This window comes from Actinomadura macrotermitis, from assembly GCF_009604375.1.
Taxonomy (GTDB): Bacteria; Actinomycetota; Actinomycetes; order Streptosporangiales; family Streptosporangiaceae; genus Spirillospora; species Spirillospora macrotermitis.
On record NZ_WEGH01000002.1, the window covers coordinates 1 to 56,482 of the forward strand.

Sequence of the window (56,482 nt, forward strand, 5' to 3'; positions counted from 1 at the left end):
GCTCACGTGTTACTCACCCGTTCGCCGCTCGAGTACCCCCGAAGGGGCCTTTCCGCTCGACTTGCATGTGTTAAGCACGCCGCCAGCGTTCGTCCTGAGCCAGGATCAAACTCTCCATTAAGGTCCATCGCGACGACCCCAGGGGGCGAACCCTAGAACCGCCAAACCTTGAAAGGATCGAAATCCCAGCAAATGCGACCACCGCTACAGTGGCCGACTTGCCTCAAAGAAATCCCTGCCAACCATCCCGAAGGACAGCCGGCACGGGGTGATCGAGTCTGTGCTCGATCGTTAAAGGCACTGGCTTTTAACACGCTGTTGAGTTCTCAAGAAACGGACACCCACCGCGCCTGTTCCGCTTTCGCGGCCCCAGACTCCGGGGCGACTCATTTACTTTATCAGTTCCGGCCGGTCTGTCAATTTCACCGGCTTTTCCCTGATCCGTCCCGGCCGGCGTTCGCTTTCGCGGCGCCTTTCGGAGCGGTGTCGCTATTTCACCAGATCCGGCCCGTTTCGCAAAATCGGGCCTTTTCCGGCACCACCACAACACAGCAGACATGGCAAAGCCGCGTCGGCTGGAGCGTTGGTGGGTTCCCCTCGGGCCGGCCACCTTTCGGCGTCCTGCTCCCCGTGGGGCGAAGTGAACAGTATGCCCACGCGGCACTCTCGTCAAACCGATCGGCGAAGTTCGCATGAACGTGTCGTGCGCCTGCCCGGCAGCCCTTCGCGCCGACTCCGTGTATCCGCAGGTCGGCCCTCCAGGTGACGTGGTCATGGGCACCTCGACAGGTTGCTGCGGGGTGCGTCCTGGTGCCGGGGAACTTCGGCGGTTGGTTTCGCGCACCCGCGAAACAGTTCGCGGCCGCCGACCGGGCGATCGAGACTCCGCCCATGCGCACCTACCGGGAGCTGTTCCGCACACCGGAGTATCCGGCCCTCTTCGCCATCGTGTCCGTCCAGGTCGCCGCCACGACGGTGAGCGGGCTGGCGCTCGGCGTCCTCGTCTACGGCGCGACCGGGTCGCCGCTGTTGTCGGCGCTCAGCATGTTCGGCTCGTCGTTCGCTCAAGTCTTCGGTGCGCTGGTGCTGTTGTCGGCCGCTGACCGGTTGCCGCCGCGTGCCGCGTCGGCGGGGCTGGCGCTGGTCTTCGGCGCGGGTACCACCGTGCTCGCCGTGCCGGGATTGCCGGTGTGGGGCGTCTTCGTCGTCGTCCTCGGGCTGGGGCTGGCGGCTTCGCTGGGCGGCGGGGTCCGGTACGGGTTGCTGAACGAGATCCTGCCCGAGGGCGGTTATCTGCTCGGGCGGTCGGTGCTGAACATGTCCGTGGGCGTGCAGCAGATCGGCGGGTTCGTCGTCGGCGGGGTGCTGGTGTCGGAGTTGTCGCCGCGCGGTGCGCTGCTCGCCGCCGCCGGATTGTTCCTGCTTTCGGGCGTCGTGGCGTGGGGCGGCCTGAGCAGCCGGGCGCCGCGTGCGGACGGGCGGCCGTCGGTGGCGGAGACGTGGCGGACGAACCGGCGGCTCTGGTCGTCGCGGGAGCGGCGGCACGTCTTCCTCGCGCTGTGGGTGCCGAACGGGCTGATCGTGGGGTGCGAGTCGATCTATGTGCCGTACTCGCCGGGGCACGCCGGGGCGCTGTTCGCGGTGGCGGCGCTCGGCATGCTCGGCGGGGACGTGCTGTCCGGCCGGTTCGTCCCGGTGGCGTGGCGGGGCCGGGTCGAGGTCGGGATGCGGCTGCTCCTCGCGGCGCCGTACCTGCTCCTGCCCTGGCGTCCGCCGCTCGTGGTCGTGGCGGCCGCGATCCTGGTCGCGTCGGTCGGGTACGGGGCGGCGCTGCTGATGCAGGAGCGGCTGATGGCGGTCACGCCGGACGAGATGAGCGGCCAGGCGCTCGGGCTCCAGTCGGCCGGGATGCTGACCATGCAGGGGGTCGCGGCCGCGCTCGCCGGCGCCGTCGCGCAGGTGACGTCGCCCGCGACGGCCATGGGCGTGCTCGCCGCCGCGTCGCTGCTGGTCACGCTCGCGCTGGTGCCCGGCCTGCGCACGGAGGTCAGGCCCGGACGAAGTAGCCGCCGATGAACAAGATCCCCTCGGCGAGGACCCAGATCAGCGCGGCGGTGGCGAGGACGGAGTCCAGGCGGTCCGGGCGGCGCCGCAGCGACGGGACGAGCCACGCGGCGACCGCGAGGAGGGCCGCGACCGCTGCGACCGGGGCCGAGGCCAGGACGGCGATGCGGAAGTGGTCGCCGCACGCCCGGTCGTACAGCCCCGATTCACCGCAGAACGCGGCGTCGCCCCAGCCGCCGAGGGCGGAGAAGCCCCACAGCAGCGCCAGCACGCCGTTCGCGATCGTCGGAATGGCCGGTGAGATCCACCAGCCGTCCGGGCGCCCGGGCATGGCCTGCACCTTCGGAACGTACCGCGCGGACCCGCAGGCCGGAAGTCCATCGCGGGGAGGGATCGCTCAGGTGAGGTCCTTGGACTCGTGCAGCGCCATGTCCATCGCGATCGCGGTCGCCACCGCCAGCGTGCGCAGCGGCTCGGGCACCCGTTCCTGGATCTCCACGTCGTACCGGTCGGCCGTGGTCAGCAGGTGGGTGGCCAGGCCCGCGAACCGCTTGCGGACGTAGGCGACGCGCGAGCCGGAGCGGTCGGTGACGGTGAAGTGGTTGCGGGACAGGTCCACGCCGATCTCGCCGAGCTTGACGGTCTCGGGGTCGCGCAGGATGTAGCGGCGGCCGACGCGCTCGGTGTGGATGGCGCCGATCGGCTCGCCGTCCGGCCCGCGCACCGAGATGAGCAGCCGCCCCGCCTCCTTGTCGATCTCCAGGAGCGGGTCGCCGTCGGTGGTGGTCAGCACGACGGCGCGCGCGTCCAGTTCGGACTTGCCGGGGAAGACCGCCTTGAGGGTCTCGCCCCGGCGTTTGCCCGCCTGGTCGGCGATCGCCAGCACGTTGCCGTCCATGTCGCTGATCCGGTAGCGGCTGCGCGCGTAGGGGCCGCGCCGCGGCTGATCGACGCGGAACGTGGCGTCGGTGAAGAGTTCGGTCACCCGGCGATCCTGCCAAGGCGGGCGGGCGGACGGAAGGGGCCGGGCGGCGCGCCGGTCAGGAACCGAGGCCCCGGACGACGTCGAGGGCGAGGGCGGAGGCCAGGCCGAGGAAGCGCAGCGGTTCGGGGGTTCCCGGCTGGAAGGCGACGGTGTACGGCTCGTCCTTGGTCGCCGGCCACTCGCAGTCGATGCGGCCGTGGACGGTGCCGATGCGGTCGGTGATGTCGAAGGTGCCGCCGAACACCAGCGACTGGACGCCGCGGGCGGCCTTGCGCAGCGCCTGCCCGGCGAGGCCCGCCACGCCGGCGCCGCCGTCCTGGCCGCCGGCGCCCTTGCGCGGGCCGACCGGGCGCACCTCGCCGACGTGCGTGCCATAGGGGTCGTGGATCGGGTAGAAGGGGCGGCCGCGGCGGCTGTCCATGCCGACGCTGCCGAGCTGGGCGCCGTCGGGCCGCAGCACGTGGGTGACGGCCCGGCGCAGGTGGCTGGAGTCGCGCGCCACCGCGAACAGGGGGCGGTTCCAGGGGTCCAGGACGTCGACGGCGCGGGCGAACCCGGAGGCGGCGCCGGGGTTGACGGCGTCGAGGGCGCCGCGCCAGCCCGCCCCGCCGCGGTCGCGGACGGTCGCCAGCGGGGTGCCGTGCGCGTCGGTCACCGAACCCTTGTGCACCCGCAGCAGGGGCGCCGTGTAAAGCGTGCTCATGGTGCGCGTACATATACCAAAAAAAGGGGCGGTCCCAGTTGGGACCGCCCCTCTTCATGCGTACGCGGGCGTACGGGTCATGGACTCGATCAGAAGTCCATGCCGCCGGCGCCGTCGGGCATGGCCGGGGCGGCGTTCTTCTCCGGCTTCTCGGCGATGACGGCCTCGGTGGTCAGGAACAGGGCCGCGATCGAGGAGGCGTTCTGCAGCGCCGAGCGCGTCACCTTGGCCGGGTCCAGGATGCCGGACTCGAACATGTTGACGTACTCGCCGGTGGCGGCGTTCAGGCCCTCGCCGGGGGTCAGGTTGCGCACCTTCTCCACCACCACACCGCCCTCGAGACCGGCGTTGACGGCGATCTGCTTGAGGGGCTCCTCCAGCGCGCGCTTGACGATGTTGGCGCCGGTGGCCTCGTCGCCGGCCAGCTCCAGCTTGTCGAAGGCCTTGGTGCCGGCCTGCAGCAGCGCCACGCCACCGCCGGGGACGATGCCCTCCTCCACGGCCGCCTTGGCGTTGCGCACCGCGTCCTCGATGCGGTGCTTGCGCTCCTTGAGCTCCACCTCGGTCGCCGCGCCGGCCTTGATGACCGCCACACCGCCGGCCAGCTTGGCCAGCCGCTCCTGCAGCTTCTCGCGGTCGTAGTCGGAGTCGGTCGCGTCGATCTCGGTCCGGATCTGGTTGACCCGCCCGGCGATCTCGTTGGCGTCACCGGCACCGTCGACGATGGTGGTCTCGTCCTTGGAGACGACCACCTTGCGGGCGCGGCCCAGCATGTCCAGGGTGGTGTTCTCCAGCTTCAGACCGACGTCCTCGCTGATGACCTGACCACCGGTCAGGGTGGCGATGTCGCCCAGCATGGCCTTGCGGCGGTCACCGAAGCCCGGCGCCTTGACCGCGACCGACTTGAAGATGCCACGGATCTTGTTGACGACCAGGGTGGCCAGGGCCTCCCCGTCGACGTCCTCGGCGATGATCAGCAGCGGCTTGCCGGACTGCATGACGCCCTCGAGGACGGGCAGCAGGTCCTTGTTGGCCGAGGCCTTGCCCTGGACGATCAGGATGTAGGGGTCGTCGAGGACCGCTTCCATCCGCTCGGGGTCGGTGACGAAGTAGGGCGAGATGTAGCCCTTGTCGAAGCGCATGCCCTCGGTGAGCTCGAGCTCGAGCCCGAAGGTGTTGCTCTCCTCGACGGTGATGACACCTTCCTTGCCGACCTTGTCCATCGCCTCGGCGATCATCTCGCCGATCTGGGCGTCGCCGGCGGAGATGGAGGCGGTGGAGGCGATCTGCTCCTTGGTCTCCACGTCCTTGGCGAGCTTGGACAGCTCCTCCGAGACGCGCTCGACGGCGGCCTCGATGCCCTTCTTCAGGGACATCGGGTTGGCGCCGGCGGCCACGTTGCGCAGACCCTCGCGGACCAGCGCCTGGGCCAGCACGGTCGCGGTGGTGGTGCCGTCACCCGCGACGTCGTCGGTCTTCTTGGCTACTTCCTTGACGAGCTCGGCCCCGATCTTCTCCCACGGGTCCTCCAGCTCGATCTCCTTGGCGATCGACACACCGTCGTTGGTGATCGTGGGAGCGCCCCACTTCTTCTCCAGCACGACGTTGCGGCCCTTGGGGCCAAGGGTCACCTTGACGGCGTCAGCGAGCTGGTTCATGCCGCGCTCGAGACCCCGACGGGCCTCCTCGTCAAACGCGATCATCTTTGCAGCCATAGGGCTCCAGTCCTCCCGGAACAGGTGGCCAAAAAGGATCGATCCGATGCCCGCGACGGACGGCCTCCTCCGAGCGGCTGCCATTCCGCCGCCGGACGTGAGACCTCATCGTCCCGACCCAGAGCCGTGGTTGTCACTCTCCACGGCAGAGTGCCAATGTTTGTTTAGCACTCTACCCCGGCGAGTGCAAGCGGGTGGCCCTCCCCCCGAGGTCAGCGGCCCGGAGGGCGGCCCGGCATGTACCTCGGGACGGCGAACGTCCGGTGTGCGGTCTTTGTCCGGAGCGCTACGAGGAGAGCCGGGTCGGCCGGAAACGGTCCCGGTGCGGCGCCCTCACCAGGGGCAGCACCTCCTCCTGCAACCGCCGCGGGATGCGCAGGCCGTAGCGCCTCTCCAGCCGGTCGCGCGCGCGCACGTACCGGTCGGCGGCCTCCTCCAGCGTGCGCGGGACGACGGTGACGCCGAGCGGCTCCAGCAGGTGGCCGCTCATCTTGAGCAGTTCGCCGCGGACCCGGTCGGCCATGCCGTGGCGGCGCTTGCTGACCAGCCAGAGCGTCCAGTCCCAGAAGTGCGCGTCCATCGCCGGCAGGGTGTCGGGGCCGACCCGCCAGGGCCGGTTCCAGCTGCGCGGCACCTCGGGGAAGATCAGGTCGACCTTGACCGGGCCGGGGAAGATCATCAGATAGCCGGCGCAGTCGCCGAGCGGGTCCCACTGCGCGCTCAGCGGGCCGTGCGCGGCGGCGAGCGCGGGCAGGTCGGCGGCGATACGGCCGAAGTCGTCGACGGCGACCGCGAAGTCCCAGTCCGACAGTTCGGTGGCGGTCCCGCGCGCCCGGGACCCGATGGGTTCGACGTCGCGCACCGCTGGGTGGGCGCGCACCGCGGCAGTGAGGTCCTCCGCTATCCCCATACCGGCCCTTTACCCTCGCCCATCAGTACAAAAGCCCCCTTTCGTGGCCACCTCCCGCCGCGTGGGCGGGGTGGGGCCGCGAAAGGGGGCCGCGATCGGGCGGGCGGATCAGCCGCCGGCCACCGCCGGGATGATCGAGATCTGCGCGCCGGCCGGCGTGGCGGTGTCCAGCCCGTCGGCGAACCGCACGTCCTCGTCGCCGACGTAGACGTTGACGAAGCGGCGCAGCTTGCCGTTGTCGTCCAGGATGCGGGCGGAGATGCCGCGGTAGGAGGCCTCCAGGTCGGCGACGACCGCGCGCAGGGTCGCCCCCTCGGCGGTCACCTCGGCCTCACCGCCGGTGTAGGTCCGCAGGATCGTCGGGATGCGGACGGACACGCTGCTCATACTGGCTCCTTGCTGGTCTTGCGGGCGGGACGTCGGGGGCGGGTCAGGCGAGGCCGGAGGCGCGGAACGCCGCCAGGGACGGGGCGATGTTCGCCGACGGCCCGACCACCGGCGCGACCGCGTCCAGCGTCTTCAGCCCGTCGCCCGAGTTGATGATCACGGTCTCCGCGGCCGGGTCGAGCGCGCCGCTGTCCACCAGCTTCTTCAGCACGCCGACGGTGACGCCGCCGGCGGTCTCGCCGAAGATGCCCTCGGTGCGGGCGAGCAGCCGGATGCCCTCCACCACCTGCTCGTCGGTGACGTCCTCGACGGCGCCGCCGGTGCGGCGGACGGCGTCCAGCACGTACGGGCCGTCGGCCGGGTTGCCGATCGCCAGCGACTTGGCGATCGTGTCGGGCTTGACCGGGCGGACCACGTCGTGGCCGGCCTTGAACGCGGCCGACACCGGGTCGCAGCCGGCCGCCTGCGCGCCGAACACCTTGTAGGGCTTGTCCTCGACCAGGCCGAGCCGGATGAACTCCTGGAACGCCTTGTCGATCTTGGTGAGCTGGGAGCCGGAGGCGATCGGCACCACGATCTGGTCCGGCAGCCGCCAGCCGAGCTGCTCGGCGATCTCGTAGCCGAGGGTCTTGGAGCCCTCGGCGTAGTACGGGCGGACGTTGACGTTGACGAACGCCCAGTCCTCCTGCTCGCCGGCGATCTCCGAGGCGAGCCGGTTCACGTCGTCGTAGTTGCCGTCCACGGTGACGAAGGTGCCGCCGTACACCGCGGTGGTGATGATCTTCTGCGCCTCCAGGTTGGACGGCACGAAGACGGCGCTGCGGATGCCGGCGCGGGCCGCGGCGGCGGCGACGGCGTTGGCCAGGTTCCCGGTGGACGGGCAGGCCAGCACCTTGAAGCCGAGCTCGCGGGCGGCGGCGAGCGCGACCGCGACGACGCGGTCCTTGAACGAGTGCGTGGGGTTGCCGCTGTCGTCCTTCACCCAGAGCCGCTGCAGGCCGAGCGACTCGGCCAGGTGGTCCGCGCGGACCAGCCTGGTGAGGCCGGGCTCCAGGTTCGGGGTGTCGGCGACGTTCTCGGGGACGGGCAGCAGCCCGCGGTAGCGCCAGATGTTGCGCGGTCCCGCCTCGATCGAGGCCCGGGTGACGTCGCCGAAGTCGTAGGAGATCTCCAGCGGCCCGAAACACTCTTCACAGGCGTAGTGCGGCCCGAGTTCGCGGGAGTTGCCGCATTCGCGGCAGGTCAGCGCGGTCGCGGGTCCGAGGTTTACAGCAGGCGTGAGCGCCATGAAGCGAGGCCCTTCCCCCATCTTCCCTGCGCCACCTTGGTCGCAGGCCGGAGTTGGCACCATCTCCTGGCCGGCCTCGCAGGATCGCGAGCGCGCACTAGCCAGGTGGTTGCCGGGGCTTCGCAGGGCCGGTCCCTCCACCCCTCTGGATGAGCGATATGAAGTTGTTCGTCCGAACGATACATGAGCCGCCCAGCCTCTGGACAGGCGTTATCTCACCAGGCGAGACGCTAGAGGGCTGTGTGCTTGCTCACGCGGGCGCCTCTTCGCCCGCGCGCGCTCCGGCTGCGTTCCGTGTTCCGGCTCCGTCGCCTGTTCCGCCGTCGTCGGCGCGCTGGGTCGGGTCGAGGAACACGTGCCGGACGAGCGGGACCCGCTCGCACAGCAGCCGGTCGATCTCGCCCGCCACGTCCTCGGCCTCGTCGGCGCTGATCTCGTCGGAGAAGTTCACCTTGGCGGCGACCAGGATGTCGTCGGGACCGAAGTGCATGGTGAGCAGCTCGGCCACCCCGTCCACGCCGGGCGCCTCGGCGATCACCTGGCGGACCTGGCGCTGCACCTCGGCGTCCGCGGCCTTGCCGATGAGCAGGCCCTTGCTGTCGCGGCCGAGCGCGAACGCCACCACCACCAGCAGCAGGCCGATCAGGATGGAGGCGACGCCGTCCCACACCCGCGAGCCGGTCAGCTCGCGCAGCAGCAGGCCGGAGGCGGCGAACGCCAGGCCGACCATCGCGGCGCTGTCCTCGAACAGAGCCGCCTTGAACGTCACGTCCGGGGAGCGGCGCACGTGGTCGACCAGGCCCTGGTCGTTGTCGCGGGTCTCCCGGCGCACCTGGATGAACGCCCGCGTCCAGGCGCTGCCCTCCAGGACGGCGGCGAGCGCGAGCACCGAGTAGGCGAGCCACACCCGGCCGCCTCCGCCGCCGTGCCCGAGGATCGTCAGCACGCCCTCGAAGATCGAGTAGCCGGCGCCCGCGACGAAGATGCCGAACGCGGCGAGCAGCGACCAGAAGTAGCGCTCGTTGCCGTACCCGAACGGGTGCCGCCGGTCGGCGGGCCGGGCGCTGCGGCGCAGCGAGGCCAGCAGGAAGCCCTGGTTCAGGGTGTCGGCGATCGAGTGGGCGGCCTCGGCGAGCATCGCGCTGGACCCGGCCAGCACCCCGGCCACCAGCTTGACCACGGCCAGGACCAGGTTCGCCGCACCGGCGATGATCACGGTCTTCTTGGTCTCGGAGCGGCTCATCCGCCCCCGGTACCCCGCCGTCCCGGCTGTAACCGAAGTCCAGCTCCGGCCGTTGGCCGCGGGCCACTTTGGTACCTCCCCGCCTCAGCTGAGACCCTGCCGGTATGAGCCAAGTGCTGGTGGCATCGAACCGAGGCCCGGTCTCGTTCTCCCTGTCCGACGACGGCACACTGACCATGCGCCGCGGCGGCGGCGGCCTGGTCTCCGGCCTGGCCTCGGTGGCCGCCCGGCCGGGCGCCGAGGTGCTGTGGGTGTGCGCGGCGCTCGGCGAGGCCGACCGCGCCGCCGCCCGGCAGGCCCCCGAAGGGCGGCTGGACCGCGACGGGCACGACACCGGGGGCGCCGCCGTCCGGATGCTGGACATCCCGGCGGCCACGTTCCACCGCGCCTACAACGCGGTCGCGAACTCGACGCTGTGGTTCGTCCACCACCTGCTGTACGACACCCCCCGCGTCCCGCACTTCGACGCGCGCGCGCGGCGCGACTGGCAGTCCTACGAGGCCTACAACGCGGCGTTCGCCGACGCGCTGGCCCGGGACGCCGCGCCCGGCTCCAAGGCCGCGATCCAGGACTACCACCTGTCGCTGGCCCCGGCGATGCTGCGCGAACGCCGCCCCGACCTGAAGATCGCGCACTTCTCGCACACGCCGTGGGCGCCGCCGGAGTACTACCGGCTGCTGCCCGACGACATCGGCGCCGCCGTCCTCACGGGCATCCTCGGCGCCGACCACGCCGGGTTCCTCACCGAGCGGTGGGCGTCGGCGTTCCTGGACTGCTGCGAGGAGATCCTCGGCGCCAAGGTCGACCGGCACGCCCGGACCGTCACGCTGGCGGGCCACGTCACCCGCGTCGGCGTGCACGCCCTCGGCGTCGACGGCCCCGAGCTGCGGCGGCGGGCCGCCCAGCCCGACGTGGCCGCGCGCGCGCAGGCGCTGCGCGAACAGGTCGGCGACCGGCAGCTCATCGTGCGGATCGACCGGACCGAGCTGTCCAAGAACATCGTGCGGGGCCTCGCCGCCTACCGCGAGATGCTGACCAACCACCCCGAATGGCGCGGCCGCGTCGTGCACCTGGCGTTCGCCTACCCCTCCCGGCACGACCTGCCCGAGTACCGCGAGTACACCGCGGCGGTGCAGCGGATGGCGCGGCAGATCACCGACGAGTTCGGCACCGCCTCCTGGGACCCGCTGATCCTGCAGGTCAACGACGACTACCCGCGTTCGCTGGCCGCCTACGGGCTGGCCGACGTGCTGCTGGTCAACCCGATCCGCGACGGCATGAACCTGGTCGCCAAGGAGGGCCCCGTCCTCGCCGGGCGCGGCTGCTCGCTGGTGCTGTCGCGCGAGGCCGGCGCCGCCGCCGAGCTCGCCGAGGACGCGATCATGGTGAACCCCTACGACGTCTCGCAGACCGCCGAGGCGCTGCACCAGGCGCTGCTGACGCCGCACGAGCAGCGCGCCGAGCGGTGCGCGCGGCTGACCGTAGCCGCCACCGCGCTGCCGCCGCAGCGCTGGTTCGCCGACCAGCTGGCCGCGCTGGACTGATCAGCCCCAGGACTGCAGGGCCGGCGCCGGCCTCGGCAGCAGGCACTCCACCGGGTTGGGCTCGTTGCGGCGGCGCCACAGCTCGCGCAGGCCGGCCTTGCGGTAGGTCGTCCGGCGCTGCGCGCGGGTGCGGGCGAGCCGCGCCCGCTGCGCCGCGGACGCCTTCGGCGCGCCGCCCGGCCGGTAGCCGTAGGCGGCGAGGCGGTCGCCGAACGCGGCCTCGGCGACGCCGACCTCCCACTCCTCCAGCCGCTCGGTCCACGAGCCGACCCGGCCGGTGCCGATCTCGGCGTACGTGCGGGCGTGCCACTTCTTCTGCGGCGGGACGGTCAGCCGCGCGATCTCCTGGGGCTCGGTCATCGCCGGGTCGAAGTCCTCGCCGAGGAACGCGCAGAGCCGCGTCAGCTCACCGGCCGGGTCGGCGACGAGCCGCTCGTACTGCAGCTCGTGGTAGCCGTCGGGGCCGAGCCGCGCGGCGTACCGGCGGCCCGCGTCGATCGCCTCCCGCCACGCCGAGGCCGCGTGGTAGACGTCCAGCTTGTACCAGGGCATCTCCTTCAGCGACGCCACGCAGTCGCGGCCGTCCCTGATCAGGTGCACGAACTGCGCGTCGGGGTACATGCGCAGCAGCAGCGGCACGTGCTTGAAGTAGCTCGGCCGCTTGTCGCCCCAGCGCGGCTTGCCGAACCGCTCGGCGTAGGAGCGGAACACCGTGCCGGCCGCCGAGCCGATCGTCGGCGGCGCCTGGACGATCCGCTCGGCCACCTCGGCGGCGTCCAGGCCGAGATCGCGGAACTTGGTCTCCCGCCGGCCGGTGATCCAGGCGGCCAGCTCACGCCGTCTCCCTCTGTCCCGCAGGTCACCGAACTCGCACCGCCGCGTATAGGCCGGCAGCAGGAAACGGGTCTCCGCGGGGATCGCGATCCGGTGGTGCGAGTGCAGCATCAGCTGCAGCAGCGTCGTCCCCGAACGAGGGCAGCCGATGACGAAGATCGGCCGGTCAGCGTGGGTGGCCATGCGGGCGATCGTTGCGGGCCCGGCACGCCCGCGCCGCCCGGGCGGCGGCCGCTTGCCGAGGCATTGCGCAGCCTTGACGGGCCCGGGACCCGCCCGGGCCGGCCGCTCCGGCCGGGCGCCCCGGTCAGGTGTAGGACTCGCCGAGGGTCTGGCGGACCTGCTTGCGGGCCTCGTGGATCCGCGACTTGACCGTGCCGAGCGGCAGCTGCAGCTGCTCGGCGATCTCGGCGTACTCCAGCTGCGACACGTCGCGCAGCACCAGCGCCTGGATCAGGTCCGGCTTGCGGGCCTCCAGGTCCTCCATCGCGTCCAGGATGTCCACCCGCGAGCCCGCGATGACGCTGGTGCGGTGCGGATCGGGGCGCTGCTGCGGCAGCTCCCCGGCCTGCTCGACCGAACGGCGCTTCAGCGAGCGGTAGGTCGACCGGGAGGAGTTGGCGACCACCACGTGCAGCCACGTGCTGAACCGCGACCGCCCCTCGAACCGGTGGATGTTGCGGGCCACCTGCAGCAGGGCGTCCTGGCAGGCCTCCTCGGCGTCCTGCCGGCACGGCAGGAAGCGCGAGGCGTGCCGCAGCACGTCCGGCTCGATCTTGCGGAGCAGTTCGTTGAGGGCACTCCGGTCGCCCTGGGCGGCCTTGACGGCCAGCTCCTCGGTTCTCTCATCGAATGCCATCGTCGCTGCCTCAATGCTCGTTCGCGCACGCACCCCGTTTGTTGGGCATGATACGGGAGTGTCCTTCCCACCATCTGTCGGCCGTTACCGAATCGATCGCGTCCTCGGATCCGGGGCGTTCGCCTCCGTGTGGCTCGGGCACGACGAGGCGCTGGATTCCCAGGTCGCCATCAAGGTGCTCTCCGGCAGCCTCATCGACGACCTGGACGTGCGCAATCGCTTCCTGGAGGAGGCGCGCATCCTGCGCCGCGCCGACTCCGACAAGCTCGTGCGGGTGCACGACATCGGCGAGCTGCCCGACGGGCGTCCCTACTTCGTCATGTCCTACGCCGACCGCGGCACACTCGCCGACCGGATGCGCGAGCGGCCACTTCCGGTCAGCCAGGCGCTGGTGCTCGCCGAGGAGATCGCCTACGGGGTCGAGGTCATCAACGCCCTCGGCGTGATCCACCGCGACCTGAAGCCGTCCAACGTGCTGTTCCAGTCCACCCAGGGCGGCGGCGAGAAGCTGCTCATCGCCGACCTCGGCCTCGCCAAGGCCCTCGCGCACGCCTCGGGCGCCTTCACCCTGCCGGTCGGCACGCCCGGGTACATGTCGCCCGAGCAGGCGCGCTTCGGCGGCGGCCTGGACGTGCGCGCCGATGTGTACGGGCTCGGCGCGCTGACCTACCACATGCTGACCGGACGGCCGCCCGGCCCGGCGCCGGTAAAAGTCCCGCCAAGCCGGTTGCGCGAAGGGTTGACGCCCGGTTTCGACCAGGTCATCCTGCGCGCACTGGAGGTCGAACGGGAGAAGCGCTGGCCCACCGCCGAGGCGTTCGCCGAGGCCCTCGCCACGCTCCGGCCCACCACGGCACCTGCCTACGACAGGCCGGGACCAGAAGGAGAGGCGACCGTGCGCGACCAGTACCGGGGCGGGGAACCGCCGCATCAGCAGCCCCAGCGGCCGCCGCAGCCGCCGCCGGGCGAAGACGACATGCGCACTTCGGAGATGGCGCAGCCGCAGCAGCAGCGCCCGCAACCACCGGTGCCGCCGGGCGGTGGGGACGCGACGATCGTGGACCATCCGGCGAACGCGAACTACGCCGGGCCTGGCGGGCCTCGTCCCGGCGGTCCCGGTGGTCCTCAGGGACCGGGGTCCACGAGCCCCGGCGGTCCTGGCGGTCCAGGCCAGGGGGATGACGAGCGCACGGTGTCCATTCCCCTGCCCGGCGGCCAGCAGCCGCCGCAGGGCGGTCCTCCGCAGGGCGGTCCTCCGCCAGGCAAGAAGACGGCCGTTTTCTCGCCTCAGGACCACCAGATGCCGCCCGGCGGACAGCAGGGCCATCCCGGTGCGGGCTTCCAGCCCCCGCCCGTGCAGGACGGCCGGGGCGGCGGGGGCCCGGCGGGGCCGTCCCCCGCGCAGAAGGCCAAGGGCAAGCTGAAGGGCTTCGGCGGCGGCTCTGGCGGCGGCTCGTCGCAGAAGAGCCTGATGCCGTGGCTCATCGCGGGCGGCATCCTCACCGTCGCGCTGATCGCCGGGCTGCTGATCGGCAGCCTGGTCACCGGCGGCGACGACGGTCCCAAGAAGCCGGGCAAGACCGGGCTGCCGGTCGACTTCGCGCAGATCGGCGACGCCTCCGGCAAGATCAAGCTGAGTGCGCCCAAGGCGTGGGGCAAGGGCACGGCGCCGACCTGGGTGCCGTCCACGGTCGGCCTCGCCGACGCGCAGGCGCGGCCGGTGCTGCGCGCGGCCCAGAACGTCGCGGACTTCCCGGGCAACGGCAAGAGCCCGGGCGTGTTCGTCGGCGTGACGACCGACGTGGCGAACGGCAAGCTGCCGCCGCCGTCGGTGTCGGCGCACGCGTCCTGCACCAAGGGGGCGCCGGAGAACTACACCTCGCCCGGTAAGGCGCTGACCGGGACGATCGTCCGCTACACCGGCTGCAAGACCGGCACTCCGTCGATCACCGAGGTCGGGCTGCGCGACAAGGGTGGCAAGTTCGGCGCCTGGGTCCGGGTCAAGGAGACCGACGGCCGCAATCTGACGACCAGCATCCTGAACTCGCTGACCATCACCGGCCCCTGATGTCCCGGAGGGCGGGGCGGACATCTTCCGCCCCGCTTTTCGTCATTCCGGGGCCGGCACCCGTACGTGCTCGGGGAGCGGCCCATAGCCGATGCCCCTGGCCACCGCCCGGCGCAGCGGGCGTCCACCGGCCCTCAGCACCTCCACCGGCGGTTTCTCGCCGCGCAGCACCGGACCGACCAGCAAGGCCTGCACGGCGAGCTGGAAGGACTGCACGACCACGGCCGGCCACTTGCGGCGGCGCTGCACGGCCGCCAGGTCGGTGGTGGTGAGCGTGCCGTCGCGCAGCGGCCGGTAGAGCCGGTTGGCCGTAGCGACGGCGTCCTGTACGGCCAGGTTGACGCCGACGCCGCCGATCGGCGACATCGCATGTGCGGCGTCGCCGATGCAGAGGAAACCCGGCCGGTACCAGCGGCGCAGGCGGTCCACCCGCACGTTCAGGACGCTGATGTCGGCGAACTCCAGCTGCTCGACACGGTCGGCCAGGAAGGGCAGGAGCCCGGCCACGGTGCGGCGCAGCGCCGGAATGCCCCGGGCCTGCTCCTTGGCGTAGCCGCCCTTGGGGACCAGGTAGGCGAGCTGCCAGTAGTCCGTGCGGTCGATCGCGGCCATCAGGTGCCCGGGCGACAGGCGCATGAAGACGTCGCCCGGGTCGGTGGCGCGGCGCGGCAGCCGGAACCAGGCGACGTCCATCGGCGCGCCGAACGCGCGGACCGGTAGCCCGGCGGCGCGCCGCAGGACCGAGTTCCGGCCGTCCGCCGCGACGGTGAGCTCGGCGTGGATCTCGTGGTCGGCGCCGTCGCCGTCGCGGTAGCGCAGGCCGCGGACCCGCCCGTCGCGCACGACCAGGCCGGTGGCCTCGGCGTTCATGAGCAGGCGGAAGCCGGGGTGGCGGGCCGCCTCGCCGGCGATCATGTCGAGCAGGTCCCACTGCGGGACCATCGCGATATAGGGGTGCCGGCCGCCGAGCGCGCGCAGGTCGCCCGCCGTCACCTCGGCGTCGTCGGTGACGAACCGGACCTCGCCGATCCGGCGGTGCGCCAGCTTCGCGAACCGGTCGCCGAGGCCGAGCTCGTCCAGCACGTCCAGCGTGGACGGGTGGATGGTGTCGCCGCGGAAGTCGCGCAGGAAGTCGCCGTGCTTCTCCAGCACGGTCACCTCGACGCCCGCCCGCGCGAGCAGCAGGCCGAGGAAGACGCCGGCCGGGCCGCCGCCGGCGATGCAGCACGTGGTGGTCTCGGTCATGGCGCACCACCTCCCGCCATCAATTCATCACACATTGAGTTATCCGTCAAGACACACGGTGTTGCATCGCGAGCGATTCCGATATATCGTTAATGCATCGACAACGATAAGGAGAGCACCATGCGCGAGCACCACCATCACCACCACCACGGCCGCGACCCCGAGGGGCGTGCCCGCCGCGGCGGCCCATTCGGCGGCTGGGGCGGCCCGGACTTCGGTCCCCCGTTCGGCCCCGGCGGGCCGGGCGGCCGGGGACGCGGCGGCGGCCGGGGGCGCGGCCGGGCCCGGCGCGGCAACGTCCGCGCCGCCCTGCTGGCCCTGCTCGCCGAGCGGCCCATGCACGGCTACGAGATGATCCAGGAACTCGACGAGCGCACCGGCGGCGTCTGGCGCCCGAGCCCCGGCTCGGTCTACCCGACCCTGCAGATGCTGGAGGACGAGGGCCTGGTCAGCAGCCTGGAGCAGGGCGGCAAGCGGCTGTTCACGCTCACCGACACCGGCCGGGAGGAGGCGGCGGCGCAGACCACCGCCCCCTGGGACGAGGTCACCGAGGCCGCCGGCGAGAACGTGATGCGCGGCCGCGACGCCCTCGGGCAGCTCATGGGCGCCGTGCACCAGGTCATGACGGTCGGCAGCGAGGCCCAGAAGGCGCGCGCGCTGGACGTCATCAACGATGCCCGCCGCCGCCTGTACGGGATCCTCGCCGATGACCCCGAGGCCGAGTAACGCACGAGGCAGTGACGCAGAAGCGCCGTGACCGTCCAGGACGGTCACGGCGCTTTCGTCTTTTCCGCCGCTCAGCGCGGGAAGGACGCCTCCCGCGCGTACTGGTCCTCCACGTAGAGCTTCTTCCAGATGTACAGGCGCAGGTCGCCGCGCTTCAGCCGCTTGTCGACCGGGACCTCGACCGTCGCGCGCACCAGGAAGGACGACTTGGGCGGCAGGTACTTGTCCCCGCCGTCCCCGTCCTGCAGCGCGCCGCCCGTCAGCCGCCGGACCACCTCGCTCTTGGTGGGCGGCGTGCACATGTCCTCGGGCACCCCGGTCTGCCACATGCAGCGCCCGCGCGCGTTCGCCGGGATCAGGGCGCGCTTGACGAACACGTCGCCGGGGTAGTCCAGCAGCACCTTCTGCCGCGTGGGGTTGCCCAGCACGTACTCGACGTAGGCCAGCTTCATCCCGGGGCTGGGCGCGGCCTGCTGGGGCGACACGCCGTCGTCGGTGCCGCCGCCGACCGCGGCGATCCGGTACCTGGAGCCGTCGGCCGTCCCGACCTCGACCGGCTTGCCGGTGCGCGGCTCCGGCCCCTCCGCCTCCGCGGCCGTCCGCGCGGGCTGGACGGCCGCGTCGCCGCCCTCACCGGAGCCGGGCAGGAACAGCAGGCCGCCGACCGCCCCCGCGGCGACGACGACCGCCGTGGCCGCTGCGGCGATGAGGCCGGTGCGGCGGCCGCCCTGCTCCTGCTTGCGCACCCGGTGCCGGTCGCTGCGCGAACCGATCCGCACCTGCACGCCGCTGGTGTCGCGGGCACCGGGCACGGGGCCGGGCGGCGCGGCCCAGGGGTCCGGGGCGCTGCGGGGACCGCCGGTCCCACGCACGTCCTCAGGCCGCCGTGGGATTACAGGCTGATCGTCCACCGTCACCGCTCCCCAGACCCCGATAACTCAACGAAACCCATCTAGCTCTACATTTTGCCTTAATTAGACCTTGAGTTCATAAGGGCCCCCCTTGGCTCCGCCGCCCCACCCGTCTCACCGACCTCTGACGCCCCCCGGCGGCCCCGGTTATCCACAGGCCGGGACTTCGCTTCCCCCGGCAGGTCAGCCCCGGGAAACTGAGGGTCACGCCTCGCCGAGCCGGGGCCCGCTCCTGGAAAACCGAAGAGACCCACGACCCGCCCGAGGCCCCCGCCACGTGGCCACATCCGGCACTCCCGCTACCGGAGACCGCCGAACCTTCCACCGAGACCGACCGCCAAGAAGGCCCAACAACCGCCCGCAGATCCAGCACCAGTACCCCCGCACCTGCGAAGCAGCCCGCCAGAGGAAGCACCCACAGCAGAGCCATCGGCCACACACAGGCCCGACGCCAGTGCCCCACACCTACGGGACCGACCATCCGTCAAAACAAGCCACCCTGCGAGGCAACCATCGGCCGCATGCAGGCCCGGCGCCATGAACCCCGCGCCCGGCAGGAGGTGACCACGGCCTCGACTTCTGATTTCCCGTCTACAGGAGGTGACGGTGACCCGCCGCCAACGATCTCCACGGCTGCGGAACAGGCCGACGAAGGAGGCCGCCCCTGCGAGGCCGACGACCACACCATCGGCCATCCGCAGGAGCAGCGCCAGTGTTCCCTGCGCCTGTGGAGCCAGCCCTCAGAAACAACACCCCGCGACGCCACCGGCCGCCGGCAGGTCGGCGCCAGCATCCCCGCCCCTGTGAGACCAGCCCTCAGAGGCAGCACCCCATGACGCCACCGGCCACCCCCAGCGTCCCCGCGCTTGTGGAATCAGCCCTCAGGGTGGCGCCCCACGACGCCATCGGCCGCCCCCAGGCCAACGCCAGCGTCCCCGCGTCTGCGGGAGTAGCCCTCAGAGGCGACACCCCGCGACGCCACCGGCTGCCGGCAGGCCAACGCCAGCGTCCCTGCACCTGTGAGACCAGCTCTTAGAAGCGGCACCCATGACGCCACCGGCTGCTGGCAGGGCGGCGCCAGCATCCCCGCGTCTGCGGGACCAGCCCTCAGAGACGGCATCGCGCGACGCCATCGGCTGCCGGCAGGTCGGCGCCAGCGTCCCCGCCCCTGCGGGACCAGCGCTCAGAGACGGCACCCCATGACGCCACCGGCCGCCCACAGGCCGGCGCCAGGGGGCAACACGCTTACAGGGAGGTGAGCAGGGACTCCAGGAAGGCCACGACTCCAGCGGGGCCGTCGACGACGACGTCGGCGCGGTCGGCCAGCGCCGTGACCTCGGTGGAGCCGCTGCAGACCTTCACGCCGGGGACGCCCTTCTCGCGCAGGGCGTCGATGGCGTCGTAGGCGGCCAGGTCGCCCAGGTCGTCGCCGGCGAACAGCACCGCACTGGGAGAGGAGGCGCGTGATCGCAGGAAGTCGTTCAGTGCCTTGCCCTTGTCCATGCCGGGCGGGCGCAGTTCGAGGACGTACCGGCCGGGCTCGACCGCCAGCCCGGTGCGTTCGGCGAGAGCGTCCAGGAGGCCGCGCAGCCGGTCGAGCGCGACCTGCGGCTCGGCGCAGCGGCGGGTGTGCACCGCGAGCGCCTGGCCCTTGTCCTCGACATAGACCTCCGGCGGGGCGCCGGACGCCTTGAGGATCTCGGGCACCTTGGCGCGCGCCTCGGCGACGCCCGGGGGCGGCTCGGGCGTGACGAGCTCGCCGCCCTCCCAGCGTTCGAGGCCGTACTGGCCGAGCACGACCAGCCCGTCGATGCCCTCGAGGCCGCCGTACTCGACGGCCAGGGCGGCGGGGCGGCCGGTGATGATGACCAGCGCGCCCACCTGCGGGGCCAGCCGGGCCAGCGCGGGCGCCGCGCCCGGATGGGCCCGGGCCGAGGCCGGGTCGGGCACGATCGGGGCCAGGGTGCCGTCGAAGTCGAAGCCGAGCACGGCGCCGGAGGGGGCGCCGCGCAGCGCGTCGAGGCCGGCCGCGCCGGCGGTCGTCTTGGATCGGGGAGTGTTCACCTGACCAGTGTTGGACACCTAGGGCCGGATGCCGAGGCGACGCGCGGCGCGCTGCCGTTGCCGCTGGGTGCGCATCCGGCGCAGCCGCTTGACGAGCATCGGATCGTGCTCGAGCGCCTCGGGCCGGTCGATCACGATGTTGAGGAGCTGGTAGTACCGCGTCGCCGACATGTCGAACAGTTCACGGATCGCCTGCTCCTTGGCTCCGGCGTACTTCCACCACTGCCGCTCGAAGGCGAGGATCTGGCGGTCGCGCTCGGAGAGGAGGTCGGCCGGGAAGGCGTCGTCGTCCTCCAGGCCCGCGTTCATCGGTTCCAGGGCTGAGCCGTCGTTCATGCTGCCGTCCTGATCAGGGCCCGTGGCCGGGGGCGTTCGCCGCCGGCTCCTGAGTCCCCTCTGTGGTCACTAATCCCGGGCTGTCCGGGTTCGGCCGGTGCCATGCTACGCGTCCGGGACGACATCCACCGGCGGTTCACCGGGAACGGCCCGGACGCCCCAGTGGATCACATCGGGCCGCGCACACCGGCCGGTGAACGCATCCGGCGTGGCGGGCCGAAGCCCGGCAAAAGCATGTAGAGTACATCTGTATCGTCCGGTATTCGCGATGACGATCCGAAGCGGAGGAACGGAGCATGGCGGCGGAAGAACGGCCCGGAGACCTGCCCGACCAGGTCCTCGCGGACATCTCGCTCGCACTGTTCCACCTGCGCCGGGTGTGGATCAAACCCGACCTGGTGAAACGGATCCGCGCCCAGACCTCCGGCGGCCCGGGCGGCCGTCCCCTCCAGCTCTCCAACCTGATGGTCGTGCACGTCGTCGCGGCCCTGTCCTCCGAGTGCGGCATGCAGGAACCGGCGGGCGAGGTCACCGTGGGCGCCGTCGCCGACCGCCTGGAGATCGACCCGTCCACGGCCAGCCGGCTCGTCGGCCACGCCATCGACACCGGCCTGCTCTCCCGCCGCCCGTCCCCCCACGACGCCCGCCGCGCCAACCTGGGCCTCACCGAGGCGGGCCTGCGCGTCAAGCAGGTCGCCGACCGCTTCCGCCGCGCCTACCTGGACGAGCTGATGGCCGAGTGGACACCCGGCGAGCGGGCCATGTTCGCGGACCTGCTCACCCGGTTCGCCCAGGCGGCCGCCCAGAAGCCGATGGACCCCGACCTCGACAAGATCTTCAAGGAAGCCCGGGCGGACTGACCCCGAAGCCCGCTTCCCGGTGCGCCAGGCGGCCCGCCGCCGCTCGGCTCCCCGGAACAGACGCACCCGTCTCAGAACAAGGCGTCCCGCTCCGGCTCACCACCGGCGCGAAACGCCTTCCACGCGGGCCGTACCCACCCATTTCACTTCCCGGGCGTGCGCTCCCGAGCACGACCGGACGCTGTGGCGGGCCCGCCACAGCGCCTCAGCCGGTCATTCGCCGTACCGGAGGGCCGCCATGCGCGACTGGTAGTCGTCCTCGTCGATCTCACCGCGGGCGAAGCGGTCGGCGAGCGTCGCGCGGGCCTGGTTCATCGGGTCGGCCTTGGCCGCGTTCGTGGCCGCCGTCGCGTTGACACGGCGGCGCATCAGGTAGAATGCGGCGCCGAAGACCACCAGCCAGAACAGCCCGAACGTGATCGGGAACACCGGCCAGTAGGCGGGAGCGTCCCCGCCGTCCTGCCAGGGCCCCGGATGGACCTGCAGCGCCGTCAGCATCGTCATCGACCTCCTTGTTGCGGATAAGCCGATGGTCGGCGACAGGTACGCCCCCGGACATCGTCCGGCCGGCTGCACCTGGGCTACGCCCGCTGGAGTAGCAGGACGGTTTCCACTACCGCAATAGACCCAAAGGAGCCGCTGCCCTTGGCCATCCCGCCGATTCCCCCGGTCGGCAGCGTGACCGCGCCTGCCGGAGTCGCAGCTCGGACTCCCGCCACAACGGCGGACGGCAGTGCTTTTCAATCAGAGGGCACGTTCGGCGTCCGATCCGGCGGAACCATCCGCGTCGATGCCGAAGGGGGTGCTGCCCCTCGCCCTGTCAGCAGCGTGACCGTGCCGCCGGAGCCGCAGGTCAGGCTCCCACCACAACGGCGGGCGACAGTCCTTCTCTCCAAACAGAGGACACCTTCGACGCGCGGCCAGCGGAACCATCCGCAGCGACGCCGAAGGGACTGCTGCCTTCGCCCTGCCAACAGCGTGACCGCGACCGCCGGAGTCACAGGACGGGCTCCCGCCATAACGGCGGACGGCAGTGCTTTTTCAATCAGAGGATGCGTTCGACGTCCGATCCAGCGGAACCGTCCGCATCGTCGCCGAAAAGGGTGCTGCCCTTCGCCCCACTAGCAACATGACCGCGACCACCGGCGTCGCAGGGCGGGTCCGGTTACCACCACGGCGGGCGGTAGTCCTCCTCGTCGACCGGGCGAGGGCGTTTGGGGGCCTGCACCTGCGGGTCTTCGGCCAGTCCCGGTGGTGGGGACGACGGAACGGCGCTGGTCGGGAACTCGTCCAGCAGCGGCCGGGCGGGCGGAGGCTCCGCCGCCGGAGCGGGGGACCCCTCTTCGGCCAGGGGCGACTCCCCTAGCGCGTCCCGGCGGAACCGCTCCCAGTCGTCGTTGTCGAAGGGGGCGCTGTCCTCGGGCGTCTCGCTCTGGTCAGCGGCGCGGCCGAACCCGTTCACCGCCGAACCGTCCCAGCCGATCGCGTCCGCCGGTCCAGGCGCCTCCTCCAGGCCGCTCCCGGGTGCCGAGCCGCGGCCGCCCTGGTCCAGCAAGCCGTGTCCCGGCTGGTCCACCGGGGAACCGCCGGCTTCCGGCGCGCCGTTCACGCCTGCCGGCTCGTAACCGGGTTGGGGCGGACCGTCCCAGCCGGTCCCGTTCACCGGCTCTGGTGTTCCGGCCGTGCCGTAGGCGGTTCCGGTTCCCGGCGCCCCATTCAGGGCCGTCCCATCGCTTCGACCATGACCGGGATCGGCCTGGCCGCTCTCGTCTGCGGGGCCGGTCCATGGCGTTGAGCCGGCGGCCGATGCGCCGCTCAGGCCCAGTCCGCTCGCCGGGCCGTGTGCGGTGGCTCCCGGCGCGCTCTCCAGGCCGGTCCACGGTGTTGAACCGTGGCCGGGGCCGGCGGATGGCGAACCGGTCCAGCCGGTCTCGTCCGCCGCGGCATAGGGGGCGCCCTGCGCATCTGCCCGGCCATGTGCGGAGCCGGTTGCCGGGCCGGACATCGGCGGGGCGGGGCTGCGGGTCTCGACCGCCGCGCCATATGCGGCTCCTGGCGCATCTGCCGGGGCGGTCAGGTCGAGGGCGCCCGGCGCAGGACCGGTCGTGCCGGCGTTGGATGCCAGGCCGTGGGCTTCGGCCATGGCCGGCTCGGGGCGACCTTCGTCGAAGGGGTCCGGTTCGTCTCCCGGGCGGCGGCGCTGGCGCCAGCCGAGGATCAGCCCGGCCAGGACGACGACACCGCCACCGCCGACGATGCCGACGATCAGCGTCTCGGTGCCCTGCTCGGCGTCGTGGGCGACCGGGGTCGGCTGGGCGGCCGGCGCCGGCGGGGCCGCGACCTTGCCGTGCGCCGTCCGGTTGAGCCTGCCCGCCGCCGTCAGGGCGCGGGTCGCGTCGAGCGGGCCGGCGCAGGTGGAGGTGCCCGTCGGCTGCCCCGGGCGGGCCGGCGAGCCCTGCACCAGCGCCTGGCGGACCTGGTCGGGGGTCAGCTTGGGGTAGCGGGAGCGGATCAGCGCGGCCACGCCGGCGACCAGGGCCGAGGACGGGCTGGTGCCGGTGCCGACGACGTAGCCGCTGCCGGTGTCCGCGCTGACGATCTCCACGCCGGGCGCGCACACCGCGACGTAGGGGCGGCGGTTGCTGTCCTTCCACAGCCGCCCCTTCTGGTCCAGCGCGCCGACGGCGATCACGCCCGGGTAGGCGGCGGGGAAGTTCTTGCGGTTGGCGCCGGCGCCGTCGTTGCCGGCCGACGCGATCAGCACGACGCCCTTGTCGAGCGCGTACCGGATGGCCGACTCCTCGGTGCTGTTGCCGTTGTAGAGCAACTGGCCGCCGCCGAGGGACATGTTGATGATCCCCGCACCGTGGTCCACGGCGTAGCGGATGCCCTGCGCCACCGCCGCGTTGCGGTTGTGGCCGACCTGGGCGCCGTTCTGCCGCATCGGGTCGTCGTTCTCCCAGGTGACCCGGATCGACAGGACGCGGCTCTGCGGCGCGACCCCGATGACGCCCTCCTGCTGGCCGGCGCCGTGGCCGTGCCCGGCGATGATGCTGGCCATCGAGGTGCCGTGCAGGCCCCAGTACTTGCTGCCGGGGCGCCGGGCGCCGCCGGTGAGGTCGGGGCCGGTGTCGACGCGGCCGACCAGGTCGGGGTGGCGTTTGTCGACGCCGGTGTCCAGCACCGCGACGGTGACGTCGGCGCCCTTGGACCACTTCCAGGCGCGCGGCACCCGCATCGCGTTCAGGTGCCACTCGCGGGCGCGGATCTGGTCGGTGGGCGCCGCGAGCAGGGCGCCGGCCGCGGCGCCGCGGACGTGGCGGGCGCGGTGGTCCGGGCCGTCCTCGGGGGCCAGCGCGGCGGGGACGGCGACGGCGGCGGTGAGGGTCAGCGCGGTCAGCGCCGCGGCGGTGCGGGCGCCGAGGCGGGGTTGCGGCAGGGAACGGCGGCGACGCGCGTGGGACACCCGCCGCACCTCCTCCCGGCAGCCGGCCGCGGACCGTGGGACGTCCGCTGCGGCACGGAACCCGGGCGCCTCGGTGGCCCCGGCCCCTCGTCGCGCCCCGGCCGACCCGCGAGACGCGAGTTGACATTCTGCCACGCCGCCCGGTGCCCGCTCGGGCACTCGGCGCATGAGGGCACGCTTCCGGACAGCGCGGGACTTCCGGCCGCGTCCACCTGCCCGGAGGATATCGGGCTGGGGAACGTGTCCCGGCCCGCGGTGGATCAGGAGCAGGTGCCGTACGGCTGGTCGCAGTGCAGGGCGCGGCCGCCGAGGGACGGGCGGATCCTGTCGACCAGCTCGCCGGGCCCGGTCACCAGCCAGTTGGGGCCCTGCAGGATCGCGAACGCGCCCTGCTCGCCGAGCGCGCTCTGCCCGACGCCGCTGCGCCAGCCCTCCAGCGCCGTCTGCATGCTGATGCCCATGCCGGGGGTGATGACGGTCGCGGCGACGTAGTGGCCGTCGTAGCGGCATTCGACGCGGGTGCCGTCGGCGTCGCAGCCGGTCGCCCCGTTCGCCCGCAGCGCCGCCGCGATCTGCCCGGTGTTCTGCTGGGGGCGGGCGCTGGCCGCGGGACGGGCGGCGTCGTCGTCGCCGTCGCCCATCACGAACGCGGCGACTCCCGCGGTGGCCAGGACGGTGCCGCCGATCGCGCCGGCCAAGGCGAGCAAGGGCTTGGGCTTCATGCCGTCCAGCATGCCCTACCGCTCGGTAACCTCTGGCCGGAAAACGGTGTTAGGCCGACCACGTAAGCACCCACTGCCACCTGCGCAAAGGACCCCTCCGCAAGGGAGGGGCCCGGGGGCGGGGGCGCGGTGGCTCAGACCGAGCCGGCGCCCGTCAGCGAACGGACCGACAGGTCGTCGTAGTGCTCGGGGTCGGCCTTCTCGCGGCCGAGCAGCGTGCCGAGGACGGCGCACAGGAACCCGAACGGGATCGACACCAGGCCGGGGTTCTCCATCGGGAACACGTGGAAGTCGACGCCGAGCGGGAACAGCGACTGGCTCGCGCCCGTCACCGGGTCGACCTTGCCGGAGACCACCGGCGACAGGAAGACCAGCACCAGCGAGCTGAGCAGGCCGCCGTAGATGCCCGCCACCACCCCGGCGGTGTTGAACCGCTTCCAGAACAGCGACAGCGTGATGGCGGGCAGGTTCGCCGCGGCCGCCATCGCGAACGCCAGCGCCACCAGGAACGCGACGTTGAGGTTGCGGGCGATCACCGCGAGCACGACGGCGAAGGTGCCGATGAGCAGCGCCGAGAAGCGCGCCACCGCGACCTCCTGCGACTCGCGCGGCCGGCCGAGCATCAGCACGTGGCCGAAGAAGTCGTGCGCGAGCGAGGTGGACGAGGCCAGCACCAGGCCCGACACCACCGCCAGGATCGTGGCGAACGCGACGGCGGCGATGAAGGCCAGCAGGATCTCGCCGCCGACGCGGCCGCCGATGTGCTGCCCGACCGCCTGGGCGAGCTGCGGCGCGGCGGTGTTGCCCGCCGGGTCCTGGGCGACGATGGCGGCCCGGCCGACCAGCGCGGACGCGCCGAACCCGAGGGCGAGCGTCATCAGGTAGAACACGCCGACCAGCCCGATCGCCCAGTTCACCGAGGTGCGGGCGGCGCGCGCGTCGGGCACGGTGAAGAACCGGGTGATGATGTGCGGCAGGCCGGCGGTGCCGAGGATCAGCGCCAGCGCGAGGCTGATGAAGTCCAGCTTGTTGAGCAGGGTCCGCGCGGGGTCGCCGGGGACCTCCCGGCCGTATTTCAGGCCGGGCTGCAGGAACGCGTCCTTCTTGCCGCTGGCCTCGGCGGCCGAGCCGAGCAGCGAGCTCAGGTTGAACCCGAACCTGGCCAGCACCAGCAGCGTCAGCACGAACGCGCCGGCGAGCAGCAGCCCCGCCTTGACGATCTGCACCCAGGTGGTGCCCTTCATGCCGCCGAACATCACATAGACGATCATCAGCGCGCCGACCGCGACGATCGTCAGCGTCTTGGCGGTGCCGGCCGACATCCCCAGGAAGCTCTCGCCGGGGTGGATGCCGAGCAGCAGCGACACCAGGGCGCCCGCGCCGACCATCTGCGCCAGCAGGTAGAACACCGACACCGTCACCGTCGACACGGCGGCGGCGGTGCGCACCGGGGGCTGCCGCATCCGGTGCGCGAGCACGTCGGCCATGGTGAACCGGCCGGCGTTGCGCATCAGCTCGACGAACAGCAGCGTGAGCAGCCAGGCCACCAGGAAGCCGATGGAGTACAGGAAACCGTCGTATCCCGACAGCGCGATGATCCCGGCGATGCCGAGGAACGACGCCGCCGACATGTAGTCGCCGGCGAGCGCGATGCCGTTCTGCGGGCCGGAGAACATCCGGCCGCCCGCATAGAAGTCGTCGGCGCTCTTGGTGTTGACGCGCGCCCAGATCGTGATGGCGAGGGTGATGCCGATGAACGCCAGGAACATCCCGAACGTCAGCGCGCGGCCGCCGACGTTCCCGGTGGCCGCGGTGGCGAGCGGCGCGGCGGGCGCGGCGCTCACCGCAGCCATCCCGGATCCGGCCGGACGGGGCCGGCCCAGCCCTCGCGGCCGCGCTGCTCGGTGTCGTGCTGCTCGATGCCGTGCTGCTCGACGCCGCGCGGTCCGGCGTGCGGTTCGGGCGCGGCGCCCGGGACGTGGCCCGGCAGCGCGCCGAAGCCGGGACGCAGCCGCGGCCCGCCGTCGGCGTCGTGCGGCGCCCGGCGGGCGAACGGCACGCCGGGGGCCTGGTCGGCCTCGGCCCGCAGCACCTGCGCGAGCGGGTCCAGGACCCGGCGCGCGTAGGCGGTGTAGCACCAGGCCAGCAGGAACGTCGAGGCGAACTGCAGCACCCCGAGCAGCAGCGCGACGTTGATGTTGCCGATCACCGGCTGCGCCATGAGCCCGCGGGCAAACGCCGACAACAGCACGTACAGCAGGTACCAGCCCATGAACGTGGCGACGACGGTCAGCGCCAGCCGCCGGAACCTCATCCGCAGCAGTCGGAACCTCTCGTCCTGCGCCATCGCCGCATAGCGTTTCGGCTGCCTTTGCCGGGCATGGCCGCTGCCCCTGCGCTCGGGCGGCCCTGAGTCCCAGACCATCCGGCCCTCCCCTGACCCATTATGACTCTGTGTAGTGACGTCATCACTATGAGATCAAAGAATGATGCCAGTCAGTGGCCAGTTTGCGAGAACGCGGGAAAAAGTCGCCACGGCAAGGTCAACCTTGCCCGCAAGCAACCCCAGTTCATCCGGAATTGCGGCGAATCCACCGGAATGCCGCGTCGCGGGCCCAGGGAGAGCGGAGACCCGGCGAACGGCCTTCCCACGCGGCGGAACCCACCGAACGGCCTGTTCAGAGGGCAACACTACGACTCATCCGTCACCCTCCGCACTCACTTCGGCAATCTCGCTCGTTTTCCTCGCTCAGGCGCCTGGACCGCCGATGACCGGCCCCTCGGGCCACAAGCGGGCCAGATCGGACGGCGTGAGCGGTTCGCGATAAGCAGCGTGAAGCACCTTCGACGCCACTTCCCCACCGGCCTCGGCCAATGCGGCAAACCAGTCGACTCCGGCCGGATAGGCCCACAGATACGACCGCAGCATCGGGTCCGCGCCCCGGCCGGCGAGCGGGAGCGCGATGGCCTTGTCCGTCAGCCAGGGCAGGCGCGCGCGCATCCGGTCGGCGCATTCGACGGCGGGGGTTCCCTCGTTGATGGCCACATGCGACCAGGCCCGGACGAGCTGCACGTAGTGATCGAGCCGCACGCGCGCCGTGAGCACCTCGTCGTCCAGGGAAAGGAACAGCGGCCACGCCTGCGCGAGCCCCTCCAAGGCCACCTGGTGCAGGGCGTGCACCGACAGCAACCGCACCCACGGCACGTCCTCCCGCGCCGCGCGCTCGGCCAGGCTCGCGCTCTGCAATCCGTGCCCGAGCACCTCGTGCAGGGCGAACTGCCGCGCGCCGACCTGCGTGAAGTCCACGTTCGGCAGGTTGAGGCGCAGCCGCACGTCGGGCCCCGCCCCGTCGAGCCAGTACGCCCAGTACGCCTCGACCTCGGCCGTCTCGATGCTCAGGTTGTAGCGCGCGGTGCTCCCGGTGAGCGCGCGCACGGCGGGCTCCAGTTCCGCGACGGCCGCGCGGATGGCGTCGGGCGCGTCCGCCACGTCGAGCCGCCCTTCGAGCCGCCGCAGCTCCTCATTGGCCTCGGGTCCCCAGGCGATGCCGAGGTCGGCGAGGGCCGCCCGCGCCTGCGCGCCGCGCTGCTCGGTGTACTCCTCCGTCCACCCGCGCGCCTCGCACCCCTGGGTGACGCGCACGTAGTCGTTCAGCGCGGGCCGCTCCCCGAGCAGCGCGCCGAGGTAGGCCAGGTCCGCGTCGAGCCGGGCCGCCACGGGCCCTTCGGCCCGCGCCCGCAGCGCGGCGAGCCGCCGGTGAACAGTGAGCCGGTCGGACGCGGGCGGCGGCGCGTCCCCGCCGGGCACACAGTCATAGTCGATCACCGGATCGCCGCCGCGCCCCACCTCGAAGGCGTCCCATTCGCGCAGCACACCCTCGACCTCATCGCGCACGCTCACACGCCACTCCCCCACTCGGCACTCCCCCGCAGCCTAGGGATTCGGCGTCCTTCCGGGGATACGCACACAAGGGCCGGCGACGGTATTGTGAGGCCTGCCGCCTGAGCGCGGCAGGCCCCTGTAGCTCAGTTGGCCAGAGCAGCCGCCTTGTAAGCGGCAGGTCGCCGGTTCGAACCCGGCCGGGGGCTCCTACCGCCTCTGAGCAGCGAGAACACCGATAACGGGTTGATCACCGCCGGTGTACACCGCTGAGACAGAGGAAAACTTCCAGGCGATGGGAACGATCAGTCCCCGGCAGCCGAAGAACCTGGCCGCAGGCCCGTTCCAAGCTGCGATCAACTCGTTCACCCTCCATCTCCACGCCGAACGAAAGGCAGAGAAGACCGTCCGCACCTACGTCCTGGCCGCTCGGTGGTTCGCCGCGGAGCACCTTCTCGGCAAGACCGAGCACACGGACTGGGACGAGGTCGTCGCGGACGACATCCGGGCGTGGACCGTGTGGCTGCTGGAGCGCTACTCCGACAGCTACGCCAACAACCAGTACCGAGCCCTGCAGCAGTTCTTCAAGCAGCTCGTCCCGATGACCAAACCCAGCCCGCCCACGGTGGGCGAGAGGGTCATCCCGGTCTTCAAGGCAGTCCTTCGAGCAGCGCCGCGACTACGCGATCCTGTCGCTTTTCAAGGCGGCAGGGCTTCGTCTCTCCGAACTGGTCGGCATCCAGTACGACTCCTGTCCCCAGCGCAGCGACCTCTGCCTACTTCGCCGCTAGGTACTCGTGCTGGTGGCGTTGTCGAAGGTGACGATGTCGGTGCACCGTGGGACTGCGGATCGACATGGACGGTGGCGACGGCGAGCTGGGGAATCGCGTGCTCGACGTCGACGGCGCTCATGAGCCGGCAGCAGGCCTGGCGAAGCACCGACAGGATCGCGACGGTGATGAGCAGGCTGACGATCGGGTCGGCCTCGCGCCAGCCCACGGCAGCTCTGGCCGCACCGGCCAGGACGGCCAGGAGGTGAAGCCGTCGGTGTGGGCGTGTAGCCCGCCAGCGACGAGCGCGGCCGATCCGAATGCGCTAGCGCGTTGCCGGTGGACGGTCGTTGCCACCTGGTGTGGGGTGACGCCCTGCCGTTCGTCGAGCTCCTTCGCACTGGACGGCCATTGCCAACCCTGGACGGACGCCAGGATCTCCAGTTCAGCCCTCCAGGTGGGCGACTGCGAGCGTTCGAACGGCGTTGATGGCCGAGACCGTGCCGCCTGATGCAGCGTGGTACGGATCCAATCGTCGAAGAGAACAGTACGAACTCAATAAAGCAGTGAACTGCCGGTTCAGGCAGGGACGCTGATCTTGCCTGCCTCTGGAAGCAGTCCGCCTCACCCGGCAGGGCCTGCCAGGAAGCCGCGCCGTTCAGCTTCATGGCGCAGCACGGGTCTGATGCAAAAAAGCGAGCCGACAGGTGATTCAGCGGATGTCGGTGCCTGTGGTTAAGGTGCCGAGATCTTGATCTTGTTGTCTCCATAGTGAAGGTGAAGCCTTATGGGCCTGTGGGACAGCTGCGTTCCAGACGATTCGCAGATCGTGTTCGCGCGCGGTCTGCCGCTCGCCGGCCTGATACAGCACATCCGCGAGGTGAACCGGGAGGTGATCTGCAGCGGGGAGGCGAACGGCTGGGCATGGGTGGTACACCCGATGGCCAATCCCGAGGCCGATGACTGGGATATGGCAGGCCATCTCCCGGCATCCCGAGGCGGGGTGGAGGTCGTGGAGTTCGTCACCGACCCGTGCAGCGCCAAAGCGCACGCGCCTCAGTTCAGCTATGCCCGCGACGGTCGCTGGATCCTGCACTTCAGTCTGGACGATGTGGAACAGCGAGTCGGTGACAACCCCGACTACCTCTCCCCGGAACTGCTCGCCGCCGGGGTCATCGGCCCTGACGCGTGGAACGAGGACGACGATGACGAGGCCTACGAGCGAGCGGAGGAGGACATAGTCCGAGTGATCACGGCGTTCTTCCAACTCCCCTCGCCACCATTGTCGACGACGGTGGAGGCGGCGCCGTGAGCTGGGTTCAGGGAGCCGACGGCGAGGTGTTCGTGACGTTCGGCCGGGGCCTCGGCCTCACCGAGATCACTGCCCTCATCACCGAATACGGCAAAACCCCGATCACCGCCTCGGGTGAGACTTCGGGATGGGCGTGGTGTGTGCAGCCCGCCCATCCGCGCACCGGCCACCTTCCCTACGCCGGCCCCAACGACCTGGCCAGGGCACTCACACACCAGGACGGCGCGGAGACGGTGTTCCTGTCCACCTGGGTGTGCGACTGCCCCGCAGAGCAGCGGATCAACCAGCAAGCATGCCGGAACCATCCCATCCAGTTCGCGCACTACCGAGAGGGGTTCGAGACCATGTACTTCAACTTCGGCGGCCGCGAAAGCCACCGGGGCGGCTGGCACGCTGATTTCCTCCTACCTCAGTTGCTGGCAGAACGCATCGTCGGACGCGACACCTCCCGGTACGACGCCGACCCCGCCTTCAACGCCGACGGCGCGCACACGGTGGCGATCATCGCTGAGCATTTCGCGTTGCCCTCGCCCCCGCTGGCATTGCCGGACAGGACACACCGCTGACCTCCGACCGGCCAATGTGTCTCGGTTGGACACGGTTCGATTGCGGCAAGCCGTCCGCTCAGCCCATGAACTCCCTGATTACGGACTACACCCATCGTCGAACGGGGCAGCGGCAATCAGCGGGGAGCCGTGGCCGCACAGTTGTTCACCTCGATACCACCTGTCAACGGTGACGACCGGCGGCCGGCCGTTGTCATACCCACCCGAACCTTGCAGACAGGGAGCTGTGCATCCCCTCAACCATGACGACCGGTGCACGGTCGTTGCAACGTTGGCCGCGCCTCCATCGTCCCAGCGGAGCCGCATGCTTTAACGGTGACGACCGGTGCACGGTCGTTGCAACCGCTACAACCTCGTCCCGGTGCAAGGCCGCCAGATGCTTCAACAGTGACGACCGGTGGACGGTCGTTGCAACCGCTCCTCACGACGCAGCGTCACCGCGTTGCGCTCGCTTCAACAGTGACAACCGGTGGACGGTCGTTGCCACCACCGATGGCTCGGTAGACCGCGGCCTCTGGCAGATGCTTCAACAGTGACGACCAGTGGACGGTCGTTGCCACGCCGCGCAGGATCTTCCCCGGGCATGAGGTGTCGATGCTTCAACAGTGACGACCGGTGGACGGTCGTTGCCACGGCATCTGACGAGCGGCGACTACAAAGAGCGACGCAATTCGATCAACTTCACGATGCATTTCCTATCCCGATGTCCGTTTTCAGCTTCGGAACCTCTCGGAAATTCTGTGGGCGCTTGTGGTTCCGAAGCAAGAGCTCTTCTTTGAGCGTAGATCGTCTTGTGGTGCGCGCCCTTGTGGATTGATCGATTCGGTGCACGTTTTGTCAGTGGGTTGTGACAGCCTGTCGGGCGTCACCTTCCTCACTGGAGTGATCGCGATGAGTGATGGGTTCGATCAGTTCGTGCTGCGGGCTACCGCCAGGAAGTATGGCCCGTATCCGTATCAGCGGGAGATCGCGCTTGGTGGTCTTCCGGTGTTGTGCACGGTGCCGACGGGCGCGGGGAAGACTGCGGCGGCGGTGTTGCCGTGGTTGTGGCGGTTGATGGAGAACGGGCCGACGCGGGCAGTAACTCCACATCGGCTGGTGTATGTGCTGCCGATGCGGACGCTGGTTGAGCAGACCGTCGGGGAGATCCGCACCTGGCTGGCGAACCTGGGGCTCGCGGACAAGGTGCAGTTGCATGTGCTGATGGGCGGTGTCGATCGCGATGATGACGCCTGGCAGGTGCGGCCTGCGGATCCGGCGATCTTTGCAGGGACGCAGGACATGGTCTTGTCACGGGCGTTGATGCGCGGGTATGCCGAGCCGCGGACGCGGTGGCCGGTGTCGTTCGGGCTGCTGCACGCGGGGACGCAGTGGGTGCTGGACGAGACGCAGTTGCTCGGGCCGGCGCTGGGAACCAGTGCGCAACTGCAGGGGCTGCGCGATGCGCTGGGCTCGGTGACGAAGACCGCGACGATGTGGATGTCGGCCACCCTGGACGCCGGTGATCTGCGCACTCCCGATCATCGGTTGCCCGAGGTGGATGGTGAGGCGGCGCGGACGGTCGCGCTGGGTGCTGCCGATTTCGACGGCCCGTTGGGGACGCGGCTGAACGCGCTGCGCCGGTTCGAGCGGCTGCGCCTGCCGGATGAGGCCAAGGCCTATGGCGAGGCGCTGGCCAAGGTTCTGGTCGAGCGTCACCGGCCTGGGACGCAAACGATCGCGTTCTTGAACACCGTGGAGCGTGCGACGGCGGTGTTCGCCGCGCTGGAGCGGACTTCTCCGCAGGCTGAGCTGCTTTTGGTGCATTCGCGTTTCCGTCCCGGTGAGCGCGCTCGGTTGGCGGCGCGGTTGAAGGAGCCGGTTCCGCAGACAGGGCGCGTAGTGGTGGCGACACAGGCGCTGGAAGCGGGAGTGGATGTGTCGTCGCAGGTGCTGTTCACCGAGACGGCTCGGTGGAGTTCGGTAGTGCAGCGGGCTGGCCGGCTGAACCGGGCGGGTGAATGGCCGGACGGCGCGGAGCTGTTGTGGAGTCCTCCTCCCAAGGCCGCCGCCGCTCCTTATGAGCCGCAGGATCTGGACGCCGCGGAGCGCATGCTCACCGAGCTGGAGGGCAGGTCGCTGACGACGCTGGAGCTGCAGGCGGTGCAGGTCGCCCAGAGCAGTCCGGTGCATGCGATGTTGCGCCGCCGGGATCTTCTGCAGTTGTTCGACACTCAGCCGGACCTGTCGGGCGCCGACGTGGATGTGGGGCCGTGGGTGCGTGACGCCGACGAGTCCACGGTCATGGTCGCCTGGCGGTCGATGCCTTCGGGGCGCCCGGCGGAGGACGACCCGTTTGCGGGGCGAGCGGAGTTGTGTCCGGTGCCGGTGGGCGATATCCGCAAACTCCTCAAGACCGGGCGCCGGTTGTGGGCGTATGAGCGGGTATCGGGCGGATGGCGGTCGGCGTCGCAGGGCGATGTGGTGCCCGGAACGGTGTTGCTGTTGAACGCCGCCGATGGCGGCTACAGCGCCACCACCGGATGGGCACCCGCTCGTAAGGCGCCGGTGGAGCCGGTCGGGGGTGCCGACGTCGACGCCGACGCGCTGCGCAAGGACCGCTCTTCCTACGGCTGCCCTGACTGGATCAGCCTGGAGCAGCACCTGGCCGACGTCGAACGCGAAGTCGGCGACGTGCTGGGCGAGTACGAATCCCGGCTGGCGGGGTTCCCCGAGCCACTGCTGGATGCGGCCAAAGCCGGGGGCCGGTTCCATGATCTGGGGAAGGCGCATCCGGCGTTCCAGGCGATGCTGCTGTCCGGCGTCGCCGACGGCAAGAAGGCGCCTCCGAGCGAAGGGGTGTGGGCCAAGTCCGCCCAAGCCGCCCCATCCGGCGATACCTCACAGCCCGCTGAACCTGCCAAGCCCGCCGCGTCGCCCAAGCCGCGGCCGGTGCATGTCCGGCATGAGCTGGTGAGCGCGTTGATGCTGCTGCACCCCGGCTGCGACCTGCTGAAAGATGAGAGCGAAGCCGATCTGGTCACCTACCTGGCCGCGGCCCATCACGGGAAGGTCCGGGTGAGCATCCGGTCGCTGCCCGACGAGAACGGCCGCGTCCTGGGTGTGGCCGAAGGCGATCGGACACTCGCGCTGGACATGCCGGGGGTGGCGGTGCTGCCCGAACTGCAGCTGTCGTTGGGGCCCTTGCGGATCGGCGCGGACCTCGACGGTTCGGACGGGGCAGGGTGTGAATCGTGGACGCAGCGGGTGCTGCGGCTCCGCGACCGTCCGGATCTGGGGCCGTTCCGGCTGGCGTTCCTCGAAGCGCTAGTGCGTGTCGCGGACTGGCGGGCCAGCCGCGCCTACGAGCAGGAGCAGGCATGACTTCCGCAACCGCGCCTGCCATCCGCACTCACAAGCTGGCTGGTCTGCGTGCCGACACCCTGGCCGGCTACCTGGGCGCGCTGGGGTTGCTGCGCACCATCACCGCGCAGAAGGATCCGGCGGCGCGGCTGGCCTGGTCGGGGGATGTGGCGGTGCTGTCGACGTCGCTATCGGCCGACGAGCTGACCGGCTGGCTGGTCGACGAGTACGCGCCGAGCCCGATCGTGTCGCCGTGGAACGCCGGGTCCGGGTTCGCCGGCAACGGCAAGAGCGTCACCGCCGAGAAGGCCCTGGACGCTTTCCGCCGCAGCGAGCAGCCGCGTTTCGCCGGGCTGCGGGCGGTGATCGAGCAGGCCGACCAGGTGGTGGCGATCGCGCGCGAGCGCGGCTGGGAAGGCGGGCCGTTGTGGGCGGCCGACCGCAAGGCCGACGTGGTGCGGTTGTGCCGCGCCCGGCTGTCTGATGAGGCGCTGCCCTGGCTGGACGTCGCGGTGACGCTGACCACCGACGATGTGCGGTTCAGCCCGCTGACCGGCACCGGCGGGAACTTCGGTCGCCAGGAACTGTCGGCGACGTTCTTGCAGCGACTGCTGCTGGTCGCCGGTCCCGATGCCCGGCGCGCCAAGGCATGGGCGTGGGCGCAGGCGGCGTTGTTCGGCCGCGAGGACGTCCCCTACCTGCGCGACACCGTCGGCCAGTACGACCCGGGCCGGGCAGGCGGCATTTTGTCCAGCCCCCACGAGAAGGCCGATGACGCAGGCTTCGCCAACCCCTGGAGTCTCATCCTGAGCCTGGAAGGGACGCTGCTGTTCGCCTCGGCGGTGACCCGCCGCAACCACACCGCGCTCGGCGAGAGCGCGCTGCCGTTCCTGACTCGCGCCTCAGCGGTCGGCTACGACACCGCCGCCACCGGCGAGGAGGTCAAGGGCGAGCAGTGGATCCCGCTGTGGCCGCAACCCGCCGGGCTGGCCGAGGTCGAGCACCTGCTGGGCGAGGGACGGGCGCAGTGGAACGGCCGCCAAGCCCGTACCGGGCTTGAGTTCACGCTCGCGGTGGCGTCGCTGGGAGTCGATCGCGGGCTGTCGGCGTTCCGGCGATTCGTCATCGCCTCCCGACTCGGACAGAACCCGCTGGCCGTTCCGGTCGGACGGCTCCCCGTGCAGGCGCATAGCGAAGTCGAAGTGCTGCGCGCTCCGTATGAATGGCTTCAGCGGCTCAAGCGCATCGCGCTCCCGGCCGGGGTGGCGACCGCACTACGGCGAACCGAGCAGTCGGTCTACGATGCCGCCGCCGGCGGTGGCGGTGCCGCGCTCGCCCGGTTCGTGATCGAGTTCGGGCGGCTTCACCAGACCGTGGGCAAGTCCGGAGCCGTGCGTGGCCAACTGGGCCCGTTCTACACCACTAAGCCGGGCGACTGGCTGGCGCTCCTACCGGACAGCGACGAGCTGTGGATCGCGGCCGGTTTCGCGTCCCTGCAGGACCCTCAACCTGATCGGTCGCTGTGCGGGCTGGTGTCCCGCGTCCAGGCGCAGCCGGGCAAGTACGGGCGGCGCGAGCTGACCTGGTCGGACCGCACTGCGACGCGCCTTGACCTCAACGGCGCCACCCTGGCCACCGTGCTGGCGCAGGCGCATCGTCTGTGCACCTTTCCCGCCGGGTCGCCGTCTCCCAATGCCGTGGGCGAGGACGACGGCGGACGGGTGGTGTCGAGCAGCTTCCAACAGGGGCAGGTGCTGCCGGTTGGGCTCGTCCAGGATTACGCGCTGGGCAAGCTGGACGATCAGCTGACCGCCGACTACCTCAACGGGCTGCTGGCGCTGGGATGCCGGTACACCACGGCTGCGGCGTGGCCGCGGACGCCCAAGCCGCTGCTGCATCCGATGCTGGCCGCGCTGCTGCCCTTCTACGGCACCACTCCTCTGCCTCTGCGTCCGGTCGGCTTGCCGAAGGACGACCACAGCGCGGACTTCTCCACCCGTCCCGTTGCGCGGCCGGAGTGGATCACACGCCTGCTGGCGGCCGGGCCGTCCTCCATCTCCGCCGACGTGCTCAGGTGGCTGTCCATCAATGGCTGTCCTCCTGTGCTGGAGGCCGCCGACCTGACGCGAATGCCGATCGACGGGGCACGCCTGGCCGGCGCGCTGCTGCTGCGCGTGCCTTCGTCTCATCGAACTCGAGCAGTGATCCATGTGGCCGCCGTGGCGGCTCAACCCACCTCTCAGCCCAGCGAAGGAGCCCGTTCATGAACGTTCTGGAGAAGCCTCGTCTGCGGTTCCAGGTCCAGCTACGTCCCGCTTTGGGCTCGACGTTCCAGCCGACCGGTTTCCCCGACATCGGCGCCGCCAAGTTTGACCGCTTCACCGATGACGGGCAGATCCAGGAAGCGCTGCTGGTGGAATCGGTGCAGTCGATGGCCAACCGGCTGGAGGCCACCGCCTGGGATGCTGCCGCCGACCAGCCGGCCGAGCTATTCGCAGCGCTGCCGTATGTGCGGGTGCAGCGCAAACAGCAGCCGGAGGAGTTCCTGACCTCCAGCCGGCTGGAGGCCCACCGGCTCGCGTCTCCGTTCATCCGGGAAGCCACCCTGGACGGGACCAAGATGCTGAAGGTCATCACCGAGCGTCTCGGCCTGGCCAAGGACACCCCGCTCAATCGCACCGCGATGGCGCGCGCCCTGATGCGCCTGGACCCGTTCTGCCTGATCCACGGGATCTTCTTCAACCAGAAAGAGTGGTTCGGCCAGCCCCGTTTCCCGCGCGCGGTGTCGGGTGTGATCGAGGCTTACGACGTCCGCCAGGCCGTCAGCGGCGGCCGTAAGTCCGACCGCGTCCGCCATCAGCTCGACAAGGAGGGCACCGGCGGCGGGACCAGCGAGGGGTACGGATCGATCCCCTTCCACCGCGTCGAGTGGACCGCCCGCGAGATCCAGGCGATGTTCTCCGTCGACGTGGAGCTGCTGCGCTCCTACAACCTCGGCGCCGACGCCACCGAACTGCTCACCCTGATCGCCCTGTGGGAGATCCGCTCCCTGCTGTCGCGCGGGCTGCGGCTGCGCACCGCCTGCGACCTGGACATCGCCGACGACCAGGCCCTCGCCGACCTGCCCAGCCTGCAAGAGCTGACCGAGCGCATCACCAAGCTGACCTCCTCCTGCGCCGAGCTGCTGGGGGACGCGGGACCGATCACGGTCCTGTGGGAGGAAAAGTCCAAATGAGCGTCGACCTGGGCCTGCACTTCCCCTGGAAGCGCTACCACGCGACCCCTTGGGGACGTTACGTCAACGAGGGCGCCGTGGAGATCCCGCCGTCCCCCTGGCGGATCCTGCGCGCCCTGTACTCGGTGTGGCAGCTACGCGCCCCTGACCTGGACGCTGACACCGTCCATGGGCTCTTGCAGGCGCTGGCCGTCCCGCCCGACTACACCTTGCCGCCCTACCGGCTCTCCCACACCCGCCACTACCTGCCCGACTCCAAACACCGCACCGGCTCCCCCAGCACCGACCTGGCCCTGGACGCCTTCGCGGTCCTAGGCGGCAACGCCACCATCGGCGTCCACTGGCCCATCACCCTGCCCGCCGAGCAGGAACAGGCCCTGGCCCGGCTCGCGACGTCCCTGCCCTACCTGGGCCGCGCCGACAGCCAGTGCCAGGCCAGCACCGGCTACGCCCCGCCCGCCACGGGAGTCACGCGGGCGGTGCCGCTGCTGGACGGCGAAGCCCCGCACGGCATGGACCAGATCGGTGTCCTGGCGCCCGCCTTCCCCTTCGACCTGGACGCCCTCACCGCCGAGGTGACCGACACCCGCGGCGCCAAACTCGTCTACCCGGCCGGCAGCCGCCTCGTCCCCTACGCCGTCCCCGCGCCGCAGCGTCCCCAGGCCCCCGCCCGTCGGCGTCCGGCCAAGCCAGCGCAACCGGTCACCACGGTCCGCTTCTCTCTGCTGGGCAAACCCCGTCCCCAGGCTTTTGACGCCGTCGCCGTCACCGACGCCCTGCGTTCGGCCAGCATCAAGGCCCTCGCCCAGATCCATGGCCAGCAGCCCGTCGGCGCCAGCAACCTGCTCGGCAAGGACGCCGCCAGCCAGCCCCTCAAAGGGCACCAGCACGCCCACTACCTCGCGCTCACCGATACCACCCACATCACCGGCCTGGCGATCTGGACCCCCGGTCACCTCGCCGAAGACGAACTCGCAGCCCTCAACGATCTGGCCCGCCATACCATCGGCGTCCCAGAGGGAGTCCAGGGGCCACGCGGCCTGCACGTCCGCATCAACGCCTACGGCGACGCCAAGGACGTACTCCCTGACAACATCACCGGGGCCTCCACTACCTGGGTCTCGGCCACCCCGTTCCTGCCCAGCCGCTGGCGCCCCCGCAACACCACCTCACACGACCACCTCGTCAACGAGATCAACCGCGAACTCACCTGGCGGAATCTCCCCACCCCCGTCAAAATCACCGAACTACCCGGCAGCCACTGGGCGCGCTACCGCCGCCACCGCTGGTCCCCCCAGCACCGCAACGGCCAGACCACAGTCGGCACCCGCACCAACAACCGCCCCGCCTTCGGCCTGCGACTGGACTTCCCCACCCCTGTCCCTGGGCCACTCGTCCTCGGCGATCTATCGCACTTCGGACTCAGCCTCTTCCGCACCCCGTGAACACCTGCCAGCCACCCGCTTCGGAACCCCAAGCACCCATGGAAACCCTGAGAGGTTCCGAACCAGAAAACGGACAACAGAACCGATAACACAGCACATAGCCGCCAGCGCATCGTCACTGTCCGGAGAAACGCCTGTTCATATGCCGTCGCAACGGCCGCGATGCGGTCGTCACCGTTGGAGGGACGCGCTGTGCGAGGCGTGGGAATCGCTCGCCGCGCGTCGCAACGGCCGCGATGCGGTCGTCACCGTTGGAGGTCTCTGTCCCAGGTAGCCGGCGGCACGGCCATTCGCGCGTCGCAACGGCCGCGATGCGGTCGTCACCGTTGGAGGACCCATCACCGCCTGACGACCGCGTTCCCGGCCTGGGTCGCAACGGCCGCGATGCGGTCGTCACCGTTGAAGGTGAAGGATCATCCAGATAGGGATGGAGGCATTTTGGGTCGCAACGGCCGCAAGGCGGTCGTCACCGTTGGAGGGACCACTGCCTGATCGACTGCCCTCCTTCGCTCGGCGTCGCAACGGCCGCGATGCGGTCGTCACCGTTGGAGGCCGTTGGTCGCGGTGGTCAGGGCGATGCCGATGATCGTCGCAACGACCGCGAGGTGGTCGTCACCGTTGGAGAGCCGGCGCGAACGATAACGAGCGCTTCACCGCGGCGTCGCAACGACTGCGAGTCGGTCGTCACCGTTGGAGGGAGCACGTAACCGAAACGGAGCTGCTTGAGCTTGCGTCGCAACGACTGCGAGGCGGTCGTCACCGTTGGAGGAGCATGCCGAAATTGATTCGGCCATGGCCATCCAGGACGTCGCAACGACCACGGAGCGGTCGCCACCGTTGGAGGTTCGAGGAGCCGCTGGCCAAGGCCGGCGCCTCGGACGTCGCAACGACCGCGGGGTGGTCGCCTCTGTTGGGGGGCGATCTGTGAGTACGCGATCCCGCCGATGTGCTTATGCGTCGCAACGACCGCAGAGCGGTCGTCACCGTTGGAGGAACAGTTTGACCGTGAACTTCTGCGCCGAGTTCTTGTCACAACGACCGCGAGGCGGTCGTCACTATTGGAGCTACTTGCGGCCAGCGCGCAGCCCCTCGCCCTCCAGGTCACAACGACCGCAAGCGGTCGTCACCATTGGAGGGGCAAGGTCCAGCTGATCCAGCGGTACAAGAAGATCGTCGCAACGACCGCGAGACGGTCGTCACCGTTGGAGGTTGTTGATCGTCCTGCGGACCACGGCGCCGCATCCCCGTCGCAACGACTGCGAGGCGGTCGTCACCATTCGAGACGCGTCATCAAGGAGGAGTGCTGACCGAGGAGCGCGAGACGCAACGACCACGAGACGGTCGTCACCTTTGGAGGGATGGGCCGAGCTGCGAGGAGCTCGGCGCGCTAAAGATGCCGCAACGACCGCGAGGCAGTCGTCTCCGTTGGAGGTTCACCGCCTCCCCGGACCGCAAGGCGGGCAATCACTATCACAACGACCGTAAGGCGGTCATCTCCGTTGAAGGCTGCTTTGTACTCCTGAGGTTGAAGCGATCCTGCTGTCACAACGACCGCGAAGCGGTCGTCTCCGTTGGAGGGCGGTGGCCTTGCCCTCGACCTCGAACAAGCCCTCGGTCGCAACTACCGCAGAGCGGTCGTCACCGTTGGAGTCTCTGTCGAACGACCGCGTATACACAAACAAGTGACCGCTCAGGGCCATGAATTCCCTGAGCGGAAGGGAGTTTCCTAGATCAACGACCTTGGTTGCTTCTGGGCCAGGGTCGCGTTGCCTGTGAGATAGGAGTGGCTGGGCGGGTATGAACCTGGGAGCGGAGGCGAGGTAGCTTCGGAGCGTAGGCAATCCGCTTATCGGCTTCTCGCTCGTGAGCGGCCTGGGAACTTGCAGGTCAGCACACCGCTCAGGCGGTGAGACCTTGTAAGCGGCAGGTCGCCGGTTCGAACCCGGCCGGGGGCTCCTAGCATCTCTGGCCGTTGAGGGTCAGCGGAAGATCCCCATCGTGGTCCGGAACATGTTCTTCGTTCTCTTGTCTCCTGTGGGCTGAAGCCCTGGTCAAGCCCCAGGTTCGCCCCGCCGGTCCCGGGGGGACATCACCTGCTGCGGGCGATCCGCCTGTCCACCGTGCTCCGTGCCGTCATCGGCAGTGCCCAGGCCGGGCGCGCCCCATCGACTTCGGACGCCGTGGTGCCCGATGCCGGAGGGGAACCGTGAACCTGCAGATACTGCCGCTCGCCATCACCATGATGGTGGGCCCTCAGATCATGTCGGCCGTCATCCTGGTGACGACCGAACGGGCCATATCGGTGTCCCTGGCCTTCGTCGCCGGCGTGGCGGCGGCCACGGCGACGGGCGTCGCCGTCGCCTGGGGAGCCTTCGCGCTGCTCGACCGCAACGTCTCGCTGGGCGCCCCTTCCGACCGCGGCGCGCTGGGCACCCTCATCCAGTACGGGCTGGTGGCCCTGCTGATCATGACGGCGGTGAAGACGTACCTGCGGCGGGAGACGGCCGAGCCGCCGAAGTGGCTCGGCTCGCTGATGGAGGCGGAGCCGCGCAAGGCCCTCATGACCGGCTTCCTGGTGATCCTGCTGATGCCCTCGGACATCCTGGTCATGCTGACGGTGGGCGCGAACCTGGAACAGCACCACGCGCACTGGACGGCCGCGCTGCCGTTCGTCGCGGCCACCGCCCTGATCGCCTCCCTGCCGCTGCTCGCCTTCCTGCTCTTGCGCAGGCGCATGGAGCGCGCCATGCCCGCCCTGCGCACGTGGGTGAACGGCAACAGCTGGGTGATCAGCATCGCCGCCTGCGTGATCTTCATCCTGCTCATCCTGTGAGCCGCGGCAGATCGGCGCCCTGCCCCCGGTTCAGCGGAACAGCAGCCCCGCCGCACCCTTGATCATCAGCAGCACCGCGAACAGGCCGGTCGTCGCGAACGCCACCAGCCGGCGGTTCGCCAGCAGCCGGTCCCGCCACCGCCGGTGGACGGCGGGTGCCAGATCAGGCCGGAACACCGCGAGCGCCAGCGGCACCGATACGCCGAGGGACGCCACGGCGATGAAGAGCGCGATGGCGCCGGCCAGGCCCGCGCCCGTCCAGCCGGCCTCGAGCAGCTGGTTGACCGCGGCGGCGACCAGTGTGTAGCTGGGCAGGAAGGCCCCCAGGAACACGGCGAGGACCGGCGACATGGTGTCGACGCGCCCGACCCACCGGGGGACCTCGTCCGTCGTCGCCGGGGCGCGGCGCCAGCGCCAGACCAGGGTCGCAGCGAGCACGGCGCCCAGCACGATGTCGGCGGCGAAGTGCGGGCTGGACGCCGATTTCGACGCCTCCCGCGCGGGCAACAGGACCACGCCCGCGATCGAGACCGTGGTCAACGCCGCGATCCAGCCGCCGAGGAAGGCGGTCGCCTTGGCGGCGCCGCCCTTCGCGGAGTTGAGAAGGACGGCCGCCAGAATCGCCCACGGCTGCAACGCGAGTCCCATCGCCAGCAGCACAAGCAACAGCAGCGAACCGCTTTCCAGCATCTCGGCACCATAACCCCTCACGCGCCCGGCCTGTCGGCGGTGCTTGCGCAGTGGGTGAGGTGGATGCCCAGGTCCTGCGCGACCGGCTGCACCGCGCCCTCACGGAAGTCCTGATCGAACCTCCGATGATTCCGAGCCATCGCCTACCTCCTATGTCTGCACGCTACGAGGGGAGGCCCAGGGGAATGAGCGGGTGGAGGGTGGACAGGGTGAGCAGGCCGAGTGCGGCCGCCGTGAAGGGGACGATGCGGTACGGGCTGATCAGCAGGAAGCCGAGGTGAACGGGGATCGCCAGGCCGATGAGGAGGGGCGGCGGCATCAACCCGGTCGCGCCGAGGCCGAGGGCCGGTTCCACCAGGGCCGTCAGCAGGGCGGCGGTGCGGCATGCGGCCGGGAATGTCCGGCTGGATAGGACTTCTGCCGGTCTGGGGATGGGGATGAACTCGTGGTTTCCGCCCAGGGACTGGAATGTGCCGTAGGCGAAGTTGTGCAGGATCACGCGGCCGGACATGAACTGGGGCGATCGCAGCTTGCGCAGCCCGGCGACGATGTAGAGCTGCGCGGCGAAGAAGGAAGCGGCCGTGCCGGCGGCCGGCGGTGAGGTCTGCGCCAATGCCACGGCGAGGGCCAGGACGGCGATGCAGACGGACGTGTAGCGGGCGGGGTGCAGAATCCGGTCGCGCAGGATCCAGGCGATGAGGGTGCCGGCGGCGAGGATGACGACCGCCTGTGCCCAGGGGGCGGGAGCCGCCATCGCGGGGACGAGGCAGAGCGCCGCGGTGAGGCCCGCCCATGCCCACCTGCGGCGTGGTGCCAATTCGTGCGCGCCGGTCCAGTCGAGTCCGGGCCGGTAGACCGCCGGCCTGCGGATCCGGCGGTCGTCGGACAGGACGAGCATCGCCCGCCACGCACAGGCCAGGGCCAGGCAGGCGACCGCGAATGCGGTCATGTGATGCGCCGGAACGCGGCGGCGAGACGCGCCGGTGCGGTGCCCGCGGGGAGGGGGGTCACGATGGCCGGGGGACGGCCGGGATCGTAGGTGACCGCCCAGTCGCCCTGGGAGCCGATGATGAGGCCGCGGATCGGCGGGAGATCGTCCGCTTGGTCGGTCAGGCGGTGGAGGTCGGCGGGTGCCAGGTAGTGGCTGTCGGGCGTGAGCCCCAGTTGCGCGGGGGTGATCGGTCGCGGGCCGTCCGGGTCCTCGGCCCACAGGAGGCCCTTGGTCGAGGTCGAGTACATGCCCCAGGAGAACGGGCGGTGCGGCTTCGTGGTCGCGCCCCAGATGATGAACAGCGCGAGCAGGGGCAGGAGCGCGGCCATGTCAGTCCGCCGCCTGGTAGGCGGACACGTGGAATGTGCTGGCCGCCCCGAACGGCCGGCGGTCCCAGCCGCCCCATCGGTGCTGGAGCCGGAGCCCGGCCAGGGAGGCCATCAGGTCCAGCTCGCCGTGACCGGCGTAGCGGAACGGGACCCGCACATGATGGACGCCCTCGTCGTCCACGATCACGTAGTGGGAGACATACCGCTGCTGGGTGCGGTCGGCGACGCGGTAGCGCAGCACCAGGTCCGTGCCGGCGGTGGGGACGGGCCGTCCGGACGCCGAGTCCGTACCGTTGATCGCTTCGGGGAGCAGTGCGTCGAGGACGAAGAGGCCGCCGGGGGCGAGGAGTTCGGCGGCGGCGGTGAAGCAGCGGAGCTGGTCCTGCTGGGTCTGCAGCTCGAAGAAGGTCCCGCCGACGATGTAGATCAGCGCGTAGGTCTTCTCCCGCAGGGGCGGGGCGGTGAGGTCGCCGACGGTGACGGGGAGTCCGGCTCCGCCGGGCTTGGCGCGCAGGCACTCGACCATCTCCGCGGACGCGTCGATTCCGTGCACGTCCACGCCTCGCTCCCGCAGCGGCAGGGCCACCCTTCCGGTGCCGATGCCCAGTTCCAGGACGGGCCCGGCGCCGGCAAGCCGGGCAAGGGTCTCCACAGTGTCGTCGGTGTGCGGGTTGTCCCCGAACCAGGCGTCGTAGGACCGGGCCCATCGGGTGGCGTATCCGGGCATGGTCGGCGCTCCTCATCCCAGTGGGTGCGGCTGGCGGGTACGGGCGTCGGCGGGCGGCGGGTGGGCGTGCTCGTCGCCGGGGAGCCGGTGCGCGCCGGGAGCGATCACCCGGCCCACCACGAAGTCGTCCGCGGCCAGCCCCGGGCTCATGGTGGGTCTCCACAGCACGTCCTCACCGGTGTGATCGGCCACCACCTCCGCCAGCGCGCGGAAGCCGGTTTCCGGGGCGGGACTCGGGACGGTGGCGGATGCGGCCGCGCGCAGGTGAGCGAGGGCGTCCTGCTGCCGGTAGGCGTACAGCGCGTGTTCGACGGGGCCGATCGGTGGGCCGCCTCGTTCCCGCATTCTGCGGAGGGCGGCTCTGGCGGCCGCGGTGCCCATGCTCCACCGCACCATCAGAGCCTCGTAGACGGCGGAGGCCACGGACTCTTCCAAGGACGGCCCCTTGGATGTGGCACTGCCGCGTGCGCCGAAGCTCTGCCTGCCGCCCCGCTCGTCGTGCAGGCAGGCCACGACGCATCCCGTCCCACCGGGTCCGGGCAGGAACATCAGGCTGCAGAAGAGGCCGAGGGAGCCCAGGACGCCGGGCAGCGGGTCGGGCAGGGGGTGAGCGAGGGTGCGCCGAGGGCCCGTGCCGTACCACGCCCGCCACAGCAGGTCGCGCTCCAGCACCTCCAGCAGGGCGTGCCGGGACGCCTCGGTCTCGGTGCGGTGAGCGGCGATCCCGGTGGAGCCCGGGCGCATCGGCGCGGCGCAGCACCGGGGTGGACGGTGCCGCAGGAAGACCCCGCTCGCGGGAACGAGTACCTGCCGCCCGTCGAGGAGGGAAACGGCGTCCACCCAGAGCAGGGGTCGCCGCCGCAGCTCTGGCCGGTCCCTGAGCTCGGACCAGGCGCAAGGGTCCGCTGCCGGTGCCCCGGCAGCGCGCAACGCGTCGTAGGTGGCGATGCTTCCCGCCGTGCCGGACGTCTCCGCACGGCGCCCGGCCAACACGTTGTGCGCACGTTCCAGCAGTTCGGCCCGGGCGCGTAGCGCCACGTCCTCGGCTTCGGTTCCGGCCGCGGCGCCGAGCAGGGCGGCGTCGCCGCTGTCACCGGCCCTGGTGAACGCGGCCGAGCGCGCCGCGACGCGCCCGAACAGCAGTTCCGGGCAAGCGGGATAGGGCCGGAACACCTGGGGCCGCGCGTCAAGCACGACAGAGGACCTCGGCGGCCTCGTCGAGGACGTCCTGGCCGGCCCGTGTCAGCTCCGGCCGGTGCGCTTGCGCGGCCGCCACGCCCTGCCGCCCCTGCGAGAGCAGAAGGTCCCGCCGGGCCGCGGTCTGGGGCTCGGACGACGCGCCTTCCCGCAGCACCAGGTCGTACAGCATGACGCAGCGCGCCAGAACGACCACCTGCTGAAAGAGCCCGGACAACGGCCGGGGATCGGCGCGGAGCGGCGTGCCGACCAGGGCGCCCGAGGCCGAGCCGTCCGGAGTGAGGAACGGGGTCGTCAGGGCCGCGGCGTTGCATCGGGTATGGGCGCCCTCATGGACCAGCGCCTCGGCGAGCCGCAGCCGCGGTGGCGGGCCACCGGAATCCGGCGCCAGCCTCCGCTCGTTGACGAAGATCGCTCCGTGCGTCGTGAAATCGGTGAAGCCGTTGATGCCCCACCCCGCGAGCATGGCCACCTGGCGCACCAGCACCGCCAATTCCGCGTGCATGTCCGGCCACGACCGGGCAATGAGTTCCGCGGCGGCCCGGAGAATTCCGCGTTGTTCGTCGTTCCAGTCCGCCAGATGAACCGTGACGGCCTTGCCGTCATTGCGTTCGGGTATTTGTTCACGTGCACGCGCCACACTTTCGCCGAGATGAGGCTCAGGCGGTGCGAGATCCACTTTCCAGCCCGGAAGGGCGGTCGCCCGGCGCGTACTGGCGGCGGCGCGCTCGGCCGCCCTCCGCAGTTCCGCGACGAGACGCCCGGGCTCGCCGGGACCGGTTCGGCGCAGGCGCCGGGCACGATGGGCGGCGGCCACGAGGCCGGGATAGCGCAGGTCGGCCGGGGCCGGCGGGAGGTCCGGCCGGGCCAGGCAGGAGCGCACCAGCCGCAGCAGATCGTCTTGATCCGCGGCCGCCGACCGAGGATCCGGCAGGAGTCGCATGAGCGGGCCGGTGCGCGCCGCGCCGTGAATCGCGGTGCCTCAGTCGGGAACGTCGACCATCAGCGCGAACTCGGGGAGTTCCGCCTCGACCGGCTCGACCTCGAAGTCGTCGCGCTCCTCCATTGGCCCTCCAGCCCCTCATTCCCCTTCAGGGGATCTCTTCCATCAACTCGGACGGTACAGACGGAGGTGGCCCTTGACAAGCCTTACTCGTGATCAGTTAAGCGACTTTCGCCGGGTGGCCGCCCCACTTTATCGCGAAGTGTTTTTATGCTTTCATGTCGTATGGAGAGCGCAGTCAGGAGCCCACTGGACACAGGAATGTCGCGGAGAGGTAAGGATCTGAAAATCTCATGAAGATGCCGTTGTGAGCACGGGCTGGCCTGAGTACGTGCGGCCGGGAGACCGGGCATCGCGCGCCGACGCGCGGTCGCGGCTGCGGCGGGACGGCGCGGTCGTGCTCGAACACGCCCCGCTGACCGACGCGGAGCTGGTGGACGCGGTGAGCTTCGCCGGCACGGCCGTCGCCGCGGGGAACGGGACGCCCGGCCGGCTGGTCTGGGACGTACGCCCCGATCCGTCCTCCTCGCCGGACGTGGTCTCGCGCGGCCGTGACGCGTTCGATCCGCACACCGACTCCACGCATGACGACCGCCCACATCCCGTGATCGCCCTGGCCATGGTCACCCCCGGCGAGGGCGGACGGTCCCTGCTCGCACCCGTCGCCCGGATCCTGGACCTGCTGCACGCGCGAGGCCAGCAGGAGCAGGCGCGTCTGCTCGGCGACGCCTGCTTTCCCTTCGCCGGCGACGGCCCGGACGGGCATCCCATCGTCCGCCGGCCGATCCTGACCTTCGATGACCGGGGCGGCGCACGCGTCCGGTACCACGGGCGCATCCTCGACTGGTGCGCCCGGCAGCCGTCCGGCCGCCTCGACGACGAGCACGCGGCCGCGCTGGACGCCTTCCGCTCCGCGCTTCTCGCGCCGGGCACGGTCAGTCACCTGACGTTGCGGGAGGGCGACGTGCTCGTCATCGACAACCACCGCGTGCTCCACGGCCGGACGGAGATCACCGGTGCCGGCCGACGGCACGTCAAGCGCCTGAAACTGGATCCTTGATGGCACCGGCGTCCTCGTTCCCCTCCTCGGAGGACGTCCGCTGGGACCGGTTCCACGAACCCGGCGGGCGAGCCCTGATCCCCGCGGACCGTCCTCTGCTCGGCTGGCGCTGGTGGGCCGTGAGCGTCCCCGGCGACTACGGGCGCGACGGTGCGCGCCTGGTCAGCCCGTTCGTCCACGACGGCAACCAGCATCGCTGGACGGAGGAGCGGGACGAGCTCCACGTCTGGCAGCCCGGCACGAACACCAGCCGATCCGACTGGTGCCAGGAGGCCGGCACCCGGGACGCGCACGTCGAGCACACCGCACCACAGCCGTGGTGCACCTGCGGGATCCGCAGCATGCGTTACCTGGAGGGGCTCCTGGCGTACTACCGGTCGCGGCGGAAGCGGCGGGAGGTGACGCTGGACGCCGTGGCCCGGCTCGCCTCCTGGGGGCAGGTCTGCGGTCCCTGCGAGGACCGCGACCACGCCGACACCGTGCGCGCCGAGTTCGCCGAGATCACCGGCCCGGTGTACCTGCGCGACCTCCGCTGGGCGAACGACATCGCCGCCGAATACGGAACCGAAGTGCTGCCCTGGGACGGCCCGGAATGATCCTCTCGCATGAGCACCGGTTCATCTACATCCGGTGCCGCAAGACCGCCTCGACCAGCATCGAACTGGCGTTGTCGCGCGTGTGCGGCCCCGATGACGTGATCACGCCCATCCAGAACGCGGGACACGAGGCCCTGCGGCGGAGTCTCGGCGGGCGCGGACCACAGAACCACGCCGATCCCGATGGCACGGCCCGCTTCTACGGCCACATGCCCGCCGCGGAGGTCAGGTTGCTGGTCGGCGAGAAGGTCTGGACCTCCTATTACACCTGGTGCGTGGAACGCAATCCGTGGGACAAGGTGATCTCCCGCTATTACGCCCGTCACCGCGACCCGGCGACACGGCCGCCGCTGTCGACCTTCCTGGAGTCGGGAAGCGCCCACTACGTGGTCAACTTCCGCCTCTACACCGTCGGCTCCGAGGTCGTCACCGACCACATCGCACGCTTTGAGAACCTGGGCCCCGAACTCGACCGGATCGCCGAGCGGCTCGGCCTTCCCCGCGACGCCCTCGAGCTTCCGCGTGCCAACGGCGAGCACCGCACGGACCGGCGTCACCATTCCGCCCTCTACTCGGCGGACGAGCGCGACTTCGTCGCCGAACTGTTCGCCCCCGAGATCTCCCTGCTCGGCTATCGCTTCACCGACGGGCTCGAGCCGGGCCCCGGGAACGAACCTTGATCACGCCGTTTGGCGCGGGGTCCGGCCGGCCGCCTTTCCGGGGCGGGAGGGGATCAGGGTCAGGGTGCGGATCCGGCGGGCGAACGGCGGAAGGACGGCGGCGAGGGTGAGGGCCAGGGCGCCGGCCGCCATGACGGTGCGCGGCCCGAACAGGTGCGTGGCCGGCCCGGCCAGCAGGTAGGCGGCGGGGATGGGGAGGAGCTGGGCGATCGCGGAGTTGGCGACGGCGCGGCTGAGCCGGTCGGGTGGCAGTTCCTGCTGGAGGAGCGGCCCCCACAGCGCGGCATAGAGGGCCGTGCCGACGCCGGCGAGCGCGGTGGCGCCGATCAGCGCCGGGACGGGCCATCTCAGCGCCATGGCGCCGAGCGGCAGGGCTTGGGCGGCGGTGGAGGCGCAGACGACCGGCCACACCCGGTGAGGACGCATCACGAACGCGGCCGCGGCACCTGCCAGTAGACCCACAGCGAAAGCGGCCATGGCCTTACCCCAGGGGCCGGCGCCGCCGAGATGACGGGCGCTGTAGAGCGGGCCCATGAGCTGGTAGCCGACCATCCAGATCGGTGCCACGAACGCAGCGTGCGCGACCAGAAGGCACAACCACGGACGGGAACGCAGGTCGATCCATCCCTCGCCGAGATCGACCAGAAACCGGATCAGCCCGGCGGGCTCCCGGCCGGGCAGGGCGCCTGCCGTTCTGGGCCGGCGAGACGAGGCCGGGGCGGAGCCGATCCGTGCGAGCAGGACGGCCGAGGCGATGAACGTGAGGGCATCCCAAGCGATCAGCCAGGTGGATCCCGCGACCGCGATCAGGACTCCTCCCAGGGCCGGTCCACCCACCTTCACGCTGTTCTGCGCGGCCATCAGCAGCACGGTGGCCGGATAGCGCAGCGAATCCGGGACGCTATGGGCGACGAGGCTCTCGGAGGCGGGCATGGCGAACGCCGCGGCAGTGCCGCACAACAAAGACATCGCTGCTAAATGCCACAACCTGGCCGCTCCGGTCACGAGCAGCACCACCGTCACCGCTTCAGCCAGGGCGCAGGTCAGATTGGTCGCCACCAGCACGCGATCACGGCGGAACCGGTCGGCCACCACCCCGCCGACCGGCAGCAAGGCGATCCGCGGCAGCATCCCCGCCGCCAGCACCAACCCCAGAGAGCCGGCCTGGCGGTCGGGGCGGCCGTTCAACTGCAGCACCGCGAAGGCCAACGCGATCGGAGCCACCGCCGTCCCGGTCAACGACAGCACGCGCGCGGTGAACAGCAACCGGTAAGGCCGGAGGGCCAGCAGCGTCCTTGCCTCCTGCAGACGCCCGAGCAGCATGGTCGGCGCGGCGGCGACCGCAAGGCCCGACCCGCCCCCGGACACTCGCCGCGCCCTAGCCCTCCCTCCCCGTTCCTTCAGGCCGAACGCCACGTGCCTCCGCTCACCGGAACCGATGACTACTCTAAGTAACTATAGACAACGGTCAGCAGCCCCCCGATTTGGCGTTTCGGCCGGACAGACCCCATGAGGCGGCGACGAATCTCACCGAGAGTGGCGCAGGCGGCCGGAGTGCCCGAACGGCCCGAAGATCACCTACTACACATGTAATATAAGTGTCGGAACGCGGCGCCGCGGCGTCATCCGAGCGAGGGGGAAGTCATCATGGGGGTCAGCCTCACCAAGGGCGGCAACGTCTCACTGACCAAGGAGGCACCCGGCCTGACCGCCGTGCTGATCGGGCTGGGCTGGGACGTGCGCACCACGACCGGCGCCGACTTCGACCTGGACGCCAGCGCCCTGCTGGTCGACCAGGGCGACAAGGTCCTGTCGGCGCAGCACTTCGTCTACTTCAACAACCTGCGCAGTCCCGAGGGCGCCGTCGAGCACACCGGCGACAACCTCACCGGCGAGGGCGAGGGCGACGACGAGCAGATCAAGGTGAACCTCGCGGCCGTCCCGGCCGAGGCCACCAAGATCGTCTTCCCGGTCTCCATCTACGAGGGCGACAAGCGCGGCCAGAACTTCGGCCAGGTCCGCAACGCCTTCATCCGGGTGGTGAACCAGCACGGCAACGCCGAACTGGCGCGCTACGACCTGACCGAGGACGCCTCCACCGAGACCGCCATGATCTTCGGGGAGCTGTACCGGCACGGCAGCGACTGGAAGTTCCGCGCGGTGGGCCAGGGGTACGCGTCCGGCCTGTCCGGCATCGCCGCCGACTACGGCGTCGGCGCCTGAGGTCCCGTTCCGGGCCGGCCGCCGAGGGCGGCCGGCCCGCGTCCGGCGAACGTAGGGCTTCGGTCTTCGAGGGGAACGGGTGAGCGTAGCGCTGGGCCTGGCGGCGGTCTTCGTCCTGACGGTCGCGACAGGCTATTTCGTGGCGCAGGAGTTCGCCTACGTCACCGCCGACCGGCTGGCCCTTCAGCAGCAGGCCGCGCGGGACGACAAACGCGCCGAACGCGCCGTGCGCGTGCTGGAGCGCCTGTCGTTCATGCTGTCCGGCGCGCAGCTGGGCATCACGGTGACCGCCCTGGTGGTCGGTTTCATCGCCAAGCCCGCGCTGGCCGAGCTGTTCTCACCGCTGCTGGACGGGCTGGGCGTGCCCGGGGCCGCGGCGGGCGGTATCGCCCTGGCGGCCGGCTTCGTGGTGGCGACCGTCGTCCAGATGGTGCTGGGCGAGCTGCTCCCCAAGAACCTGGCCCTGGCCGAACCGGAGCGGCTGGCCCGGGCGCTGGCCTCCTCCACGCTCGCCTACCTGATGGTCGCGGGCCCGCTGATCAGGCTCTTCGACGCCGCGTCGAACCGGCTGCTGCGCGCCCTCGGCATCGAGCCGGTGGAGGAGCTGCACCACGGCGCCACCCTGGAGGAGCTCGGGCACATCATCGGCGAGTCCGAGGCGCACCTGGCCGACGAGCACGTCGACCTGCTGGAGCGCGCGCTGGAGTTCTCCGACCGGACCGCCGACACGGTGATGGTGCCCCGCGTCGACGTGGTCTCGGTGCGGGCGTCGGCCACGGCGGCGGAGCTGGCCGGCGTCATCGCCGAACGGGGCTACACCCGCTACCCGGTGCTGGGCCGGGACGTCGACGACATCGTCGGCGTGGTCGGGCTGAGCCGACTGTACCCCCTCGACCGCGCCGCGGCCGAGCGCACCACCGTCGGGGAACTTGCCCGGCCCGCGCTGCTGCTGCCCGGCTCGCTGCCGCTGCCGGACGTGGTGGCCCGGCTGAGGGGCCAGGGCGACCGGCTGGCCTGCGTGGTGGACGAGCACGGCGGTTTCGCCGGGCTGCTGACCATCGAGGACGTCGCCGAGGAGCTCGTCGGTGAGATCGCCGACGAGAACGACGCCGACGAACCGCTCGCCAGGCGGCGGCCGGACGGCTGGTGGAGCACCGACGCCGGGCTGCGCGTGGACGAGGTCGAGCAGGCCACCGGGATCGCCCTGCCCGCGGGCGGCTACGACACCGTGGCCGGCCTGCTGCTCGAACGTCTCGGCAGGCTCGCCGAGCCGGGCGACCGGCTGACCGTCGGCCTTCCGCCGGCCCGGATCGGCGAACCCCGCCGCCAGGCCGAGATCGAGATCGTCGACATCGACCACCGCGTGCCGCGGCACATCCGGCTCCGCGCGGTCGAGGCCGCCTCCGGCGCGGCCGGCGAACAGGAGCGTCCCCGGTGAATCTGCCCACCGGCATCGTCCTCACCGTGCTGCTGCTGGCCGGGAACGGGTTCTTCGTCGCCGCCGAGTTCGCCCTGGTGGCGGCCAGGCGGCCGCGCCTGGAGAAGGCCGCCGCCCAGGGCAGCCGCGGGGCGGCCTCCGCCGTGGCGGGCATCCGGGAGCTGTCGCTGATGCTGGCGGGCGCGCAGCTCGGCATCACCATGTGCTCGCTCGGCCTCGGCGTCGTCTCCGAACCGGTCTTCGCCGAGACGCTGACCCCGCTGTTCCACGGCCTCGGTCTCCCCTCGGCCGCCGCGCACGCCGCCGCGTTCGCCATCGCGCTGGCCCTGGTGACCTTCCTGCACATGGTCCTGGGAGAGATGGCCCCCAAGTCCTGGGCCATCGCCGGCCCGGAGCGGTCCGCCACCGTCCTGGCCATGCCGTTCCGCGGTTTCACCAGGTTCGTCCGGCCGTTGCTCACCGCCCTCAACGGCGTCACCAACGCGCTCCTGCGCCTGATCGGAATCCGGCCGCGTGACGAGATGAGCGTGTCCCGCACCCCCGAGCAGCTCCGGCACCTGGTCCAGGAGTCCCGCCGCCTCGGCCTCATCGAGGAAGCCGACCGCAACCTGCTCGACAAGGCACTGCGCGCGCCCCAGGCGGGGCTCGCCGAGCTGCTGGTCCCCGCCGCCGACATCGTCTCGGTGCCGGCGGACGCCACGCCCCGGACCGTCATCGACACCGCCGACCGGACCGGGCACACCCGGCTGCTGGTCCAGACCCCGGGCAGTGGGCTGGACGGGCTGGTGCACGCACGTGACGCCTATCTCGCCCTCATCCGCGGCGACAGCCCGGCGGCCGCCGAGCTCGCCCACCCCGTGCCGACGCTGTCCGCCGGCGCCTCGGTCGCCGCCGCGACGACGACCCTGCGCGCCCAGCACAGCCAGCTCGGGCTCGTCCGGGACGACGAGGGGCGGCTCGTCGGGCTGATCGCGCTCGACGACCTCCTGTACCGCCTGCTCGCGGAGTAGCGCCGGCCGGCGGACGCTCCCCCTCCGGCCGCCGCCCCACTTGCTATTACACTTGTAGTAGATCGCCTGGGACGGGACCGGGCGAACCGGCGAAGGAGGCAGGACATGGCGCTGTGGGACAGGTTCCGTGAATCCACGCAGACGATGCAGGCCCAGCTCACGGCCAAGAAGAACGAGCTGAAGAGCGGGGCCTTCCGCGACGCGAGCATGGCGATGTGCGCGCTCGTCGCCGCCGCGGACGGGTCGGTGGATCCGTCCGAGCGCCGGCGGACGGCTTCGCTCATCGCGTCCAACGAGGTGCTGCAGAATTTCGACGCCGGCGACCTGCAGCAGCGTTTCGACGGTTACCTGAACAAGCTGGGAGCCGATTTCGACTTCGGCAAGGTCGGCCTCCTCCAGGAGATCGGCAAGGTGAAGAAGAAGCCGGCCGAGGCGCGGGCCGTGATCCAGATCGGCATCATCATCGGCGGCGCGGACGGCGACTTCGACGCCACCGAGAAGGCCGTGGTCCGGGAGGCGTGCTTCGCGGTCGGCCTCTCCCCGGCGGAGTTCGACCTCTGACCCCGCCGCACCCGCTCACAGGAACGTCGACACGAGCGCGTGGTCCAGCTGGAGGGCGGTGGCCGCGAGCAGCCCGGTGGTCAGCCCGCTGCCGGCCAGGACGACCGGTCCGGTGACCGGGTTCGTGCCGGGCGGCGACGCGAGCATCGCCTGCACCCGCTCGACCACGATGGAGTCGGTGAAGGCGGGCGCCGGCCCGCCTTCCGGCACGCCGGCCAGCGCGACCTTGGCGATGGTGTGCGCGATCAGGACCCGGTCGCCCACCACGGCGGCGGCGTCCTCGTCCGCCCAGCGCTCGACGGCCAGGCGCAGCCGCCCCTCCAGCGTCCGCAGGGGAGGGATGAGGGCCGCGGCGAACGCTCCGGCCGCCAGATAACGGTGGTGACGGTGCCGCAGGTGCGACTCCTCGTGGCGGAAGACGACCTCCAGCTCCCGGGCGGTCAGACCGTTGAGCAGGCCACGCGAGACCAGCACTCCCCCGCGCCGGCCCGGGACGGCGGTGGCGATCAGGGCGTCGCTTTCCAGCACCGACCGCGCCGCCCGCTGGGCCCGGCGCAGCTCGCGCGTCCAGCGGACCGCCCTGCGCCCCACGACCACCGCGGCGGCACCGGTCAGCGCCGCGGCCGGGACGCCCAGCAGCGGCGGCACCGGCCGGTCGTCGCCGAACAGCATCCACTCGGGCAGCCGATCGGCGGCCCCCGGCGCGAGCGTCGCCCCGTAGTTGACCGCGATGAAGACGACCGTGCCGACGCCGGCCAGCGCGGCCATCGCCGCGGTGATCGCCAGCACCCGGGCGGACCAGCGCGGGTGCAGCGGCAGCGCCCGCCACCCCAGGACGACCCCCAGCACCAGGGTGATCACGGCCGGGAGGCAGGTGTACTCGTTCACCGATCGCCCTCGGGCAGGTCCAGGAGCTCCCGCAGCACCCGCGCCTGATCGGCGCTCAGGGTCTGCACGAACTGGCTCAGCGCGTTGACCGGATCGCTGGCGATGCGCAGGTGGTCGTGCATGCGCCCGGCCACCACCTGCGCCTCGTCGACGGCGAGGCGGTAACGGTACTGGCGGCCGACGCGCACCCGGTCGACCATGCCCTTGTCGTGCAGCCGGAACAGGATCGTGTTGACCGTCGTGTAAGCGGGGTCGCCCGACAGCCGGTCGCGCAGGTCGGAGGTGTTGATGAAGCCGTCGGCCGCGGCCAGCACGGCCAGCACCTCGGCCTCCAGCTGCCCCAATGGTCGTCGCGGCAAGACCCCAGCCCTGTCATATCGGCGAAGAACGTCCTGACGCCAGCCTAACGATCGCCGGCTTCCCCAGGGACACGCGCATGCCCGCGCCGCGGGTGATCGCCGGCCGGTCTTCGTCAGCGGTGACAGGCGGGGCGGCGGAAGACCGGCCCATAGAGACGTTCAGTCCCCGGCAAAGGATGAGGGCCGCCGTGTCGCGCTGCTGCCCGGTGGGGACCTACCGGAAAGTGCGCTGAACACTCCTCGGGCTGGACGACGGCCGCCGCCTTGTGGCCGGTGCGTGATCGGGCGGGGGCCGGGAAAGCATGAGTGACGGGTTCCTCGGTCGCTCCGCGCGCCGGATCGTGTCGGTCTGGGAAGGCCTGCGCGACCGCGTCCGCGGCAAGGTGCCCTGGCTGGGGGAGCTGCTCGACCACCTGG

The 56,482-nt window shown here is 71.1% G+C and carries 51 protein-coding genes, 1 tRNA gene, 1 rRNA gene, 1 CRISPR repeat array and 1 riboswitch (1 of these 55 cut by a window edge); of the genes, 22 read left to right on the plus strand and 31 right to left on the minus strand.

Annotated features, from left to right (window positions below):
- Window positions 1–121, minus strand: a 16S ribosomal RNA gene (locus ACRB68_RS11735); the annotation flags it as partial.
- Between the two features lie 770 nt (window positions 122–891).
- On the opposite strand from ACRB68_RS11735, the gene ACRB68_RS11740 reads away from it, so the two are divergent.
- Window positions 892–2,076, plus strand: a complete 1,185-nt coding sequence (locus tag ACRB68_RS11740) for an MFS transporter (protein ID WP_153532571.1) — start codon at window positions 892–894, stop codon at window positions 2,074–2,076.
- Here the strand turns inward: ACRB68_RS11740 and ACRB68_RS11745 are convergent.
- From ACRB68_RS11745 to ACRB68_RS11780, 8 genes are all read right to left on the minus strand, one after another.
- Window positions 2,048–2,395: a hypothetical protein gene (locus ACRB68_RS11745; protein ID WP_153532572.1), complete on the minus strand. Its 348-nt coding sequence runs from the start codon at window positions 2,393–2,395 to the stop codon at window positions 2,048–2,050. The genes ACRB68_RS11740 and ACRB68_RS11745 overlap by 29 nt on opposite strands.
- 66 nt (window positions 2,396–2,461) lie before the next feature.
- Entirely contained in the window at window positions 2,462–3,049 is a 588-nt protein-coding gene (locus ACRB68_RS11750) for a phospholipid scramblase-related protein (protein WP_328594089.1), read from the minus strand.
- Window positions 3,050–3,104: 55 nt separating this feature from the next.
- A complete protein-coding gene (locus ACRB68_RS11755; protein ID WP_153532573.1) occupies window positions 3,105–3,752 on the minus strand; it encodes a hypothetical protein in 648 nt (215 codons plus the stop codon).
- An 89-nt stretch (window positions 3,753–3,841) separates the two neighbouring features.
- Window positions 3,842–5,467: a chaperonin GroEL gene (groL, locus tag ACRB68_RS11760; RefSeq protein WP_153532574.1), complete on the minus strand. Its 1,626-nt coding sequence runs from the start codon at window positions 5,465–5,467 to the stop codon at window positions 3,842–3,844.
- A gap of 286 nt (window positions 5,468–5,753) precedes the next feature.
- The gene (locus ACRB68_RS11765) at window positions 5,754–6,377 is read right to left on the minus strand and encodes a nucleotidyltransferase domain-containing protein (RefSeq protein ID WP_153532575.1); all 624 of its coding nucleotides are present in this window, start codon (window positions 6,375–6,377) and stop codon (window positions 5,754–5,756) included.
- A 108-nt stretch (window positions 6,378–6,485) separates the two neighbouring features.
- On the minus strand, window positions 6,486–6,764 hold the full coding sequence (locus tag ACRB68_RS11770) for a MoaD/ThiS family protein (protein WP_153532576.1): 279 nt from the start codon (window positions 6,762–6,764) through the stop codon (window positions 6,486–6,488).
- A 43-nt stretch (window positions 6,765–6,807) separates the two neighbouring features.
- Window positions 6,808–8,052 (minus strand): threonine synthase, encoded by a 1,245-nt coding sequence (gene thrC / locus ACRB68_RS11775; protein WP_153532577.1) that lies wholly within the window; start codon window positions 8,050–8,052, stop codon window positions 6,808–6,810.
- 14 nt (window positions 8,053–8,066) lie between these two features.
- Window positions 8,067–8,208, minus strand: a riboswitch (SAM riboswitch).
- Window positions 8,209–8,302: 94 nt separating this feature from the next.
- A complete protein-coding gene (locus ACRB68_RS11780) occupies window positions 8,303–9,295 on the minus strand; it encodes a cation diffusion facilitator family transporter (RefSeq protein WP_153532578.1) in 993 nt (330 codons plus the stop codon).
- A gap of 104 nt (window positions 9,296–9,399) precedes the next feature.
- Here ACRB68_RS11780 and ACRB68_RS11785 point away from each other — a divergent pair, with 104 nt between their 5' ends.
- Entirely contained in the window at window positions 9,400–10,839 is a 1,440-nt protein-coding gene (locus ACRB68_RS11785; RefSeq protein WP_153532579.1) for an alpha,alpha-trehalose-phosphate synthase (UDP-forming), read from the plus strand.
- Here the strand turns inward: ACRB68_RS11785 and ACRB68_RS11790 are convergent, their stop codons facing one another.
- Entirely contained in the window at window positions 10,840–11,856 is a 1,017-nt protein-coding gene (locus ACRB68_RS11790) for a sulfotransferase family protein (RefSeq protein ID WP_153532580.1), read from the minus strand.
- Window positions 11,857–11,980: 124 nt separating this feature from the next.
- Entirely contained in the window at window positions 11,981–12,532 is a 552-nt protein-coding gene (locus ACRB68_RS11795; protein WP_153532581.1) for an RNA polymerase sigma factor, read from the minus strand.
- 13 nt (window positions 12,533–12,545) lie between these two features.
- Here ACRB68_RS11795 and ACRB68_RS42020 point away from each other — a divergent pair, with 13 nt between their 5' ends.
- The gene (locus ACRB68_RS42020) at window positions 12,546–14,600 is read left to right on the plus strand and encodes a serine/threonine-protein kinase (RefSeq protein ID WP_153532582.1); all 2,055 of its coding nucleotides are present in this window, start codon (window positions 12,546–12,548) and stop codon (window positions 14,598–14,600) included.
- A gap of 42 nt (window positions 14,601–14,642) precedes the next feature.
- Here ACRB68_RS42020 and ACRB68_RS11805 read toward each other — a convergent pair whose 3' ends face one another.
- On the minus strand, window positions 14,643–15,845 hold the full coding sequence (locus ACRB68_RS11805) for an FAD-dependent oxidoreductase (RefSeq protein ID WP_153532583.1): 1,203 nt from the start codon (window positions 15,843–15,845) through the stop codon (window positions 14,643–14,645).
- A 120-nt stretch (window positions 15,846–15,965) separates the two neighbouring features.
- On the opposite strand from ACRB68_RS11805, the gene ACRB68_RS11810 reads away from it, so the two are divergent.
- Window positions 15,966–16,571: a PadR family transcriptional regulator gene (locus tag ACRB68_RS11810; RefSeq protein ID WP_153532584.1), complete on the plus strand. Its 606-nt coding sequence runs from the start codon at window positions 15,966–15,968 to the stop codon at window positions 16,569–16,571.
- Window positions 16,572–16,642: 71 nt separating this feature from the next.
- Here ACRB68_RS11810 and ACRB68_RS11815 read toward each other — a convergent pair whose 3' ends face one another.
- The 3 genes from ACRB68_RS11815 to ACRB68_RS11825 all read right to left on the minus strand — a co-directional run bounded on the left by ACRB68_RS11815 (window position 16,643) and on the right by ACRB68_RS11825 (window position 19,855).
- The gene (locus ACRB68_RS11815) at window positions 16,643–17,443 is read right to left on the minus strand and encodes a hypothetical protein (protein WP_153532585.1); all 801 of its coding nucleotides are present in this window, start codon (window positions 17,441–17,443) and stop codon (window positions 16,643–16,645) included.
- A gap of 1,284 nt (window positions 17,444–18,727) precedes the next feature.
- A complete protein-coding gene (otsB, locus tag ACRB68_RS11820) occupies window positions 18,728–19,546 on the minus strand; it encodes a trehalose-phosphatase (RefSeq protein WP_328594090.1) in 819 nt (272 codons plus the stop codon).
- Window positions 19,547–19,564: 18 nt separating this feature from the next.
- Window positions 19,565–19,855, minus strand: coding sequence for a DUF3263 domain-containing protein (locus ACRB68_RS11825; protein WP_235959474.1), 291 nt, complete (start codon window positions 19,853–19,855; stop codon window positions 19,565–19,567).
- A gap of 323 nt (window positions 19,856–20,178) precedes the next feature.
- Here ACRB68_RS11825 and ACRB68_RS11830 point away from each other — a divergent pair, with 323 nt between their 5' ends.
- The gene (locus tag ACRB68_RS11830) at window positions 20,179–20,742 is read left to right on the plus strand and encodes a MarR family winged helix-turn-helix transcriptional regulator (protein WP_153532587.1); all 564 of its coding nucleotides are present in this window, start codon (window positions 20,179–20,181) and stop codon (window positions 20,740–20,742) included.
- A gap of 213 nt (window positions 20,743–20,955) precedes the next feature.
- Here the strand turns inward: ACRB68_RS11830 and ACRB68_RS11835 are convergent, their stop codons facing one another.
- The 6 genes from ACRB68_RS11835 to ACRB68_RS11860 all read right to left on the minus strand — a co-directional run bounded on the left by ACRB68_RS11835 (window position 20,956) and on the right by ACRB68_RS11860 (window position 28,831).
- On the minus strand, window positions 20,956–21,246 hold the full coding sequence (locus tag ACRB68_RS11835; protein ID WP_153532588.1) for an SHOCT domain-containing protein: 291 nt from the start codon (window positions 21,244–21,246) through the stop codon (window positions 20,956–20,958).
- 661 nt (window positions 21,247–21,907) lie between these two features.
- A complete protein-coding gene (locus tag ACRB68_RS11840) occupies window positions 21,908–24,208 on the minus strand; it encodes a S8 family serine peptidase (RefSeq protein WP_194293284.1) in 2,301 nt (766 codons plus the stop codon).
- A 260-nt stretch (window positions 24,209–24,468) separates the two neighbouring features.
- Window positions 24,469–24,930 carry a hypothetical protein gene (locus ACRB68_RS11845; protein ID WP_153532590.1) on the minus strand — a complete coding sequence of 154 codons (462 nt, stop codon included), beginning with the start codon at window positions 24,928–24,930 and terminating at the stop codon, window positions 24,469–24,471.
- A gap of 134 nt (window positions 24,931–25,064) precedes the next feature.
- A complete protein-coding gene (locus ACRB68_RS11850) occupies window positions 25,065–26,783 on the minus strand; it encodes a solute symporter family protein (RefSeq protein WP_153532591.1) in 1,719 nt (572 codons plus the stop codon).
- Window positions 26,771–27,277: a DUF485 domain-containing protein gene (locus ACRB68_RS11855; protein WP_153532592.1), complete on the minus strand. Its 507-nt coding sequence runs from the start codon at window positions 27,275–27,277 to the stop codon at window positions 26,771–26,773. Before ACRB68_RS11855 ends, ACRB68_RS11850 begins: the two co-directional genes overlap by 13 nt.
- Before the next feature lie 402 nt (window positions 27,278–27,679).
- A complete protein-coding gene (locus tag ACRB68_RS11860) occupies window positions 27,680–28,831 on the minus strand; it encodes a hypothetical protein (RefSeq protein ID WP_328594091.1) in 1,152 nt (383 codons plus the stop codon).
- Window positions 28,832–28,945: 114 nt separating this feature from the next.
- Between ACRB68_RS11860 and ACRB68_RS11865 the strand changes: the two genes are divergently transcribed.
- From ACRB68_RS11865 to ACRB68_RS11905, 9 genes are all read left to right on the plus strand, one after another.
- Window positions 28,946–29,019 (plus strand) — tRNA-Thr (locus ACRB68_RS11865).
- Window positions 29,020–29,069: 50 nt separating this feature from the next.
- Window positions 29,070–29,849: a phage integrase N-terminal SAM-like domain-containing protein gene (locus ACRB68_RS11870; protein WP_153532593.1), complete on the plus strand. Its 780-nt coding sequence runs from the start codon at window positions 29,070–29,072 to the stop codon at window positions 29,847–29,849.
- A 518-nt stretch (window positions 29,850–30,367) separates the two neighbouring features.
- Window positions 30,368–30,892 (plus strand): hypothetical protein, encoded by a 525-nt coding sequence (locus ACRB68_RS11875; RefSeq protein WP_153532594.1) that lies wholly within the window; start codon window positions 30,368–30,370, stop codon window positions 30,890–30,892.
- Window positions 30,889–31,458: a hypothetical protein gene (locus ACRB68_RS11880; RefSeq protein ID WP_207709667.1), complete on the plus strand. Its 570-nt coding sequence runs from the start codon at window positions 30,889–30,891 to the stop codon at window positions 31,456–31,458. The genes ACRB68_RS11875 and ACRB68_RS11880 overlap by 4 nt, the downstream gene beginning before the upstream one ends.
- 813 nt (window positions 31,459–32,271) lie before the next feature.
- The gene (gene cas3g, locus ACRB68_RS11885; RefSeq protein WP_207709668.1) at window positions 32,272–34,821 is read left to right on the plus strand and encodes a type I-G CRISPR-associated helicase/endonuclease Cas3g; all 2,550 of its coding nucleotides are present in this window, start codon (window positions 32,272–32,274) and stop codon (window positions 34,819–34,821) included.
- Complete coding sequence (gene cas8g1, locus ACRB68_RS11890) at window positions 34,818–37,067, plus strand: type I-G CRISPR-associated protein Cas8g1/Csx17 (protein WP_153532595.1); 2,250 nt, start codon at window positions 34,818–34,820, stop codon at window positions 37,065–37,067. Before cas3g ends, cas8g1 begins: the two co-directional genes overlap by 4 nt.
- Complete coding sequence (gene cas7g, locus ACRB68_RS11895) at window positions 37,064–38,035, plus strand: type I-G CRISPR-associated RAMP protein Csb1/Cas7g (protein WP_153532596.1); 972 nt, start codon at window positions 37,064–37,066, stop codon at window positions 38,033–38,035. The genes cas8g1 and cas7g overlap by 4 nt, the downstream gene beginning before the upstream one ends.
- A complete protein-coding gene (gene csb2, locus ACRB68_RS11900; RefSeq protein WP_153532597.1) occupies window positions 38,032–39,480 on the plus strand; it encodes a type I-G CRISPR-associated protein Csb2 in 1,449 nt (482 codons plus the stop codon). The genes cas7g and csb2 overlap by 4 nt, the downstream gene beginning before the upstream one ends.
- A gap of 147 nt (window positions 39,481–39,627) precedes the next feature.
- Window positions 39,628–40,245: direct repeats of the CRISPR family, unit length 33 nt; unit sequence GTCGCAACGGCCGCGATGCGGTCGTCACCGTTG.
- 1,441 nt (window positions 40,246–41,686) lie between these two features.
- Window positions 41,687–42,313, plus strand: a complete 627-nt coding sequence (locus ACRB68_RS11905; RefSeq protein WP_328594093.1) for a GAP family protein — start codon at window positions 41,687–41,689, stop codon at window positions 42,311–42,313.
- Between the two features lie 30 nt (window positions 42,314–42,343).
- Here the strand turns inward: ACRB68_RS11905 and ACRB68_RS11910 are convergent, their stop codons facing one another.
- From ACRB68_RS11910 to ACRB68_RS11935, 7 genes are read right to left on the minus strand one after another with little or no spacing between them, the layout of a single operon-like run.
- Window positions 42,344–43,003, minus strand: a complete 660-nt coding sequence (locus ACRB68_RS11910; RefSeq protein WP_153532598.1) for a GAP family protein — start codon at window positions 43,001–43,003, stop codon at window positions 42,344–42,346.
- 17 nt (window positions 43,004–43,020) lie between these two features.
- Entirely contained in the window at window positions 43,021–43,143 is a 123-nt protein-coding gene (locus ACRB68_RS42025) for a hypothetical protein (RefSeq protein ID WP_268890363.1), read from the minus strand.
- Between the two features lie 23 nt (window positions 43,144–43,166).
- Window positions 43,167–43,952 (minus strand): hypothetical protein, encoded by a 786-nt coding sequence (locus tag ACRB68_RS11915; RefSeq protein ID WP_153532599.1) that lies wholly within the window; start codon window positions 43,950–43,952, stop codon window positions 43,167–43,169.
- On the minus strand, window positions 43,949–44,323 hold the full coding sequence (locus tag ACRB68_RS11920) for a hypothetical protein (RefSeq protein WP_153532600.1): 375 nt from the start codon (window positions 44,321–44,323) through the stop codon (window positions 43,949–43,951). Before ACRB68_RS11920 ends, ACRB68_RS11915 begins: the two co-directional genes overlap by 4 nt.
- Before the next feature lies 1 nt (window position 44,324).
- Window positions 44,325–45,050 (minus strand): class I SAM-dependent DNA methyltransferase, encoded by a 726-nt coding sequence (locus ACRB68_RS11925; RefSeq protein ID WP_153532601.1) that lies wholly within the window; start codon window positions 45,048–45,050, stop codon window positions 44,325–44,327.
- 12 nt (window positions 45,051–45,062) lie between these two features.
- Entirely contained in the window at window positions 45,063–46,244 is a 1,182-nt protein-coding gene (locus tag ACRB68_RS11930) for a YcaO-like family protein (RefSeq protein ID WP_153532602.1), read from the minus strand.
- Entirely contained in the window at window positions 46,237–47,190 is a 954-nt protein-coding gene (locus ACRB68_RS11935) for an aKG-HExxH-type peptide beta-hydroxylase (RefSeq protein ID WP_153532603.1), read from the minus strand. The genes ACRB68_RS11930 and ACRB68_RS11935 overlap by 8 nt, the downstream gene beginning before the upstream one ends.
- A gap of 367 nt (window positions 47,191–47,557) precedes the next feature.
- Here ACRB68_RS11935 and ACRB68_RS11940 point away from each other — a divergent pair, with 367 nt between their 5' ends.
- Genes ACRB68_RS11940 through ACRB68_RS11950 form a run of 3 tightly spaced genes read left to right on the plus strand, consistent with a single transcriptional unit; the run spans window position 47,558 to window position 49,586 of the window.
- On the plus strand, window positions 47,558–48,310 hold the full coding sequence (locus ACRB68_RS11940; RefSeq protein ID WP_153532604.1) for a TauD/TfdA family dioxygenase: 753 nt from the start codon (window positions 47,558–47,560) through the stop codon (window positions 48,308–48,310).
- Complete coding sequence (locus ACRB68_RS11945; RefSeq protein ID WP_153532605.1) at window positions 48,310–48,906, plus strand: hypothetical protein; 597 nt, start codon at window positions 48,310–48,312, stop codon at window positions 48,904–48,906. The genes ACRB68_RS11940 and ACRB68_RS11945 overlap by 1 nt, the downstream gene beginning before the upstream one ends.
- A complete protein-coding gene (locus ACRB68_RS11950) occupies window positions 48,903–49,586 on the plus strand; it encodes a hypothetical protein (protein WP_153532606.1) in 684 nt (227 codons plus the stop codon). Before ACRB68_RS11945 ends, ACRB68_RS11950 begins: the two co-directional genes overlap by 4 nt.
- Here ACRB68_RS11950 and ACRB68_RS11955 read toward each other — a convergent pair whose 3' ends face one another.
- Window positions 49,587–50,954, minus strand: coding sequence for an MFS transporter (locus ACRB68_RS11955; protein ID WP_207709669.1), 1,368 nt, complete (start codon window positions 50,952–50,954; stop codon window positions 49,587–49,589).
- 279 nt (window positions 50,955–51,233) lie between these two features.
- On the opposite strand from ACRB68_RS11955, the gene ACRB68_RS11960 reads away from it, so the two are divergent.
- The 4 genes from ACRB68_RS11960 to ACRB68_RS11975 all read left to right on the plus strand — a co-directional run bounded on the left by ACRB68_RS11960 (window position 51,234) and on the right by ACRB68_RS11975 (window position 54,818).
- On the plus strand, window positions 51,234–51,809 hold the full coding sequence (locus ACRB68_RS11960) for a TerD family protein (protein ID WP_153532607.1): 576 nt from the start codon (window positions 51,234–51,236) through the stop codon (window positions 51,807–51,809).
- A gap of 79 nt (window positions 51,810–51,888) precedes the next feature.
- Window positions 51,889–53,247, plus strand: coding sequence for a hemolysin family protein (locus ACRB68_RS11965; protein WP_328594096.1), 1,359 nt, complete (start codon window positions 51,889–51,891; stop codon window positions 53,245–53,247).
- Window positions 53,244–54,257, plus strand: a complete 1,014-nt coding sequence (locus tag ACRB68_RS11970; protein ID WP_328594098.1) for a hemolysin family protein — start codon at window positions 53,244–53,246, stop codon at window positions 54,255–54,257. The genes ACRB68_RS11965 and ACRB68_RS11970 overlap by 4 nt, the downstream gene beginning before the upstream one ends.
- A 105-nt stretch (window positions 54,258–54,362) precedes the next feature.
- Entirely contained in the window at window positions 54,363–54,818 is a 456-nt protein-coding gene (locus ACRB68_RS11975) for a tellurite resistance TerB family protein (protein ID WP_153532608.1), read from the plus strand.
- Between the two features lie 15 nt (window positions 54,819–54,833).
- Here ACRB68_RS11975 and ACRB68_RS11980 read toward each other — a convergent pair whose 3' ends face one another.
- On the minus strand, window positions 54,834–55,706 hold the full coding sequence (locus ACRB68_RS11980; RefSeq protein WP_328594100.1) for a M56 family metallopeptidase: 873 nt from the start codon (window positions 55,704–55,706) through the stop codon (window positions 54,834–54,836).
- The gene (locus ACRB68_RS11985) at window positions 55,703–56,065 is read right to left on the minus strand and encodes a BlaI/MecI/CopY family transcriptional regulator (protein WP_153532609.1); all 363 of its coding nucleotides are present in this window, start codon (window positions 56,063–56,065) and stop codon (window positions 55,703–55,705) included. Before ACRB68_RS11985 ends, ACRB68_RS11980 begins: the two co-directional genes overlap by 4 nt.
- A gap of 302 nt (window positions 56,066–56,367) precedes the next feature.
- Between ACRB68_RS11985 and ACRB68_RS11990 the strand changes: the two genes are divergently transcribed.
- Window positions 56,368–56,482, plus strand: partial view of a YhjD/YihY/BrkB family envelope integrity protein gene (locus ACRB68_RS11990; protein WP_153532610.1) — the 5' end (the start) only. The gene runs 752 nt beyond the window's last position; the window shows 115 of its 867 coding nt (coding positions 1–115); it begins with the start codon at window positions 56,368–56,370; the stop codon falls past the right edge of the window.

Excerpts from the sequence above, each read along its gene's own strand:
- cas8g1 (WP_153532595.1), top strand. The coding sequence starts at position 34,818 with ATGACTTCCGCAACCGCGCCTGCCATCCGCACTCACAAGCTGGCTGGT.
- ACRB68_RS11855 (WP_153532592.1), bottom strand. The coding sequence starts at position 27,277 with ATGGCGCAGGACGAGAGGTTCCGACTGCTGCGGATGAGGTTCCGGCGG.
- ACRB68_RS11910 (WP_153532598.1), bottom strand. The coding sequence starts at position 43,003 with ATGCTGGAAAGCGGTTCGCTGCTGTTGCTTGTGCTGCTGGCGATGGGA.
- ACRB68_RS11950 (WP_153532606.1), top strand. The coding sequence starts at position 48,903 with ATGATCCTCTCGCATGAGCACCGGTTCATCTACATCCGGTGCCGCAAG.
- ACRB68_RS11845 (WP_153532590.1), bottom strand. The coding sequence starts at position 24,930 with ATGAAGCCCAAGCCCTTGCTCGCCTTGGCCGGCGCGATCGGCGGCACC.
- ACRB68_RS11740 (WP_153532571.1), top strand. The coding sequence starts at position 892 with ATGCGCACCTACCGGGAGCTGTTCCGCACACCGGAGTATCCGGCCCTC.
- ACRB68_RS11795 (WP_153532581.1), bottom strand. The coding sequence starts at position 12,532 with ATGGCATTCGATGAGAGAACCGAGGAGCTGGCCGTCAAGGCCGCCCAG.
- ACRB68_RS42025 (WP_268890363.1), bottom strand. The coding sequence starts at position 43,143 with ATGGCTCGGAATCATCGGAGGTTCGATCAGGACTTCCGTGAGGGCGCG.
- ACRB68_RS11920 (WP_153532600.1), bottom strand. The coding sequence starts at position 44,323 with ATGGCCGCGCTCCTGCCCCTGCTCGCGCTGTTCATCATCTGGGGCGCG.
- thrC (WP_153532577.1), bottom strand. The coding sequence starts at position 8,052 with ATGGCGCTCACGCCTGCTGTAAACCTCGGACCCGCGACCGCGCTGACC.
- ACRB68_RS11835 (WP_153532588.1), bottom strand. The coding sequence starts at position 21,246 with ATGACGATGCTGACGGCGCTGCAGGTCCATCCGGGGCCCTGGCAGGAC.
- groL (WP_153532574.1), bottom strand. The coding sequence starts at position 5,467 with ATGGCTGCAAAGATGATCGCGTTTGACGAGGAGGCCCGTCGGGGTCTC.
- csb2 (WP_153532597.1), top strand. The coding sequence starts at position 38,032 with ATGAGCGTCGACCTGGGCCTGCACTTCCCCTGGAAGCGCTACCACGCG.
- ACRB68_RS11805 (WP_153532583.1), bottom strand. The coding sequence starts at position 15,845 with ATGACCGAGACCACCACGTGCTGCATCGCCGGCGGCGGCCCGGCCGGC.
- ACRB68_RS11830 (WP_153532587.1), top strand. The coding sequence starts at position 20,179 with ATGGCGGCGGAAGAACGGCCCGGAGACCTGCCCGACCAGGTCCTCGCG.
- ACRB68_RS11960 (WP_153532607.1), top strand. The coding sequence starts at position 51,234 with ATGGGGGTCAGCCTCACCAAGGGCGGCAACGTCTCACTGACCAAGGAG.
- ACRB68_RS11825 (WP_235959474.1), bottom strand. The coding sequence starts at position 19,855 with ATGAACGCGGGCCTGGAGGACGACGACGCCTTCCCGGCCGACCTCCTC.
- ACRB68_RS11935 (WP_153532603.1), bottom strand. The coding sequence starts at position 47,190 with ATGCGACTCCTGCCGGATCCTCGGTCGGCGGCCGCGGATCAAGACGAT.
- ACRB68_RS11925 (WP_153532601.1), bottom strand. The coding sequence starts at position 45,050 with ATGCCCGGATACGCCACCCGATGGGCCCGGTCCTACGACGCCTGGTTC.
- ACRB68_RS11810 (WP_153532584.1), top strand. The coding sequence starts at position 15,966 with ATGCGCGAGCACCACCATCACCACCACCACGGCCGCGACCCCGAGGGG.
- ACRB68_RS11770 (WP_153532576.1), bottom strand. The coding sequence starts at position 6,764 with ATGAGCAGCGTGTCCGTCCGCATCCCGACGATCCTGCGGACCTACACC.
- ACRB68_RS11945 (WP_153532605.1), top strand. The coding sequence starts at position 48,310 with ATGGCACCGGCGTCCTCGTTCCCCTCCTCGGAGGACGTCCGCTGGGAC.
- ACRB68_RS11765 (WP_153532575.1), bottom strand. The coding sequence starts at position 6,377 with ATGGGGATAGCGGAGGACCTCACTGCCGCGGTGCGCGCCCACCCAGCG.
- ACRB68_RS11755 (WP_153532573.1), bottom strand. The coding sequence starts at position 3,752 with ATGAGCACGCTTTACACGGCGCCCCTGCTGCGGGTGCACAAGGGTTCG.
- ACRB68_RS11850 (WP_153532591.1), bottom strand. The coding sequence starts at position 26,783 with ATGGCTGCGGTGAGCGCCGCGCCCGCCGCGCCGCTCGCCACCGCGGCC.
- ACRB68_RS11790 (WP_153532580.1), bottom strand. The coding sequence starts at position 11,856 with ATGGCCACCCACGCTGACCGGCCGATCTTCGTCATCGGCTGCCCTCGT.
- ACRB68_RS11915 (WP_153532599.1), bottom strand. The coding sequence starts at position 43,952 with ATGACCGCATTCGCGGTCGCCTGCCTGGCCCTGGCCTGTGCGTGGCGG.
- ACRB68_RS11745 (WP_153532572.1), bottom strand. The coding sequence starts at position 2,395 with ATGCCCGGGCGCCCGGACGGCTGGTGGATCTCACCGGCCATTCCGACG.
- ACRB68_RS11875 (WP_153532594.1), top strand. The coding sequence starts at position 30,368 with ATGGGCCTGTGGGACAGCTGCGTTCCAGACGATTCGCAGATCGTGTTC.
- ACRB68_RS42020 (WP_153532582.1), top strand. The coding sequence starts at position 12,546 with ATGCTCGTTCGCGCACGCACCCCGTTTGTTGGGCATGATACGGGAGTG.
- ACRB68_RS11975 (WP_153532608.1), top strand. The coding sequence starts at position 54,363 with ATGGCGCTGTGGGACAGGTTCCGTGAATCCACGCAGACGATGCAGGCC.
- cas7g (WP_153532596.1), top strand. The coding sequence starts at position 37,064 with ATGAACGTTCTGGAGAAGCCTCGTCTGCGGTTCCAGGTCCAGCTACGT.
- ACRB68_RS11785 (WP_153532579.1), top strand. The coding sequence starts at position 9,400 with ATGAGCCAAGTGCTGGTGGCATCGAACCGAGGCCCGGTCTCGTTCTCC.
- ACRB68_RS11780 (WP_153532578.1), bottom strand. The coding sequence starts at position 9,295 with ATGAGCCGCTCCGAGACCAAGAAGACCGTGATCATCGCCGGTGCGGCG.